Genomic DNA, 55,888 nt, shown 5'->3' with positions numbered 1-55,888 from the left:
TGATCCAACGGCGGACGTGATGGCAGCACGCATCGAGGATTACGCCATGCTCGGCAACTGCCGCAGCGCGGCGTTGGTGGACCGGCACGGTTCGATCGACTGGCTGTGCCTGCCGCGCTTCGATTCCGATGCGCTGTTCGCGGCCCTGTTGGGCACGCCGGAGCATGGGCGCTGGTCGATCGCGCCGGTCCGTGCCTTCACCAGCCGCCGCCACTACCGCGACGGCAGCCTGGTGCTGGAGACCGAGTTCGAGACCGAGGACGGCGCGGTGGCGGTGCTGGACTTCATGGTCGCCAGCAACGACGACGACGCGCACAACCACGTGGTGCGCATCGTGCGCGCATTGCGCGGGCGCGTGCCGCTGCGCATGCAGCTGCAGTTGCGCTTCAACTACGGCCGCACCATTCCCTGGGTGTCGCAGATCGACGGCGGCCTGCAGGCGATCGCCGGGCCGGACCAGATCGCGTTGCGCAGCCCGCAGCCGATGCATGGCCACGGCTTCGCCACCGAAGCGGACTTCACGCTGGAGGCTGGCGACAGCACCTGGTTCGTGCTCAGCCACGGCGCCTCGCACCTGGAACTGCCGCCGCCGCTGGCGCCGGAACAGGCGCTGGCGCAGACCGAGGCGTTCTGGCATGGCTGGTCGCACCGCTGCGTGCACGCCGGGCCGTGGACCGAGGCGGTGCGGCGTTCGCTGGTGGTGCTGAAGGGCTTGAGCTACCTGCCCACCGGCGCGATCGTCGCCTCCCCGACCACCTCGCTGCCGGAACGGCTCGGCGGCGAGCGCAACTGGGACTACCGTTTTTGTTGGCTGCGCGATGCGGTGTTCACCCTGACCGGGCTGCACGCCGCCGGCTATTCCGACGAAGCGGCTGCGTTCCATGGCTGGCTGCAGCGCACCGTGGCCGGCTCGCCGGACCAGTTGCAGGCGCTGTACGGCATCGGCGGCGAACGGCGCATGTCCGAATGGGAGGTGGACTGGCTGCCCGGCTACGAAGGCGCGCTGCCAGTGCGGGTGGGCAATGCCGCCGCCGGCCAGTTCCAGCTGGACGTGTACGGCGAGGTGATCGCCGCGTTCCATCGCGGGCACCACGAAGGCATGGCGACCGCGGCGCGTGGCCGCTCGCTGGCGCGGCAACTGCTCGAAGTGCTGGAGCAGCGCTGGCGGGAGCCGGACGAAGGCATCTGGGAGATCCGCGAGCAGCGCCGCCATTTCGTCCATTCCAAGGTGATGACGTGGCTGGCGTTCGACTACGGTGCGCGCGACGGGGTCACCGATGCCGACGCCGCGCAACGCGCGCACTGGCGCGCGCTGGCCGACGAAGTGCATGCGCAGGTGCTGCAACAGGGCGTGCACCGCGACGGCTATTTCGTGCAGAGCTACGGCAGCGAGCGGCTTGACGCGGCGACGCTGCTGATCCCGCTGGTCGGCTTCCTGCCGGCGGACGATCCGCGCGTTGCGGCCACCGCCGATGCGATCGCGCAACGGCTGAGCATCGATGGCCTGGTCGAGCGCTACCGCGCCGACGACGACAGCGGCGACGGCCTGCCGGCGGGCGAGGGCACCTTCATCGCCTGCAGCTTCTGGCTGGTGGAGAACTACGCGTTGCTCGGCCGCACCGTGCAGGCGCGCGCGTTGTTCGAGCGCCTGCTCGGCCTGTGCAACGACGTCGGCCTGCTGGCCGAAGAATACGATCCGCGCAGCGGCCGCATGCTCGGCAATTTTCCGCAGGGCTACTCGCACGTGGCATTGGTCCACGCCGCGTTGCGCCTGCATGGCTTACTCGGCGAACAGGAAATGCATTCATGAGCGATGCGACGCAAACCACCCCACCCTGCCTGATCGTGGTCTTCGGCGCACGCGGCGACCTGACCCGGCGCCTGGTGCTGCCGGCGCTGTACAACCTGCGCCGCAGCGGCGCGTTGCCCGAACAGTTCGCGGTGATCGGCGTTGACCACGGCGACATCAGCGAGAACAGCTGGCGGCGCATGCTCGGCAACGCACTGCACGGGCTGATGGCCGACCGCGACGCCGAGTTCAAGGCCGACGGCCTGGACGAAGACGTGTGGACCTGGCTGCGCACGCGCCTGCACTACCTGCGCGGCGATTTCGCCGATGCGGCGACCTATCGCGCGCTGGGCGAGGTGATCGAAAAATACGGCGCGCAGTACCAGACCTGCGGCAACGTGCTGTTCTACCTGGCCACCGCGGCGCGCTTCTTCGCCCCGGCGATCGAGCAGCTGGGCGCGGCCGGACTGGTCAAGCAACGTGCCGGCGGCGGCTGGCGCCGGGTGATCGTGGAGAAGCCGTTCGGTCACGACCTGCGCAGCGCCAAGGAGCTCAACGCCATCGTCGGCCGCGTGCTCGACGAGGACCAGGTGTTCCGCATCGACCACTTCCTGGGCAAGGAAACGGTGCAGAACATCCTCGCCTTCCGTTTCGCCAATGGCCTGTTCGAGCCGGTGTGGAACCGCGACCGCATCGACCACGTGCAGATCACCGCCGCCGAGACCATCGGCGTGGAAGGGCGCGGCGGGTTCTACGATCCCACCGGTTGCCTGCGCGACATGGTGCCCAACCACCTGTTCCAGTTGCTGGCGATGATCGCGATGGAACCGCCGGCGGCGTTCACTCCGGCCTCGATGCTGCGCCGGCGCGCCGAGGTGATCGAGGCGGTGCGGCCGCTGGCCGCGTCCGATGTGGTGCGCGGCCAGTACGCGGCCGGCGCGATCGGGCGCAACGCGGTGCCCGGCTACCGCGAGGAAGACACGGTGCCGGCCGATTCCAACACCGAGACCTATGTGGCGATGAAGCTGCAGGTGGATACCTGGCGCTGGGCCGGCGTGCCGTTCTACTTGCGCACCGGCAAGCGCCTGCGCGAGCGCACCACCGAGATCGCGATCCGCTTCAAGCCGGCGCCGCTGGCGCCGCTGCGCAGCGCCGAGATCGGCGGCTACGGTCCCGACTGGCTGGTGCTGCACATCCAGCCCGACGAAGGCATCTCGCTGCAGTTCGACGTCAAGCGCCCGGGCGCGCGGGTCAGCCTGGCGCCGGTTCGCATGGACTTCCGCTACCGCGACTGGTTCCCGAAGGAATACTCGGTCGGCTACGAGCGCTTGCTGCAGGACTGCATGCATGGCGAGGCCGGTCTGTTCCAGGACGCGACGATGGTCGAAGCCGCCTGGCGCATCGTGCAGCCGATCCTGGATGCCTGGCAGGCCTCGGCCGACGAAGTGGCGCAATACCCGGCCGGCAGCGCCGGCCCGGCCGCCGCAGACGCACTGCTCGCGCTCAACGGCGGCCACAGCTGGCGCACTCTGACCGCCGGCCGCCGCCCGCCGCCGCGGCGCCCAGCGGAAGGCAGTGCCGACGCCAAGCCCGCCGCGCCGGCGAAGCGTTCGGCGGCGGCCAAGCCTGCCGTGTCCAAGGCCAGGCCTGCCGCTTCCAAGGCCAAGGCGGCCGCCGCCGGCAAGTCCAGCCAGGCCGCTTTGCCGAGCAAAGCGGTCGCATCGGCGAAGAAGGCAGCGGGCAAGAAGGCGGCCGCACCCAGGAAGGCAGCCACGTCGAGTTCCGCGAAAGCGAGCAAGCCGGTGGCGAAGAAGTCGCCGGCGACCGCGACCAGGCGCGCCGGGGCGAAGCGCTGACCGGCGATGCGCCGAACAACGCGGGTGGCCTCGGGCCATCCGCCGCGATCAGTGCTGGCTGCAGTCGGGACTGAAGTCCCTCATCAAGCGATCGCCCCGATGGCGCCGCACAGCGTCCACGCCGAAGCTCCTGATCGCCGTGCACTGCAGCCGGATCGCTGCAAGTTCAGTTGCCAGCCAGCGGCGCCTCGTGCCAACCCCGCGACCAAGCCCGCATCACGCCGCCAGCAACGCTTGCCTCGCGTCCTGCCCGGCCTCGCAATGCACGTACAGCACCGGCATGCCGTGCGCTTCCAGCACCGCGGCCAGTTGCCGCTGCCGGGCCAGATAGTGTTCGTAGACCCGCTGCAGGCGCTCGCAGTCCTGCCGGTCGTGGGCGTAGTGCGCGCACCAGCTGGCCGGGTCGAACAAGGCCATGCGCACTTCGCCGCCGCGGTAGCGCAGCAGCGGTTCGGGCGGGCTGGCCAGCCATTCTTCCTGGTCCGGCGCCAGCAGCGCGGTCTCGATCAGCGGCCACAGCGGCGCCAGGCCCTGGTTGTCGTATTGCATCGACATCATCGCGGCCAGGTCGTTGACCGTCAGATAGCGCGCGTGTTCGATCTGCGCGCCGAACGCCTGCTGCGCCAGCAGCGCGGTGTCCGGCTGCGCCATGCCTTGCGCCAGCAGCACGTCTTCCAGCGCCTCGGCGACCGGTTGCAGCGTCTCGGCCGGCCCGCTGAGCAGGAACGGCACCACCCGCAGCGCGCCGCCGAGCAGCGCGGCGTCGGCCTGGAACGGCGGCGGCACGGTGCCGTCGGCATCGGCGCCGAACGCCAGCAGGCGCGGGCCGGCGTCGCGGCCGGGCGCGCGTGCGCGCAGCTCGTCCAGGCGCCGGTGCATCGGCCAGCCAGGGCGCAGTACCTCGGCGGGGTCGAAATGCGCGCCGGCCAGGCTCAGTTCCAGCGTGCGGACCGCCGGCACCAGTTGCGCCAGGTCGCGGCCGACCTTCTCGGCCAGTTCTGCGGCCAGGGCGTGCGGCAGCGCCGCGTGGGCCGGGGCGAGCCCGGCGGACAGTTCCAGGGCGATCACGCCGCGGGCATTCATGCTGGCAATGGCTTGGCTCATGGCTTGGCGGTTGGCCCGTCGCGGGCGCAAAGCTACACTCGCTTCATTATGCCTGCGCTAACGTGCAGGTCATGTCCCCGACCCCTCGCGCGAGGTAATCCCATGCCAGTAGCCCGCCCCGTCGCCATTCTCGGCGGCGTTCGCATTCCGTTTTGCCGGCAGAACACGGCGTATGCGGATGTCGGGAACCTCGGCATGTCGGTGCGCACGCTGGGCGCTCTGGTCGAGCGCTACGGCCTGCACGGCCAGCAGCTGGGCGAGGTGGCGATGGGGGCGGTGATCAAGCACTCCAGCGACTGGAACCTGGGCCGCGAGGCCGCGCTGTCGTCGGGGCTGTCGCCGTTGACCCCGGGCATCACCCTGCAGCGGGCCTGCGGCACCAGCCTGGACAGCATCATCACCGTGGCCAACAAGATCGCGCTGGGGCAGATCGAATCGGGCATCGGCGGCGGTTCGGACACCACCTCGGAAGTGCCGATCGTGTATGGCAAGAAGCTGCGCGCGCGGCTGCTGGCCGCCAACCGCGCCAAGACCACCGGCGACAAGATCCGCGCGCTGACCCGCAGCTTCAAGTTCGCCGAACTCAAGCCGGAGTTTCCCGGCGTGGCCGAGCCGCGCACCGGCAAGAGCATGGGCGACCACTGCGAGGACATGGCCAAGCAGTGGAACATCGCGCGCGATTCGCAGGACGCCTGGGCGGTGTCCTCGCACCACAAGCTGGCCGCCGCCTACGAGCGCGGCTTCTTCGCCGACCTGATCGCGCCGTTCCGCGGCGTGGAGCGCGACAACATCCTGCGCGCCGACACTTCGCTGGAGAAGCTGGCTACGCTGAAGCCGGCGTTCGACAAGGTCAGCGGCCGCGGCACCCTGACTGCCGCCAATTCCACCCCGCTGACCGACGGTGCCGCGGCGGTGCTGCTGGCCTCGGAGCAATGGGCGCAGGCGCACGGCCATGTGCCGATGGCCTACCTGCGCGACGCCCAGGTCGCCGCGGTGGACTTCGTGCACGGCGAAGGCCTGCTGATGGCGCCGACCATCGCCGTGCCGGACATGCTCAAGCGCCACGGCCTGAGCCTGCAGGACTTCGACATCTACGAGATCCACGAGGCCTTCGCCGCGCAAGTGCTGTGCACGCTGCGCGCCTGGGAGAGCGAGGACTACTGCCGCGCCCGGCTGGGCCTGGAGGCGCCGCTGGGGCAGATCGACCCGGCCAAGATCAATCCGTTGGGGTCCTCGCTGGCCACCGGCCATCCGTTCGCCGCGACCGGCGCGCGCATCGTCGCCACGGTGGCCAAGCAGCTGGTCGAACGCGGCGGCGGGCGTGCGCTGATCTCGATCTGCACCGCCGGCGGCATGGGCGTGGTGGCGATCGTCGAGCGCTGAGTGAGGCCCGCGCGCCTGGCGCCTCGGGCCGCGCGCGTGCAGGGTGGTGGCGCTGCGCAACGACGAACTGAACAAGCGCACGTTCTACTGGCATGCGCCGGGCTGGTACGTGCTGATCCTGGTGAGCGTTGTGATCTACGCGATCGCGGCGTTGATTGCGTGCAAGCGCAGCAGCCACGTGCTCGGCATGTGCGCGGCGCCTCGGCGCCGGCGCAACCGCTTCATCCTGCTCACGGCTGGTGCGTTCGTGGCCGGACCGTTGCTGGGGTCCGCCATCGGCGGCGAGGCCGGGGTCTGGCTGGGCCTGGGGCTGTTCCTGGTCATGCTGGTCGTCAGCCTGCTCGGCGCGCGCATCCTGGTGCCGTGGCGCATGGACGAGCGCTATGCGCGCTACAAGGGCGTGGCGCCCACATTCTGGCGCGCCTGCCGGCGTTACGGCGCTGAGCCGGTCGGTTCGACCGGCCAAGCGCTGGCCGCACAATCCTTACACGAGGAAGCCGGTGCCGGCTGCAGCCGGCACCGGCCGCGGTCAACAGCGCGGCATTGCTGGTGCCGCCGCGCTCATTCCAGCGGGCGTGGGAAACCGTGCTCGTCGCGGCGCTCGGCGCTGCCCGGATCCGGATCGATCGGCACCACCGGCGCGCTGGCCGCCGGCAGCGGCTGGGCCAGTTCGCCGCGTTGCACGCGCAGCGCGTTGGCGTAGCAGCGGTGCGCCAGAACCGGGTCGCCGGCCTCGGCATAGCCATCGCCGAACGCCTCCCAGGCCTCGGTGCCGGCGCCCAGCGCCAACGCGCGGTGCAGGAACTCCTCCGACTGCGGCCACTGCTGTTGCTGATGCGCCAGGCGCGCCAGGGTCAGCAGCAGCCCGGGGCTGTCCGGATGGCTCTGCAGCCAGCGCTGCGCGCTGGCGCGGCGCGAATCGTATTTTTCCACCGGCAGGCGGCCGTACAGCGCTGCCAGGCCTTCGTCCCAACGCGTGTCCAGCGCCTGTTCCACGCTGCGCAGCGCCGCGTCGTCCCAGTGCAGGGCGGCGGCGCGGACCGCGTAGGCCTCGACCACGGCCGGTTCGCTGCGCAGCGACTTGGGCAGGCTTTCCCAGCGTTCGGCCAGCGCGTTGGCATCGTCCGCCTGTTGCAGCGCCGCGGCGGCCAGGCGCGATTCCAGCAGGCCGACCGCCTCCAGCGGCAAGGCCTGCTGCTGGCGGATCGCCCCGAGCTGGCCGTAGGCCTCGCCGGCACGGCCGATGCTGGTCAGCGCCTCGGTGCGCAGCAGCAACCCGCGCGGCGGCAACGGCTGCGCCGCGGCAACGTCCAGCGCATTGATCGCATCGACCGGACGTTGCTGGGCCAGCAGACGTTCGCCCTGCAGCAGCGCGTGCGCGCCGGCGTCGCGTTCGCCCAGGCGCTGCAGATAGCGATTGGCCGCCTCCGCGTCGGCGCGCGCATCGGCCACGCGCACTGCTGCGACCAGGGCGATGGCGCTGACTTCGGGATCTTCCGCAGCGGCATTGAGCTGTTTCTCGGCGCGCGCCCACTGGCCGTTGTGCAATGCGGTCAGGCCTTCGATCAGGCGCGCGCGCGACTGCTTGCGGCGATGCCGGCCCCAGGCGCGGAACGGGAAGCTGAGCAGGTTCCACAGCAGCAACAGCACCAGGAAGGCGATCACCAGCAGCAGCACCGCCTGCGGCAGCGGCGAGATGTAATCGTTGCCGCCGGCGCGCACGATCACTTCGCCCAGGTTGCCCAGCTTGTCCTGCGCCAGCCACTGCGCGCCGATCACGCCCAGGGCGATCACCACCAGCAACACGATCAGGGAACGGAGGGATTTCATGGTTGGCTCCTTGCGTCGCGCATGTGGCGCAACTGCTGCAGGGTGGTGCCCAGCTCGGGGACGGCTGGGCGCAGGGCGGCGTTGCGCAGGGTTTGCAGCGTGGCGCGGCGTTCGCGCAGCGGCGCCGAATCCGGCCACAGGCGTTGCAGCCAGGTGCCGGCACGGGTCAGCGCGCCGCGGTAGCCGCGCGCGTCGCCACGTTCCAGCGCGGCGCGCGCCAGGCTTAGCTCCAGTTGCAGCGCGTCGCGCGCGGCGACCCGCTCCGAACGCGCGACCAGCACGCCGCCCTGGGCGGGGCGGATCTTGACCAGCGGCGACAGCAGCCGTTGCCACAGCGGCAGTTGCGTAGGCTCGGGCAGTTGCGTGGGCAATGCCTCCAGGCTGGCGGCGAAGGCGTCCAGCTGCGCCGACAGCCGCGCCTGCGGCCCCTCGCCGAGCGCGTCCAGCGCGGTACGTTCCTGCAGCAGCACCTGGCGCAGGTTGAGATAGCGCGGATCGTCCACGCCTTCCAGCACGCCGCTGGCCAGCGCATAGGCGCGGCGGGCGCCCTGCGCATCGCCGGCCACGTCCAGACGCTGCCGACCCTGGCTCAACAGTAGCTCCACCTCGTCCAGGCGCAGCGCCTGCGCGCCGTGGCGGTTGGAGTCGGCGAGCTTGGCGACGTTGTCTTCGAGCAGCGCGCTGCGCTGGCTCAGGCCGAGCATCTCGTCGCGCAGCACGCGGTTGGTGCTGGCCGCGTCCTGCACCCGCTGCACGGTGGCGCGCTGGTCGCGGCGCAGCGTTTCCAGATTCTGTTGCAGGGCCTGCAACTGCAGCTGGGTCTCGGATTGTTCGGCCAGCGCGCGCGCATTGCGCGCCTGCCACCACTCCCAGCCGCGCCAGCCGGCCAGCGCGAGCGCCGCCAGCATGGCCAGCAACAGCAGCAGCCAGATCCAGCGCGTGGAACGGCGAGGCGTGGACGAGATTTCGGTCATCGGCGGGGGCATCCTTATCGCCTGCGTCCCGTCGCGACGATGGCGACGGCCGGACGTCGGCACGCAGGAGCATGGCGTGAGCGGCACCGTACCCGCAAGCCGGGGGTCGGCGCGCGTTCAGCGAAGTGGCGAGCGCGTTACGATCGCCGCGGCGGCGGCGGCCAGTTGCTGTGGCAGCGGACCGGCGGCACGGGCGATGTTGACGAAGCCGAGATCGGCGGCCTGCGCGGCCAGCCGCGCGCTGGCGGCGACCAGCGGCCGCGCGCGCCAGGCCGCGCGCAGGTCCTCGGGCAGCTGGTCCAGCACCAGCCGCAGCGCCTCGCCGCTGCTCAGCGCCAGCACGCCCGGCGCCGCGGCGCGCAGCCGGGCGATGCGCGCCGCGGACAGCGGCAACGGCACCCGGCGGTAGACATCGGCGCGCTGCAGTGGCGTGCCGCGCGCCTGCAGCTGCGCGGCGATCAGGCCACGCCCGCCGGGCGCGGTGACCAGGCCGACGGCGCCATCTCTGGCGGCCAACTGCGGCAAGGCCAGCAGCCCATCGCTGTCCATCCGTTCCGGTACCGCGACCTCGGCGATGCCATGGCGTTGCAGCGCGCGCGCGGTGCCGGTGCCCACCGCCAGCCAGCATTGCCCGGGCGCTGCGGCCAGCGGTTGCAGCGCCGCGGCCGCGTGCACCGCCGCCGGACTGCTGAAGATCACCCGCGGCGCGGCCAGCGCCAGCGCCAGCGCGGTGCGCGTGGCGGCGTCGTCGCAGGCCTGCAGGCGCCAGGGCGAGACCGCCAGCAGCCGCGCGCCGACCCGCGCCGCCGCGCGCCGCAGCGGCGCGTGCTCGCCCTGCGGGCGCAGCGAGATCAGGGTCCAGGCCGCGGCGGCAGCGGTTGCATGTGCGCTCATGCCAGGCATTATGCGAGCCCCTACCGGCAGCACAATCGCACCATGGCAGCGGATCTTCCTTTCGATGCGTTCCTGCAGCAGTTGCAGCGGCAGTTCGACGCGATGCCGCCGGTGGCGGCGCTGCAGGTCGCGCTGCAAGGCTATGCCGAACAGCGCTTGCATGTGGTCGCGCCGCTGGCGGCCAATCTCAACGACAAGGGCAATGCCTTCGGCGGCAGCCTCGGCTCGGTGATGACACTGGCCGGCTGGGCGCTGGTCAATTGCGAACTGCACCGTGCCGGCCTGCAGGCCGACGTTTACGTCGCCGACACCCAGGTGCGCTACCTGGCGCCCCTGTACGCCGACCTGCATGCGCAGGCCGGCGCCGACGCGGAAGCCGACTGGAACGCGTTCGTGCGCACCTTCCGCCAGCGCGGCCGTGCCCGGATCGGCATTCAGGCCCAGGTCGGGCCGGCCGCCGCCGCCGCCGCCGCGACGCTGAGCGGCCGCTTCGTCGCCATCGCGAGAGGGTAGGATGCGCGCACCGCTCGCGCCCATCCGGAAACCCGCCATGCACTCGACGTTTCGCGCCCTGGTGCTGCTGCTGGCGCTGGGTTTGGCCGGCACCGCGCTGGCCGGCAGCCGCAGCCAGCAGAACAAGCTCGACGCCCTGCAGGCCGCCTACGGCACGGCGATCCGCTGGAGCGAGTTCGAGTCGGCCTGGGAAGCGGTGGACCCGCCCTACCGGCAGGCGCACCCGCTGACCGATCTGCAACTGGAGCGCTACCGCCAGGTGCAGGTGTCCTCCTACAAGGTCGGGCGGGTCGGCGTGCTCGACGGCGACGCGGTGCGCGACATCGAACTGGGCGTGATCAACCGCAATACCCAGGCCGAGCGCATCGTGCGCTACCGCGAGCGCTGGCGCTGGGACGCGCAGGCCAAGACCTGGTGGCTGCTGGACGGGCTGCCGGACTTGTGGAACGGCCAGTAGCGCCGCCCGCCAGCTGTGCGACAATCGGCGCCCGCTTCCAGCCCCTTATTCCTGTGAACTTCGAAGAACCGCTGGCCTTCGCCGGCCGCAACCCGATGCTGGCCCTGGCCCTGGTCGGCCTGACCATCGCCCTGATCGTCACCGAAATCGCGCGCCTGTTCCGTGGTTTCAAGACCCTGCGCCCGGCCGAACTGACCCTGCTGATCAATGCCGGCAACGCGGTGCTGGTCGATCTGTCGGCCGCGGCCGATTTCGAGAAAGGCCATATCGCCGGTAGCCGCAACGCCACGCCGAGCCAGTTCGGCCCCGAGCACAAGCTGGTGGCCAACGCCAAGGCCGCGCCGGTGGTGCTGGTGTGCCGCACCGGCAGCACCGCCGATGCCGCCGCCAAGCAGCTGAAGAAGGCCGGCTTCGAGCAGGTCTACGTGCTCGACGGCGGCATCGCCGCCTGGCAGCAGGCCGATCTGCCGCTGGTCAAGGGCCGCTGATCGCGCCGCCCGGCCGGGCGCCGAGCGCCGCGGCCGGCATGTGATAATCCCGAATCTCTTTGTTACCTGAATCCACCGGAGTCAAGCAATGTCCGACGTCACCAACAACGGCGCCACGGCGCCGGCCGAAGCCGGCCCCGCGTTCACCATCGAGAAGATCTACGTCAAGGATGTGTCCTTCGAGTCGCCCAACGCGCCGGCGGTGTTCAACGACAACGTGCAGCCGGAGCTGCAGCTCAACCTCAACCAGCGCGTGCAGCGCCTGAACGAGCAGGCCTTCGAAGTGGTGCTCGCGGTGACCCTGACCTGCACCGCCGCCGGCAAGACCGCGTATGTGGCCGAAGTGCAGCAGGCCGGCGTGTTCGGCCTGGTCGGCCTGGACCCGCAGGCGGTGGACGTGCTGCTCGGCACACAGTGCCCGAACATCCTGTTCCCGTACGTGCGTTCGCTGGTCAGCGACCTGATCCAGGCCGGCGGCTTCCCGCCGTTCTTCCTGCAGCCGATCAACTTCGAAGCGCTGTACGCCGAAACCCTGCGCCAGCGCGCGCAGCAGGACGAGACCAAGTCGCTGGCCGACTCGGAGCCGGCCGGCAACGCCTGACGCGTCCGCCGTTGCGCATGCGCGATCACCCCGCGAAGAAGATCGCTGTCCTCGGCGCCGGCTCCTGGGGCACCGCCCTGGCCGCGCTCCTCGCCCGGCACGGTTTTCCGACCGTGCTGTGGGGACGCGATGCCGCCGTCGCCGAGGCGATTGGGCAGCGCCACGAGAACCCGCGCTACCTGCCGCAGATTGCGTTGCCGGCGGCGCTGCAGGCCACCACCGACCTGGCGGCGGCCGTGCACGGCGCCGACTGGATCCTGGTGGTGGTGCCGTCGCACGCGTTCACCGAAACCCTGCATCAGCTGGCGCCGTTGCGCCCGGCGCAGGCCGGCGTGGCCTGGGCGACCAAGGGCTTCGAGCCGGGCTCCGGGCGCTTTCTGCATGAAGTCGCACAGCAGATACTGGGCGATGACGTGCCGCTGGCAGTGGTGACCGGGCCGTCGTTCGCCAAGGAAGTGGCGCTGGACCTGCCGACCGCGGTGACCGTGCACGGCGATGCCGCGTTCGCACAGCAGGTCGCAGACGCGATGCACGGCCCCACCTTCCGCGCCTACACCGGCGACGACATGGTCGGTGCCGAGTTGGGCGGGGCGATGAAGAACGTACTGGCGGTGGCCACCGGCGTGGCCGACGGCATGGAGCTGGGCCTGAACGCCCGCGCCGGCCTGATTACCCGCGGCCTCAACGAAATGCTGCGGCTGGCCGCGGCGATCGGCGGCAAGCCGGAAACGCTGATGGGCCTGGCCGGACTCGGCGACCTGGTGCTGACCTGCACCGGCGACCTGTCGCGCAACCGGCGCCTGGGCCTGGCCCTGGGCCGCGGGCAGACCCTGCACGACGCGGTCCGCGCGATCGGCCAGGTGGTCGAGTCGGTGCAGACCGCCGACGAAGTGATGCGCCAGGCCGAACGTCATGGCATCGACCTGCCGATCTCCAACGCGGTGCGCGCGGTGCTGCACGGCGCGATGACGCCGGCGGCGGGCCTGCAGCAGTTGCTGGCCCGCGAGCAGAAACCCGAGTATCCGACCACGCTGTTCAGCTGACCGCGCCTTGTTCCAGACACGAAAAAGCCCGGCCGAAGCCGGGCTTTTTCGTGTCTGCGGCCATCCAGCCTGCATGGCGCACAAAAAAAGAAGCCCGGTCCTGGGACCGGGCTTCGAACCGCGCGCAGCGGGAGAGAGAGACGCGGCGCGCAGTGCTACGCGGTGCTGCTTACCAGCTGAAGCGCGGGCCGACGAACCATTCCTTGTCGCCGTCGCGGTTCATCTTCAGGTCCGCGCTCAGGCCCCAGTTCTGGTTGAGCTTGGCCTGGGCGCCGAGGCGGCCGTAGAACTCGCCGTCCGGGTTGCTGCCGTTCTTCTTGGTGTAGTCCTCGTAACCGCCCAGCGCATACACCTCAAGGTACGGGTTGAACGCGGTACGGATGCCGGCTTCGGCGCTGTAGCCGTTGAACTTGCTGCCGAATTCCGGGTCGAAGCGGTTGTAGGCCACGCGGGTCACCAGGTCGGTGCTGGTCGAGATCTCGTGGTTGTAGCCGGCGCCGATGCGCCACTGGTCGACGTCGACGTCGCCGAAATCGGTCTTCTGGCGGTTGAAGTCGCCGAACACGCTGAAGTTCGGGTTGATCGCGTAGGAGCCCTTGATGGCCCAGCCATCCGCGTCGCCGCCGTTGGCGTCGGTCTTGATGTAGCCGCCTTCGACGTAGTTGTAGGACAGGCCTTCGGCAGCGGAGGCAGCGAACGGCAGGGTGGCCAGGAGGGCGAGAGCGAGCAGAGAAGTCTTCATGATCGGGATATCCTTTTATTGGTTTAGTCGGCGCTGAGGCGTGGGCCGTTCGCTGCCGATATGTAAATTATCCGTTAGCCACCCGAACTTCCCCTGAATTTAAAACTGACCGGTACATAAATCAGACAGTATGTTCAGGAACTTTTGGGGTGCGGTTGTAGCCGCGGCGGCTGAATGCGCTTCCGGCGCGGCGCCGCAAAGCCGGTCTGCGCCGCACGTTCTGCCGCCCCATAGATAAATAAGGTGCGCACGCGCCGCTGGCCTCGGCGTTGATGCGCGCCTTGTCCGCGCGCCCGACGCGCAGTCCGGCCCAGGGAAACGCGTTCGCGATCGGCCGGCGGCCTGCCGTGCGCTCAATCCGCGCCGGGGAAGCCCAGCTGCCGCCATGCTTCGAACACCACCACCGCCACCGCGTTTGACAGGTTGAGGCTGCGGTTGTGCGGGCGCATCGGCAGGCGCAGGCGTTGCGCGGGCGGAACCTGCTCCAGCACCTCGGCGGGCAGGCCGCGGGTCTCTGGGCCGAACAGGAACGCATCGCCGTCGGCGAAGGCGGGCGCATCGTAGCGGGTGCTGCTGCGGGTACTCAGGGCGAACAGGCGGCGCGGAGCGATGGTCTGCAACGCGGCGTCCAGCGAAGCGTGGACCTGCAGGCGTGCGTATTCGTGGTAGTCCAGGCCGGCGCGTTTGAGCTGCTTGTCCTCGAGCTCGAAGCCGAGCGGCTCGATCAGGTGCAGCTGGGTGCCGGTGTTGGCGCAAAGGCGGATGGCATTGCCGGTGTTGGGCGGTATTTCGGGTTGGAACAGCAGGACATGCAGCGTGGGCGTGGCGGTCATCGGCGCAGTTTACGCGCCGGCGCCGGTCAAGCGTCGCCGGCTCAGCGCGCCAAGCTGGTGGTCAGATCCTGACTCAGGTTCTGCAGGCTTGGCTGTAGCTGCAGCATCGCGCTGTCCAGGGCACCGCTGACCACGCTGCCGATCGCGATCACGCTCTGGGTGTCGGCGCTCGGACGCACCTGCAGCGCGGCCAGGGTGACGACGCCGCTGTTGCGCTCGACGCTGCGCTGGGCGATCTGCTCGGCGGAAGGGCGGACCTGCATGCTGTCCAGAGTGGCGATGGCAGGTGCGGCGATGGCCGGCGCGGCGAGCAGGGCGGCGATGGCGAAGCTCAGGGCGAAGGAAACGGTTTTCATGGCGGGCCTCTTTAGTGTTATTTAATAGTGGTGATGTAGTAATGGGTAACACCAAATCAGGGTGTGCAAGACCCTCTTCTGCCTTTTATCTTTATTAAGCTCTTGTTCACTTTTTCAATTTGGCAGTGTTTTGTTGCGCCCAGCTGCAAATCAGATCCTGTGCCAACTTCAAGGCTTTGTTATTCCAGTTTTTTTGTGAGCCGTGTGTCCGCGGGCGGACACACGGTCCCTTGCGTCCGTCTTCGGCTTGCCGGTCACCTCTCGGGCAGCGGCGTCGGCGCATCGCGTTCAGCATCGACGGTGCCGGCGATGCTCAGGAGCGGACCGAACGGCATACGCGGGCATGGCGCCGGCCCGTTACGATCGAGGCCTGGCTCTCCTTCCACTCATTCCTCAAAAGGAACTTGCATGACCGTGTCGATCCGCCCGCGTGGGGCGCTGCTGGCCATCGCCCTGTCCACCGCGCTCGGCGCGCTGAGCTACGCGCCGCCGTCGAGTGCGGCCAGGCCGCCGGCGGCGGCGACAGTGGATATCGCCTACGAGCAGTTCACCTTGCCCAACGGCCTGCGCGTGGTGGTGCATACCGATCGCAAGGCGCCGATCGTGGCGGTCAACCTCTGGTACCACGTCGGCGCCAAGGACGAGCCGGCCGGGCGCACCGGTTTCGCGCACCTGTTCGAACATCTGATGTTCCAGGGCAGCGAGAACCACAGCGGCGAGTTCTTCGAACCGTTCAAGCAGGTCGGCGCCACCGACCAGAACGGCACCACCAACAGCGACCGCACAAACTATTTCGAGAACGTGCCGACCACCGCGCTGGACATGGCGCTGTGGATGGAGTCCGACCGCATGGGCCACCTGGTCGGCGCCATCGACCAGGCCGCGCTCGACGAACAGCGCGGCGTGGTCCAGAACGAGAAGCGCCAGGGCGAGAACCAGCCCTACGGCCAGGCCTGGGACAGGCTGAGCCGCGCGCTATATCCGAAGGGCCACCCGTACCACCACAGCGTGATCGGCTCGATGAACGATCTCAACGCCGCCTCGCTGGCTGACGTGAAGCAGTGGTTCCGCACCTGGTACGGGCCGAACAACGCGGTGCTGGTGCTGGCCGGCGACATCGATGTGGCCACCGCGAAAGAGAAGGTCGCGCGCTATTTCGGCGACATCCCGGCCGGACCGAGCATGGCGCAGCCGCAGGTCGACGTGGCCCAGCGCACCCAGTCCACCCGCGAGACGATGACCGACAAGGTGCCGCAGGCGCGCATCTACCGCGTCTGGAACGTGGCCCAGACCGGCACCGAGGACATCGACCGCCTGCAGCTGCTGGCGCAGTTGCTGGGCGGGGCCAAGTCGTCGCGGCTGGACCGTCGCCTGGTGCACGAGGACAAGCTGGTCGACCAGATCAGCGCCGGCGCCTGGCCGTCGCAGCTGGGCTCCAGCTTCGGCATCATCGCCACGGTGAAGCAGGGCGTGGATCCGGCCAAGGTCGAGGCGGTGATCGACGAGGAACTGCGCAAGCTGCTCGACAATGGGCCGGACAAGGACGAGCTGTTGCGTGCCAAGACCGCGTTTCGCGCAGGCTTCGTGCGCGGCATCGAACGCATCGGCGGGTTCGGCGGCAAGGCCGATGCGCTGGCCGAGTGCACGGTGTTCACCGGCGATCCGGGCTGCTTCCGCACCTCGCTGGCCACGATCGAATCCACCCGCGCGCGCGACCTGAAGGCGGTGGGCCGCAAATGGCTGGGCAAGGGCGATCACACCCTGGTGGTGCAACCGGGCGAGCGCGTGGCGCTGGCCGAGGATCCGGCGGTGCAGCCGGCGCCGCTGAATGCGCCGCCGGTCGATCCGAAGTACCGCGCGCTGCCCAGCGTCGTCGATCGCAGCGCCGGCCCGCCCAAGACCACCCAGTTCCCGCAGTTGAAGTTCCCGGCGTTGCAGCGCGCCACGCTGAAGAACGGCACCCAGCTGATCCTGGCCGAGCGCCACGACGTGCCGGTGGTGCAATTCAGCTACGAATTCCATGGCGGCTTCAGCGCCGACCAGGGGCGCAAGTCTGGCACCGCCAACTTCACCATGGGCATGCTCGACGAAGGCGCTGGCGAGCGCGACGCGCTGGGCTTCGCCGATGCCGCCGACAGCCTGGGCGCCGCGCTCAGCGCCGGTGCGTCGCTGGATGGCAGTAATGCCTACCTGTCGGCCTTGAAGGAGAACCTGGCGCCGTCGCTGGCGCTGTACGCCGATTTACTGCGGCGCCCGCGCTTCGAACAGAAGGAGATCGAGCGGATCAAGGCCAGCTGGATCGCCGGCATCCGCCAGGAGAAGGCGCAGCCCAACGCGGTGGCGATGCGGGTGCTGCCGCCGCTGCTGTACGGCGCCGGCCATCCGTATGCGATCCCGTTCAGCGGCAGCGGCACCGAGGCGGAGATCGCGGCGCTGGAGCGCGCCGACCTGGTCGATTTCCAGCGCGACTGGATCCGTCCCGAGCAGGCCACGCTGATCGTGGTCGGCGATACCACGCTGGCCGAGGTGGTGCCGCTGCTGAATGCGCAGTTCGGCGACTGGAAGGGCGAGGGCGCGGCGCCGGCGCTGCGGGCGCCGGCGGCGGTGCCGCGTCCGAGCAAGCCGCGGGTGTATCTGATCGACCAGCCAGGCGCGGTGCAGGCCAACCTGTTCGCCGCCGAACTGGTGCCGCCGACCACCGAGGCGTCCTCGATCCGGTTCGACATCGCCAACGGCGTGCTCGGCGGCGACTTCACCTCGCGGCTGAACATGAACCTGCGCGAGAGCAAGCATTGGTCGTACGGTGCGCGCAGTTCGGCCTCCAACGCCCTGGGCCAGCGCCCGTGGTCGGCTGCCGCGCCGGTGCAGATCGACAAGACCGCGCCGGCGCTGCAGGAGATGCAGAAGGAGATCAACGCCTTCGCCAGCGGCAAGGCGCCGCCGACGGCGGAGGAAGTGGCGCGGATCCGCAACATCCAGACTCTGAGCCTGCCCGGCGCCTACGAGACCGCCAGTTCGGTGCTCGGCGCGATTGGCGGCATCGTGCGCTATGGGCGGCCCGACGACTACGTATTCACGCGCAAGGCCGAGATCGAGGCGATGACCCCGGCGCAGGTGCGCGAGGCGGCGGCGACGCTCGATGCCAACGCACTGACCTGGGTGGTGGTGGGCGACCTGAAGCAGATCGAGCGCCCAGTGCGCGCGCTGAAGCTGGGCGAGGTGACGGTGATCGACGCCGACGGCAAGCCGCAGGGTGCTGCGCCGGTCGCGCCGAAGCGCTAAGGCGGCGGCTTCGGGGGCCGAATGAGGATATGGGCGGAGCCTTGTGCGCCCAACTCCGCGAGACGCTTCGCGCCGTACCCTCACCCCAACCCCTCTCCCGATGGGAGAGGGGCTTAGGCTGTTCCCTTCTCCCATCGGGAGAAGGTGGCCCGCAGGGCCGGATGAGGGTACGGGCGGAGCCTCGTGCGGCCAAACTCCGCAAGACACTTCGCGCCGCACTCTCACCCCAACCCCTCTCCCGGCGGGAGAGAGGCTCGGCTGCCCCCTCTCCGGTGCGTCCGGCGGTCTCTCATCCATCGGCGTCATTGTCAATTCAGCGATCTGCGGCACAATCCGGGTTCCTTCAACCTGCGGTCCCTGTCCATGCGCCTACCGATCGCGTTGTTCCTGCTCGCCAGTCTCGCCGCCTGCACCTGGGTGCCGATGGCGCCGGAAGGCAAGACCGTGCGTGTGCTGCCGCCAGGACAGGCGCCGGCTGGCTGCGAGAAGCGCGGCGAGGTGGTGGTGTCGGTGAAGAGCAACGTCGGCTTCTACCAGCGCAACCCGCTGCGGGTGCGCGAGGAACTGGAAACCCTGGCCCGCAACGAGGCCCCGGGCGTCGGCGCCAATACGGTGCAGGCGATGGGCGAGCCGGTCGAGGGCGACCAGCGTTATGCAGCCTATCAATGCAGTGTTCGCTGAACCGGTTAAGCCATGCGCTCTGTTTCAGTTTGTTAAAGATGCGGTAAAACCGGGCAACCGCTAGAATTGGCGCCCCTTCGCCTTATCCCGGCGTACATCTCGATGCTCTTCAACAATGTCTCCATCGCGGGACTGGCGCATATCGATGCGCCGCACACGCTGACCTCCAAGCAGATCAACGAACGCCTGCAGCCCACCTACGATCGCCTCGGCATCCGTACCGACGTGCTCGGCGACGTCGCCGGCATCCATGCGCGGCGCATGTGGGATGCGGACATGCAGGCGTCCGATGCGGCCACCCTGGCGGCGCGCAAGGCGATGACCGACGCGGGCATCACCGCCGGCCAGGTCGGGCTGCTGGTCAATACCTCGGTCAGCCGCGACTACCTGGAACCGTCCACCGCCAGCATCGTCTCCGGCAATCTGGGCGTGGGCGAGGAATGCGTGACCTTCGATGTCGCCAATGCCTGCCTGGCCTTCATCAACGGCATGGACATCGCGGCGCGGATGATCGAGCGCGGCGAAGTCGACTACGCGCTGGTGGTGGATGGCGAGACCGCCAACCTGGTGTACGAGAAGACCCTGGAACGGATGACCTCCCCGGACGTGACCGCGCAGGAATTCCGCGACGAGCTGGCCGCGCTGACCCTGGGCTGCGGCGCCGCGGCGATGGTGATGGCGCGCGCCGAGCTGGTTCCGGACGCCCCACGCTACCGCGGCGGCGTGACCCGCTCGGCCACCGAGTGGAACACCCTGTGCCGGGGCAACCTGGACCGCATGGTCACCGATACCCGCATGCTGCTGATCGAGGGCCTCAAGCTGGCGCAGAAGACCTTCGTCGCCGCCATGCAGGCGCTGGGCTGGGTGGTGGACGAACTGGACCAGTTCGTGATCCATCAGGTCAGCCTGCCGCACACCCAGGCCTTCATCAAGAATTTCGGCATCGACCCGAGGAAGGTGATGACCATCTTCGGCGAGCACGGCAACATCGGCCCGGCCAGCGTACCGATCGTGTTGAGCAAGCTGCGCGAGTTGGGGCGGCTGAAGAAGGGCGACCGGATCGCGCTGATGGGCATCGGCTCGGGCCTGAACTGCTCGATGGCCGAGGTGGTCTGGTAGTGGATTGCGCGAAGACAGGCGCCGCCGGTCTTCGCGACGTGCATAAAACATGGCCGAAACGATACATGTCGTTGCGGTCGTGTATATCAAATGGGCTCTTCTTTGCACATGGACGCGGCCACCCCCCGCCATGCGCTACAGCCTACGTTGCTGAAAGAGCCGGATCTCGCTGTTGGGGTGCGGGCCTGGACCTGAATCGCTCGATGTCCAAGCGATGGCTGGCTGTAAGCATCAACGAGGCCAAGACGTGTTAAAAAAAATGGATTTTTAGTACGCGTCATTGCATCATGTTCGCTCTCCGAACATGATCGACGCAGCCATGGAAGAAGTGTCCAAGTTCAAGGCAGCGTTCCCGTACAACGATCTCCCGCTGCTTCCGCCAGCGGGAGACATCGAGACACGCAGCCTGCTCAAGGCCTGCATCACTGCCCGCACCGCCTTGGCCGAACTGAAACAGGCCACGGCATTGCTGCCCAACCCCGCTGTGTTGATGAACACGATTCCAATTCTCGAGGCTCAGGCCAGTTCCGAGATCGAGAACATCGTCACCACGACGGACGACCTGTTCCGCTACGCCGACGATCAGGACAAGGCACAGAAGCCTGCCACCAAGGAGGCATTGCGTTACCGCAGTGCGCTCTATGAAGGTTTCCAGTCGTTGCAGCAGCGCCCCCTCTGCACGGATACCGCGGTTGTCGTCTGCAGCCGCATCAAGGCGGTGCAGATGCAGATCCGCCGCGTCCCCGGTACGGCCTTGGCCAACGACCAGACCCAGCAGGTTATCTATACCCCGCCGGTGGGGGAGACACTGCTGCGCGACAAACTGGCCAACTGGGAACGCTTCATCCATGAGCACACCGACATCGATCCATTGATCCGCATGGCGGTCGCGCACTACCAGTTCGAAGCCATCCATCCCTTCACCGACGGCAACGGCCGCACCGGACGCGTGCTGAACCTGCTGATGCTGATCGAACAGGGATTGCTCGACCTGCCGGTGCTGTATCTGTCGCGCTACATCATCCGCCACCGCAGCGACTACTACCGCTTGCTGCTGGACGTGACCCTGCATGGCCGCTGGGCCGAGTGGATCCAGTACATGCTCAGCGCCGTGGCCGAGACGGCGGCGTGGACCACGGCCAAGATCCAGGCGATCCGCGGGCTGGAGGCGCAGGCCCGCGACTACATCCGCGACCAATCGCCCAAGGCCTATAGCCAAGAACTAGTGGACGTGATCTTCAACCAGCCCTATTGCCGTATTCAGAACGTTGTGGACTTGGTGGGTGTGACCCGGCAGACCGGAGCCCGTCACTTGAAGGAATTGGTAGAGATCGGTGTGTTGCATGAGCAGCGCATGGGCAAGGAGAAGCTGTTCCTGCACCCGACATTTCTTCGCTTGCTCTCTGATGACGATAATCGACTTCCTGCCTATCGCAGGCCGGCGTGGAACGTGGAATCGAGCACATGACCAGCAAGTACGACCAACTCGACCGGCAGACCTTGATCGGTCTGCTGCAGCGGCGTGATGCCGAGCGCCAGCTGGGCCTGGTGTGGGAGCGAGAGGAGATCGAGGTTGACCAGGCGCTCAACGACGATTTCGTGGCGCTGTCGCTGGACGCCGGCCTCAGCCATGGCATGGACGTGGATGTGCCGCTGCTCGCCGAGTTGGTCAGTGCTCAACCGTTGCGTCGCGCAGATCGCGCACTCTATGGCGTTTATCCCGCTGGCCTGAATCAAGACGAATTGGCCATCGCGGAGCGGTTGGATGGCAGCGACCAAGTGAGATGGTGGCACCGCAATCTCCCCAAATCGGGTGTCGGCCTGTACCGCTGGGACGAGGGAAATGGCTTCTATCCGGATTTCGTGGTCTGCATGGCACAGCGCGCAGCGCCGGGGATCGCGTTATTGGAATTGAAAGGTGAGCACCTGTGGGGTGCTCCAACTGAAGTGGACAAAAGTCTGGCGGCGCATCGGGACTATGGCCCAGTGTTCATGGTCGGGCGTAAACGCGGTGAGCGCGACTTCTTCTACCTGCGGGAGCTGGGCGGACGCCTACAAAGCGCGGGTTCCTTCGATCTGGATCGGATGCGATTTACATGAACCACCCCGGCTACCCCTTCACCCCGCAGCGTTTCCAGGTCCGTCCGGGGCTGGCGATGTCCTATCTCGACGAAGGCCCGCGCGATGGCGAGGTGATCGTGATGCTGCACGGCAATCCGTCGTGGAGCTATCTGTGGCGCACGCTGGTGGCCGGCCTGTCGGACCGTTACCGCTGCATCGTGCCCGACCATATCGGCATGGGCCTGTCGGACAAGCCGGACGACGCGCCGGGCGCGCAGCCGGGGTACGACTACACCTTGCAGTCGCGGGTGGACGATCTCGACGCGCTGCTGCAGCACCTGGGTATCGACGGGCCGGTGACGCTGGCGGTGCACGACTGGGGCGGCATGATCGGCTTCGGCTGGGCGCTGTCGCACCACGCGCAGGTCAAGCGGCTGCTGATCACCAACACTGCCGCGTTCCCGTTGCCGGCGGCCAAGCCGATGCCGTGGCAGATCGCGATGGGCCGGCACTGGCGCCCCGGCGAGTGGTTCATCCGCACCTTCAATGCGTTCTCCGCCGGCGCGTCGTGGCTGGGCGTGTCGCGGCGCATGCCCGCCGCCGTGCGCCGCGCTTACGTGGCGCCGTACGACAGCTGGGCCAACCGCATCGCCACGATCCGCTTCATGCAGGACATTCCGCTGTCGCCGGCCGACAAGGCGTGGTCGCTGCTGGAGCGCTCGGCGCAGGCGCTGCCGTCGTTCGCCGACCGCCCGGCCTTCATCGCCTGGGGCCTGCGCGACATCTGTTTCGACCATCACTTCCTGGCCGGTTTCCGCCAGGCGCTGCCGCAGGCCGAGGTGATGGCGTTCGAGGATGCCAACCACTACGTGCTCGAAGACAAGCACGAGGTGCTGGTGCCGGCGATCCGCAGCTTCCTGGACACGCATCCGCTGGGCTGAGGCGCGCCGCGTCGGCTCGCAGCGGCCCGGTACAGCGCCGTCCTCGGGATCGGTGGCGGGCGCGCAGCGCGCCGAGGCGGCGTGGTTGGCCATGGTGCGCGCCGCAGCGCAGCGGTCGCCGGCAGGTTCTGCGCAAACTGCAAACGATGGCAACTCCGTAACGAACAGGTGCCTGTACAGTAAGGCGCAGCGCATGCGGTTCGCCGCAGGCAAGCGCTTCACGCAACCGGACCGGAGACAGACGAAGTGAGAGCGATCGCAATGTCGATGTTGATGATGTCGATGAGCGCCACGGGCGCGCACGCGGAAAACCTGACCACCTCCCCCGACGGCAAGAGCCTGGCGGTCAGTTTCGGCCAGCCCACCTACAAACAGGTGCTGCATTACCGGAAAATGTACGACAAGAAGCCGTTTCCCGATGCCGAGCTCTATTACTACAGCAACGGCATGTACAAGCTCATCTCGCAAGGCGAGAACCATTACGGCGTCTACGTGCTGCAAGGCAGTTTCGACGACGAGAACTATACCGTCCGCTTCATTTCCCTGCCTTCCGAGGATTGGGGCAACAAGACCGCCTTCCACCAGTTGACCTTCGTCCGCGGCGATGACAAGAACATCTTCATCCAGAACGCGATCGTCGACACCGGCGAAGCCATCGCCCAGCAGAACGGGACCTACACCCTGGAAAAGAACACCGTAACCAATCCGGTGCCGACCAGTTGGAAGAACCGCTGACACGCGCCCGGCCGTGCTGACCGGGCGGGCATCGGACGCGCTGCGCTGCGCGCGGCGGCAGCGCGCATTCAGGCGTCCGGGAGATTGCGCTCGACCACGCCATCCCAGTCGGCCGCGGTCAGCAGCGGCAAACCATGCGCCAGTCGCGACTTGTCGCACTGCGCGCTGCGTTCGCCGAACTCCAGCGAGGCGGGTACCGCGGCGCACACCGACGGGCGCCGGTCGTGGATCGTGCAGCGGCTGTAGCGGCCGATCTGGGCATCCAGCGCCACGCAGCGCGGCTGGGCCTGCGATGTGCCGCGCATGACCCGCTCGTGGGTGCGCAACGGTTCGGTCAGTGCCAACGGGACCCTGCCGCCAAGCGCGGGATCGGCTTCGCTCCAGTGGAAGCTGACGCGGAAGTAGGCGCAGCAGGCGCCGCAGGTGAGGCAGGGATGTGCCATGGGAGGCCGGGCCTTGCGCGGCAAACAGCGTTGGGGGGCGCGGCATTCTGACGCAACCGTTGCGTGCTGCAAGCGCTGCGGCGTTCAGCTGTGCGGTGTCGCTGCGCGTGTGGCGAAGCGACGCCCGTTTCGCTCGCCAGCAGACGGTGCGCTGGACGAACGCCGCCCACAGCATCGGTTTGCGCATCGGCGATAATCGGCCGATGACCACGCCCAACCTCTGCAACATCGCCGCGACGCTGTCGCCGTTGGCGCGCGAGCGTCCCGACCAGATCGCCATCCGCTGCCCGGGCCGCCGCGGCGCCAACGGTCTGGCCGCCTACGATGTGACCCTGAGCTATGCGCAGCTGGATGCGCGCAGCGACGCGATCGCGGCCGGGCTGGGCGGCTACGGCATCGGCCGCGGCACCCGCACGGTGGTGATGGTGCGGCCGTCGCCGGAGTTCTTCCTGCTGATGTTCGCGTTGTTCAAGGCTGGCGCGGTGCCGGTGCTGGTGGATCCGGGCATCGACAAGCGCGCGCTCAAGCAATGCCTGGACGAGGCGCAGCCGGAGGCGTTCATCGGCATCCCGCTGGCGCAGCTGGCGCGGCGCTTGCTGGGCTGGGCGCGCTCGGCGCGGCGCATCGTCACTGTGGGCCGGCGCTGGGTCTGGGGCGGTACCACGCTGGCGCAGATCGAGCGCGCCGGCCACGGTGCCGGCAGCCAGCTGGCCGATACCGCGGCCGACGACGTGGCCGCGATCCTGTTTACCAGCGGCTCCACCGGCGTGCCCAAGGGCGTGGTCTACCGGCATCGCCATTTCGTCGGCCAGATCGAACTGATGCGCAACGCGTTCGGCATGCAGCCCGGCGGCATCGATCTGCCGACGTTCCCGCCGTTCGCCCTGTTCGACCCCGCGCTGGGGCTGACCTCGGTGATCCCGGACATGGACCCGACGCGTCCGGCCAGCGCCGATCCGCGCAAGCTGCACGATGCGATCGACCGGTTCGGGGTGACCCAGCTGTTCGGTTCGCCGGCGCTGATGCGGGTGCTGGCCGACTATGGCCGGCCATTGCCGAACGTGCGCTGCGCCACGTCTGCCGGCGCGCCGGTGCCGCCGGAAATCGTCGCCAGGATCTGCAGCCTGCTGCCGGAGGACGGCAAGCTGTGGACGCCGTACGGCGCCACCGAGTGCCTGCCGGTGGCGGCGATCGAAGGCCGCGAACTGCAGGACACGCGCGCGGCCACCGAAACCGGCGCCGGCACCTGCGTCGGCGCGGTGGTGGCGCCCAACGTGGTGCGCATCATCGCCATCGACGATGCGGCGATCCCCGAGTGGCCGTGCGTGCGCGAGCTGCCGGCGGGCACGGTTGGCGAGATCACCGTGGCCGGGCCGACCACCACCGACACCTATTTCAACCGCGATGCGGCCACGCGCATCGCCAAGATCCGCGAGCGCATGGACGACGGCAGCGAGCGCATCGTGCACCGCATGGGCGACATCGGCTATTTCGACGCGCAGGGCCGGCTGTGGTTCTGCGGGCGCAAGACCCAGCGCGTGGAGACCGCGCAGGGGCCGCTGTACACTGAACAGGTCGAGCCGATCTTCAACACCTTGCCATGGCTGCGCCGCAGCGCGCTGGTCGGGATCGGTGCGGCGGGCGCGCAGCGGCCGGTGCTGTGTTACGAACTGCAGGCGGGCGTGGCGCCGCCGGCGCAGCCGGACGCCGTGCTGCGCGCGCTGGCGCAGGTGCATGCGCACACCGCCGGCATCGCCGATTTCCTGCGTCATCCGGGGTTACCGGTGGATATCCGTCACAACGCCAAGATCGGCCGCGAGACGCTGGCGCTGTGGGCCAAGGACCGCGTGCGCTGAGGCCACGGTGATGCACGAGCGCTATCGGCTGGACGATTTGCGCATCGATGTGGCGCGGCAGCGGGTCGAACGCGACGGCGTGGCGCTGGAGCTGGGCGCGCTGAGTTTCCGCCTGCTGCATTACCTGCTGCGACAGGGCCAGCGCGTGGTCGGTTTCGACGAACTGATTGCGCAGGTGTGGGCGCCGGCGCTGGTCAACGAGGAGACCGTGATCCAGCGCGTGCGCCTGTTGCGGCAGGCGCTGGGCGATGCCTCGCGGCAGCCGCGCTATCTGCGCTCGGTGCGCGGCCAGGGCTACCAGTTGTGTGCGCCTGTGCGCCGCGACGAAGACGATGGCGACAGGGAAGACGCACCGGCACCGCGGCGACCGCGTTGGCGTGGCATCGCGATCGCGGCGGTCGTGGTGCTCGGTGTCGGGACGCTGGCGGTACTGGCGTGGTCGTGGCATGCGCCGCCGCTGCAACGCGCCGAGTATTACGCCGGCATCGGCCAGCGCGACGACAACGAACGCGCGATCGCGCTGTACAGGCAGCGCCTGCAGCAAGTGCCCGACGAGCCGCGCGCGCTGCTCGGGCTCAGCCGCGCCTACAGCGCGCGCGCGTGCCAGTACGGTGGTGATGCGCAGTACGTCGCACTGGCGCGGCGCCTGGCAGCGCAGGTGATTGCGGCGCAGCCGCAGCTGGCCGCCGCGCATGCCGCACTCGGCTACACGCACGATTGCCGCGGCGAGTATGCGGCGGCGCTGGCCGCCTACGAACGCGCGCTGCAACTGGACCTTGGCGCCGATGCGGTACGCGGCTCGGCGGCGTATCTGTACGAACGCAACGGCCAGTTGGCGCAGGCGTTGGCCGCCAACCTGCAGGTTGGCGATCCGGCGCGTGTGCGTTTCCTGCCGATCCAGATCGCCAGCAACCTCAACCTGCTCGGCTACGTCAGTGCCGCCGAAGCGCGCTATCGCGACAGCTTCCAGCTGTATCCGGACAGCGCGTTCTCCAACCTGGCCTGGCCGAGTTTCCTGTTCGCGCATGGCCGCACCGCCGAAGCGCAGGCGGCATTGGACGAGGCGCTGGGGCGCGGCACCGACTATGCCGGGCTGTACCTGCTGCAGGCGGAACTGGCGCTGGCGCGGGGCGATGCGGCACGGGCGCGCCAGGCCAGTGTGCATGCGCTACGGTTGCGGGCGCAGGACCTGTTGCGCAGCCTCGCGCGTGGCGCCGACCCACTCAATGGGCTGGATGCGGCGCTGCTGCTGCAGCTGGCCGGCGACCCGGCCGCGGCGCTGGACGCGCTGCGCCGCGCACAAGCCGCCGGCTATCGCGATGCGGCCTACCTGCGGGTGTCGCCGCTGCTGGCGCCGTTGCGCGCGCAGGCCGGCTTCACCACGTTGCTGGCGCGCAACCAGGCCGACATCGCCGCACAGCGCGCGCAGGTGCGCCGCGCCGGCCTGCTGCCACAGGAAACCGGCGCGGCTACGGCAACGCCTTGAGCACGTAGTCGGCGAGCAGCGCCTGCGATTGCGGATGCATCTTCGGCGTGTTGTAGGCGCTGCGGGTGATCACCACCACCAGGCGCTCCTCGGGCAGCACGAACACGTAGTTGCCGCCGTTGCCGGACATCGCCCACACCCCGCATTCCACGCCGCGCACCGGGAAGCGGAAGCGCCACAGCAGATAGCCGTAGTCGGCGTCCTCGCGCGCCTGCGCGTGCACTGTGGTCATCGCCCGCACCCAGTTTGCCGACAGCAGCTGGCGGCCGTGCCAGCGGCCCTGGTCGAGCAGCAACTGGCCGAACTTGGCTAGGTCGCCACTGCGGTAGCGGGTGCCGCCGCCCATGCCCACGCCCTCGGCGGAGCGGCCCCAGTGGACGTCGCTGATGCCCAGCGGCCGTTGCAGCGCCTGCGTGGCGAAGTCTTCCAGGTACTGGCCGGTGGCTTTCTCCCCCAGCGCGCCGAGCAGGAAGCTGCCGGCGGTGCAGTAGGAAAAGGCGCGGCCGTGCGGGCTGTCCTCGGGGCGGCGCATCCACGGCGCGTAGCCCTTGATCGGCAGGTCGAGCACGAACTGGGTCCAGTCGGCACTGACGTACATGCGTTCCTCGTTGCCGCTGGAAAGTGCGTTCTCGTCGTCGCATTCCAGTTGCGAACTCATGGTCAGCAAATCCTCGACGGTGATCGCGCGCTTGCGCGGATCCGGCTGCTGCCACTGGCGCTCGCCGAAGTAATCGTAGACCTTGGCCTGCGCGCCGGGCAGGCGGCCACGGTCGATCGCCGCGCCGACCAGCAGCGCGGTGATGCTCTTGGTCGCCGAGCGGGTGTCGTGCAGGGTCTGCCGCTCGGCATCGCCGAAGTAGCGTTCGTAGACCAGCGCGCCGTCGCGCACGATCAGCACGCTGCTGGTGTGCGGCGCCTTGCCATCGGCGTTGGCCTGTTCCAGTGCCGCGAGCGTGGCCAGGTTCCAGCCGTTGGCCTTGGCGTCGGCGACGTTCCAGCCGTCTTCGAGCGCTGGCGGCGCGGTGGCGGTGGTGATGGGCGCCGCATGGACGACAGGCGCGGCGAGGACGAACAAGGTGCACAGCAGCAACGGAAGGCGCGACATGGTGGAACTCCGGAAGGATGCAGTCCGCGCACTGCGCCAGCACCGTGGATGAAGCGCCTGATGCCACGGTGAAGAATTATGAAATTTCACAAGATCAATGACTTGGGATTCGCTCCAGCGTCGCAAGCCGCCGCACGGATCGCCTTCCCCGGCGACCCCGGCTATCGTGTGCGCCCTGATGCGAGCGGTGCGGCGCGATGAAGATAGTGGTGACGGGCGGTGGTGGATTCCTGGGCCAGGCGCTGTGCCGCGGCCTGGTCGTGCGCGGGCACGAGGTGATCAGTTACAACCGCGGCCACTATCCGGAACTGCAGGCGCTGGGCGTGGCCCAGGTGCGTGGCGATCTGACCGATGCGCAGGCGGTGCACCGCGCCGTCGCAGGCGCCGAGGCGGTGTTCCACAATGCGGCCAAGGCCGGTGCCTGGGGCAGCTACGACAGCTACTACCAGCCCAACGTGGTCGGCACCGAGAACGTGCTGGCCGCCTGCCGCGCGCATGGCGTGGGCCGTCTGATCTACACCTCCACGCCGAGCGTGACCCATCGCGCCACGCACCCGGTGGAAGGTCTGGGCGCGGACCAGGTGCCGTACGGCGAGAACTTCCAGGCGCCGTATGCGGCGACCAAGGCCATCGCCGAGCGCGCGGTGCTCGCCGCCAACGACGCGCAGCTGGCGGTGGTGGCGCTGCGGCCGCGGCTGATCTGGGGGCCGGGCGACAACCAGATCCTGCCCAAGCTGGTCGCGCGCGCGCAGGCCGGGCGCGTGCGCTTGGTCGGCGGCGGCGGCAACCGGGTCGATTCCACTTTCATCGACAATGCCGCGCAGGCGCATTTCGACGCGTTCGAGCATCTGCGCGTCGGCGCGGCCTGCGCCGGCAAGGCGTACTTCATTTCCAATGGCGAGCCGCTGCCGATGCACGAGCTGCTGAACAAGTTGCTGGCCGCGGTCGGCGCGCCGCCGGTGACCAAGACCCTGTCGTTCAAGGCCGCCTACCGGATCGGCGCCGCCTGCGAAACGCTGTGGCCGCTGCTGCGCCTGCGCGGCGAGCCGCCGCTGACCCGCTTCCTGGCCGAGCAGCTGTGCACGCCGCATTGGTACAGCATGGAACCGGCGCGGCGCGATTTCGGCTATGTGCCGCAGGTGTCGATCGAGCAGGGCCTGCAGCGGCTGGCGTCATCATGGTGCCGCCACACTGCCGTCACTCCCTGACGACCGGCGGTTTCAGAAGATACCTGCGCGCCGATTCGGCACGACAGCTTCTGGACATTGCCATGCTGCATTACGCCATCATCTTCTTCGTCATCGCCATTATCGCTGCCGTGCTGGGCTTCAGCGGCATCGCTGGCGCCGCGACCAACATCGCCTGGATCCTGTTCGTTGTGTTCCTGATCCTGGCGGTGATCTCGATGTTCCGTCGCGGCAAGGTCTAGTCGCCCGCGCTGCATCCCGAACGGCCCGCCGCAGCGGAGAACATCCGCTGCGGCGGGCCGTTGGTTTTTGTGCGCGCCGCTGTCGCGAGATGCGCGCCATTGCGTGGCCGCAGCGCTATGCGCCGGCTTCCGGCAAGGCCACCGCGCTGCGCAGCGCCGCATCCTGCGCGTGGCGTTCCAGCGCCAGCTCGATCAGGCGCGTGATCAGCGCGCGATAGCTCAGCCCGCTGGCCTGCCACAGCTTTGGATACATGCTGATGCGGGTGAAGCCGGGCAGGGTGTTGAGTTCATTGACCACGATGCGGCCGTCGCCGGTCAGGAACACGTCCACCCGCGCCAGGCCGGCGCACTCCAGCGCGGCGTAGGCGCGCAACGCGACGGCGCGGATGCGTTCGTGGGTGGCGGCGTCGAGCGCGGCCGGCACCACCACCTCCGCGCCGCTCTCGCTGATGTACTTGGTTTCGTAGGAATAGAACGCGTCGTGCACCACCACCTCGCCGCAGACGCTGGCCTGCGGCGCGTCGTTGCCGAGCACCGCGCATTCGATCTCGCGCCCGGCGATCGCCGCTTCCACCAGCACCTTGTGGTCGTAGGCCAGCGCCAGCGTCAGTGCCGCAGCGAAGCCGGCGGCATCGTGCACCTTGCTCACGCCCACCGACGAACCCTGGTTGGCCGGTTTGACGAACAACGGCAGCCCGAACTGCGCGGCCAGTGCGGCGAAATCGGCCTGCGCCGCATCGCGGCGGCGGATGCAGGCGAACGGCGCCACCTCCAGCCCTGCGTCGCGCAGCAGGCGCTTGGCCACGTCCTTGTCCATCGCCAGCGCCGAGCCGAGCACGCCGGAGCCGACGAACGGCAGCCCGGCCATGCGCAACAGGCCTTGCAGCGAACCGTCTTCGCCCAGCGTGCCGTGCACGATCGGGAACGCCACGTCGATCTGCTCCAGCACCTGCGCCGGCTGCAGCGCGCGCAACGGCTGCGCGTCGTCGCCGGGGATCACCGCCACGCCGCGGCCGCTGTGCTGCAGTGCGATCCGCGCCGGATCGTCGGCATGCAGCAGGAAGCCGTCGCGCTCGTTGGCGTGCCAGCGGCCGTGCTTGTCGATGCCGATCAAGGTGGCGTCGAAGCGCTGCGGGTCCAGCGCATCGACGATGTTGCGCGCCGATTGCAGCGAGACCTCGTGCTCGGCCGATTTGCCGCCGAAGAGGATGCCGACCCGGATCCTGTGCATGCATGTCCTCGCCGCAGGGGCGTCGCTTTTGGGGCCGATAGCATGAATGTTTTCCGTGCTGCAGCCCAGGCTGGCGCGCTGTCGCATGGCCTTGCGCCGCGGCCTTGTAGAATGCGCCCATGTCGCCTACTCCCTTCGATGCCCTCAAACCCCTGGCCGGCCGCGCGCTGGAAGCGGCGCTCAATCGCGCGCTGGCGCTGGACCCGGATACCCGCGAGGCGCTGCGCAGCCTCGACGGCCAGCGCGTGGCGCTGACCCTGGACGCGCCGGCGCTGGCGCTGCAGATCCGGGTGGATGGCACGCGCTTGCAGGTCGGCCCGGTGGACGCGGCGCAGGAGCCGGACCTGGCGGTGCGCAGCACCCTCGGCGGGCTGTTCGCGCAGCTGCCGTTCCTGGCTCAGGCGCGGCGCGGCGCCAGCCCCGGCGGGCGTCTGCGCGTGTCCGGCGATGCCGAACTGGCGCGGCGCCTGCAGCAGCTGGCGGCGCGCTTCGATCCGGACTGGCAGCGCCCGTTCACCCAGGTGTTCGGCGACGTGCTCGGCGTGCAGTTCGCCAATGCCGCGCGGTCGGCGCTGCAGCAGGCGCAGCGCGGGGCGCAGGACCTGGCGCAGAGCGCGGCCGAGTTCGTCACCGAGGAATCGCGCGACGTGGTGCCGCGCGCCGAGCTGGAGGCGTTCTACGACGATGTGGATGCGCTGCGCGACGATGTCGAGCGCATCGCCGCGCGAGTGGCCAGGCTGCCGCCGGGGCGCGGCGCATGAAGGCGATGTTCCGCGCCAGCCGCATCGGCCGGGTGATCCTGCGCTATCGTCTGGACGATCTGCTCGACGCTACCCCGGCCGAGCGTTGGCTGCGCCTGGCCAAGCCGTTCGTGCCGCGCGCCAGCCCGGACATCGCCGCGCAGTCGCGCGGCGCGCGCTTGCGCCTGGCGCTGCAGGACCTGGGTCCGATCTTCGTCAAGTTCGGGCAGATCCTATCCACCCGCCGCGACCTGATGCCACCGGACGTGGCCGAGGAACTGACCCTGCTGCAGGACCGGGTGCGCCCGTTCGACGGCGAGGCCGCGCGGCGCATCGTCGAGCAGGCGCTGGGGCAGCCGATCGGCGTGGCCTTCGCCAGCTTCGATACCACGCCGCTGGCCTCGGCCTCGATCGCGCAGGTGCATGCGGCGACCCTGCACGATGGCCGCGAAGTGGTGGTCAAGGTGCTGCGCCCGGACATCGAGCGGCAGATCGATGCCGACATCGCCTTGCTCAAGTCCGCCGCCGCGCTGGTAGAACGCGCGCACCCGCGTGCCGACAAGATCCGCCCGCGCGAGGTAGTGGCCGAGATCGAGACCACCCTGGCCGCGGAGCTGGACCTGCAGCGCGAAGGCGCCAACGCCAGCGTGTTGCGCCGCTTCTGGCTGCATTCGGACGACATGTACGTGCCGGAGGTGATCTGGAGCCACACCGCCGAGCGCGCGCTGACCCTGGAGCGGGTACGCGGCATCCCCTCCGACGACATCGCCTCGCTCGACGCCGCCGGCATCGACCGCAAGGCGCTGGCGGCCAAGGGCGTGCGCGTGTTCTACACGCAAGTGTTCCGCGACAACTTCTTCCATGCCGATGCGCACGCCGGCAACATCTGGGTCGACAGCGATCCGGCGCGGCGCATCAACCCGCGCTTCATCGCGCTGGACTTCGGCATCATGGGCCAGCTGTCGCAGGAAGATCAGTACTACCTGGCCGAGAATTTCATGGCCATCTTCAACAAGGATTACCGGCGCATGGCCCAGCTGCACGTGGAGGCGGGCTGGATGCCGGCCAACGTGCGCATCGACGAACTGGAGGCGGCGGCGCGCTCGGTGTGCGAACCGTACTTCACCCGGCCGCTGTCGCAGATCTCGCTGGCCGAAGTGCTGATCAAGCTGTTCCGCGTCGCCCAGCGCTACCAGCTGACCCTGCAGCCGCAGTTGATCCTGCTGCAGAAGACCCTGCTCAACATCGAAGGCGTAGGCCGCCAGCTGGATCCGGAGCTGGACATCTGGGCGGTGGCGCGGCCGGTGCTCGAGCGCATCCTGGTCGAGCGCTACAGCCCGCAGCGCGCGCTGCAGGAGTTGCGCAAGCGGCTGCCGGAAATCATGACCCATGCGCCGGACATGCCGCGCCTGGTGCACAGCTGGCTGCGCCAGCAGGTGGAAGGCGGCCACGAGCTGTCGATGCGCTCGCGCGACCTGTCCGACCTCAACGTGATCCTGCTGCGCATGCAGCGCCGCGTGGTCACCGCGATCACCGGCGTGGGCCTGCTCACCGTCGCCGCGCTGCTGTACGCGCTCGACGCCGGCGGGCCGCAGCTCGGCGGCGTGTCGATCTGGGTATGGAGCGCCGGCGGCATCGGTGCGGTCAGCCTGCTCTCGGCGTGGTGGCGGCGCTAGCGATGGCATCGGCGCGGCACGACGCACTGCAGGCGGTGCGCGCCGAACTCGGCGCCGCCGGTCCGCAGCACGATGCGCAGCAACCGCACCGCGCGCAACGCCTGCTCAACATCACTCCGGAAACCGGCGAACTGCTGGCCTTGCTGGTGCGCGCCAGCGCGGCGCGGCGGGTGCTAGAGATCGGCACCTCCAACGGCTACTCCACGCTGTGGCTGGCCGAGGCGGCGCGCGCGCTCGGCGGGCGGGTGGTCAGCGTCGAGTACGCGGCGCACAAGGCGCAACTGGCGCGGCAGACCTTCGCCCGTGCCGGGGTGGAGGCCGAGGTCGAACTGGTGCAGGCCGATGCGGGCGCCTGGCTGGCGGCGGCGGACACCGCCGCGTTCGACCTGCTGTTCCTGGACGCCGAGCGCAGTCTGTATTGCGCGTGGTGGCCGCAGCTGCGCCGCGTGCTGCGGCCGGGTGGCTTGCTGGTGGTGGACAACGCCATCTCGCATGCGGCCGAGATGGCGCCGTTCGCCGCGTTGCTGCAGGCCGATCCTGACGTCGCCTGCACCACCGTGCCGGTCGGCAACGGCGAGCTACTGGCGGTCAAGTCCGGTTGACGCCGCCGCGCTGGCGACGGTGGCGTCGACGGCTCGCCATGGGACGCTGCGTGACGCGCGCATTGTGGCCAGGGGCGCCGGGCGCGGATAATCCGGCGGTGAGCATTTCCCCCGATTCCCTGCAGATCCTCTATCTGGACCCGTTCCTGGCCGTAGTCGACAAGCCGGCCGGGCTGATGGTCCACGACAGCAAGCTGGCCCGCGGCGAGGACGACTTCCTCGCCGATCGCCTGCGCGCGCAACTGGGGCGTCCGATCTTCCTGGTGCACCGGCTCGACCGCGCCACCAGCGGTTGCCTGCTGCTGGCCTTCGACCGCGACACCGCCAGCGCGCTTGGCAAGGCACTGATGGGCGGGGAGGTGGACAAGGACTACCTGGCGATCTGCCGCGGCTGGCCGGCCGAGGAGCGCTTCGATGTCGATCACGACCTCGACGGCGGCCCCGGCAAGCCGGTGAAAAAACCGGCGCAGACCCGCTTCCAGCGCCTGGCCTGCGGCGAGTTGCAGGTGCCGTCGGGCGAGTTCGGCACCTCGCGCTACGCGCTGTTGCGCTGCAGCCCGGTGACCGGGCGCTTCCGCCAGATCCGCCGCCACCTCAAGCATCTGTCGCACCACCTGATCGGCGACACCAGTCACGGCGACGGCCGCCACAACCGCATCTTCCGCATGCAGGGCGTGCACCGCATGCTGCTGCACGCCGAACGGCTGGCGTTCCCGCATCCGGACGGGCGCCGGATCGAGGTGAACGCACCGCTGGATGCGCAGTTCGTGCGCGCATTCGGCTTGTTCGGGTGGCCGGCGGCGCCGTGGGTGCGGAGCGAGGCGAAACGCTTGCCGGGTGCGCCAGGCGAAGTCGCTGGCTAGCGCTTTTCCACAGGGTTCGTGATGGGCGCTTTGTGTAGGAGCAACTGTCTTCAGCCGCGACGAGCGCAGTGGTGAATGTTCCGAACTGGCATGCAGTCGGGACTGACGTCCCTCCCACAAGATGCCTCGCCGCTCCACGGCGCCGGTGTAGTCCTTGTGGGAGGGTCTTCAGTCCCGGCGCGGACCAGCCTGCCGGCGCGGCGCGCCGAATCGATGGGGCGACATCGCCAGGCCTGCTCCTGTGCGAAAAGCGCGTGCGCTGCCACGATCGCAGATCGTGCATGCATCGTCGATGCGTTGCGCACAGGGCGCGTGCGCCTCGCGCAAAACAGCGTGCCGCGTGTGTCGTGTTGCGGTGCTGTCGCTGGCCGCCGCCGCTAGCCTAGAATCCATCTTCACACCGCACGGTCCTTCTGCGCATGTCGTCCCCGCCTTCTCCCGTCGTCGCCGTGCCCGCGCGTGGCGGTTTCGTCGTCCTTGCGCTGCTGCTGGTCTACGTGGTGTGGGGCTCAACCTATCTGGCGATCCGCTTCGCGCTGGAAGGCGGCATCCCGCCGCTGAGCATGGTCTCGGGACTGCGTTTCGTGGTCGCCGGTTCGCTGCTGTATGCGGTGCTGCGCTGGCGCGGCGTGGCCGCGCCGACGCGCGCGCAATGGGGGGCGCTGACGGTGCTCGGCGGGTTGCTGCTGCTGTGCGGCAACGGCATGGTGGTGCTGGCCGAGCGCCAGGTGTCTTCGGGCCTGGCCGCGGTCGCGGTGGCCTCGGTGCCGTTGTGGATGGCGTTGTTCGGCGCATTGCGCGGGCAGCACGCCAGCCGCGGCGAATGGCTGGGCATCGTTGTCGGGTTCGCTGGTGTGCTGTGGCTCAACGCCGGCAGCAGCCTCAGCGCCAGTCCCAAGGGCCTGGTGCTGCTGTTGATCGCGGCGATCGGCTGGGCGTTCGGCTCGGTGTGGTCGCGCGGACGCGATCTGCCGATGCCGTTCATGGCCGCGGCCGGGCAGATGCTGTGCGGCGGCGCGCTGCTGGTCGCCACCGGCCTGCTGAGCGGCGAACGCGCGCACGCGTGGCCGACGCCGCATGCGTTGATGGCGGTCGCCTACCTGTGCGTGTTCGGTTCGATCGTGGCATTCACCGCCTACGTGTGGTTGCTGCAGAACGTGCGGCCGGTACTGGCCGGTAGCCATGCCTACGTCAATCCGGTGATCGCGGTTGCGCTGGGCAGCTGGCTCGGCGCCGAGCGCTTCACCACCAGCGACCTGGGCGCGATGGCGGTGATCCTGGCCGGCGTGGTGGTCATCACCGTGGCGCGGATCCGCCGATGACCGCCGCCGAGCAGGACACGCGGTGCGGGCTGCTGATCACCGCATTGACCTTCGCGCTGTGGGGCGTGGTGCCGGTGTACTGGCATCTGCTCAAGGCGGTGCCGTCGGTGCACATCATCGCCCACCGTATCGTCTGGAGCACGTTGCTGGTGGTCGGTTGGCTGCTGTACCGCATGCGTTTGCAGTGGTGGCGCAGCATCGCCGCGCAGCCGCGTGCGCTGGGCATCCTGGCCTTGAGCAGCGTGGCGATCGCGTCCAACTGGAGCCTGTACATCTGGGCGATCAACGCCGGCCACGTGATCGAGGCCAGCCTGGGCTATTTCATCAATCCGCTGGTCAACGTGCTGCTTGGCGTGCTGGTGCTGAAGGAGCGGTTGCGCCCCTTGCAGTGGCTGGCGGTGGCGTGCGCGGCGCTGGGCGTGGCCTGGCTCACCGTCGATGCCGGTGCGCTGCCGTGGATCGCGCTGAGCCTGGCGGCCTCGTTCGGGCTCTACGGCCTGCTGCGCAAGCTGGTGCGGGTGGATGCGGTGGCCGGGCTGGGCGTGGAGAGCCTGTACCTGTTCCTGCCGGCGTTGGGCTTCGTGCTGTGGGCTGAGAGCGGCCACGGCGGCGGTTTTGCCGGCGGCTGGGGCTGGCGCAACGATCTGCTGCTGGTGTTCGGCGGGGTGGTCACCGCGGTGCCGCTGATCGGGTTCGCCTACGGCGTGCGGCGTATTCCGCTGTCGCTGGTCGGGTTGCTGCAGTACATCGCGCCGAGCCTGCAGTTGCTGCTCGGCGTGTGGTTCTTCCGCGAGCCGTTCGACAGCGGCAAGGCGATCGGCTTCGGCGCGATCTGGGTCGGGTTGCTGCTGTTCGCGGGCGAGAGCCTGTGGCGCTCGGGTTGGGGGCGGCGCCGCGGCTGAGCCGGGATTCGGGATTCGCAAGAGCCGAAGCCGCTCCCAGGCGAAGCGCAGGTCGCCTGCGCAGTCCGCCGTTACCCGGTTCAACCCCGGCTGGCGTTCGTGTCCAGGGTGCCGGTCAGCTGCGGCTCGGCATCCACGCGTGCTGCCAGCGGCACCGGGCAGTGGCCGTCGTGGCGCTGTGCCGGCAGTTCGGCGAACCAGTTCTCCACGGTCGGCGCCAGCAGGTCCAGCCGCATCGGCAGGCTCAGGTGGTTCTCGCCGGGCATCTCCAGGTAGCGCGCGCGCGGCGCGTCCAGCGCCAGCAGGCGGCCGTGCGCGACCGGGATGTGCTGGTCGGCGCTGCCGTGCAGCAACAGCAGGCAGGCCGGCGCGGTGCGCGCGGCGGCGGTGACGTCGACTTGATCCAGGTTCAGTGCCAGGCGCTGGTTGGCGTTGGCGATGACCGCGTCCAGGTTCTGCCCGCCGTAGCGCCAGCGCGCCAGGTCCATCGCCGCGCTGGCCATCAGGCCCTGCGGACGGCTGGCGAGCATGTGCGGGATCATGTCGCGGATGCCGCGGCCGGCGTTGGCGAAGGACTCCATCGCGACCACGCCATCGACCTCGCCGCCCAGCTTCTGCGCGGTGAACAGCGCGGTGGCGGCACCGTAGGACACGCCGAACAGGTACAGTGGACCCTGCACCTCGCCGCGCGCGCGCAGCGCGCGGATCACCGCGACCACGTCGTCGGACTCGCGGGTGCCATAGCCGGCCGGGCCGCCGCCGGAACGGCCGTGGTTGCGCAGGTCGATGCTGATGCTGCGGTAGCCGGCCTGGGCCAGGTCCAGCGACCACGGCAGCAGCGAATCGCCGTCCATCATCCAGCCATGCAGCAGCACCACGGTGCCGCGCGGGGCGGTGTGGGTGCCGGGCTGTGGCGCGGCCACGTCCATCGCGAAATCGGCGTGCTCGTGGCCGCTGGCGTCGCGTCCGGCGCGCTCGTAGCGGTAGCGCATGCGGTAGTGGCCCGGATCGATCGCACGCCAGAAGATCGGGATGCCGGCCGGAGTGAGCACGTGCCCGCTGCGGTTGGGCAGCGTCGCCAGCAGGCCCTGGATGCGTTCCTCGTCCATCAGCGGCGACACGCCGCCCGGCGCGACCAGGCGGTCGCTGAGCGAGGTGGCGGAGCGCGCAGCCAGACAGCCGGCGGCCAGGCACAGGCTGGTGCAGAGAACGAGCAGCAGGCGAAGGCGCGACGGCATGGCGATTAGGCGGTGGGTGAACGGCCGCGCAGGCTAGCGCCTTCGTCGGCGCGGCTCTACCGCAATTGGATGACGAAACGATGACGCGGTGCGGGTGCGGAGCGCCGAAGCGCGGTCGCCTGCCCGGTTTTCCCGGCGGCGCCTTGCGCTGCGGTGCATGTGCGGCGCCCGTGTGCGCCGCGCCCGGCCTATCTGGCACTCGGTCGGTGCTGCGTGGCGCAGCCTGGCGTTCAGGTCGGTGCGGCACTACCGGCTTGCGCCCCGCCGGGCGGGACCCGCACGGTGGTGCTTGCGCAAGCCAGCGGCCCTGCCCGATCTCGCGGTCGCCGCGCCGGGCAGGCATGGCGCCTGCCCGGGCACGGAGCCCAGCCGCTACAGCGCGCGCAGGGCGGTGGTGATCGGCAGCCGCGCCGCGCGCAGCGCCGGGAACAGCCCGCCGACCAGGCCGATGCCCAGCGCCCACTTCAGCCCGCTCCACAGCAGCGCCGGCGAGACCTTGAACTGGAACACCACCTGGCTGAAGTTGCTGCCCAGCGTGGACACGCTGTAGCCGTTGAACAAGGCCCACGCGATCAGCCCGCCGAGCAGTCCGCCGAGCAGCGCCAGCAACATCGTCTCCAGCATCACCGCGGTCACCACGGGCGTGCCGCGGAAGCCGAGCGCGCGCATCGTGGCGATCTCGCGGGCGCGGGTGGCCACCGCTGCGTACATGGTGTTGAGCGCGCCGAACACCGCGCCGACCGCCATGATCGCGCCGATCACGGTGCCGAGGATGCTGATCAGCTTGCTGAGGTTGCCGCCTTGCTTTGCGTAGTAGGCACGGGTGGTCTGCACGTCGAGCTTGAGCCGCGGGTCGGTGGCCATCGCCGCCTTGAACTGGGCATAGCCGTCCTTGCCGGCGGTGCGCACGCTGATCGACTGGTAGGCGCTGCGGTTGTAGGTGGAGGCCAGGGTCTGCGCGTCGGCCCACAGCTCCGAGTCGTGCGCGTCGCCGGAGGCGAACACGCCGACCACGGTCCACTGCTCGCGGCCCAGGCTCAGGGTCTTGCCCACGTCCAGCCCGCGGAACTGCGCCTCGGCGTCCTGGCCGACCACGATCTCGCGCAGACCGGCGCCAAAGCGTCTGCCTTCGACGATCCTGAGTTTGTCGCGCACCGCCCAGCCGACGTCGCCGACGCCGCGGAACTGCACGTTGGTCGCGGTGCCGTCTGCCTTGTTCGGCAGGTTGATCACCTGCGACAGCTCCGCCGAGACCAGCGGCCTGCCGTCGGCGCCCTTGGCCACGCCGGCCAGGCTGGCGATCAGCGGCACCTGGTCGCGGGTGATCACCGAATTGATCTCGGCGCCGGAACCGCCGCGCAGCACGATCGCGGTGCTGTCGTCTCCGGTGCTGTTGAGCGTGGCCTGGAAGCCTTCGCCCATCGCCAGCATCGCCACCAGCACGCCGACCACGCCAGCGATGCCGACCACGATCACCGACGAGGCGCCCCAGCGCTGCGGCAGGCTGGCCACGCCGATACGGGTGGCGGCCAGCGCCAGCCGGCCGCCGCGGGTCAGCAGCAGCCACAGCGCAACGCCCGCGGCCAGCGCCAGCACGCCGTACCAGGGCAAGGCGAACCACAGCGCCAGCACGATGCCGAGCAGCAACAGCGAGAGCAGATTTCCCAACCAGAGTTTGAGTTTCATCAGTGCGTCTTCCGAGAATGCGGCAGGCAACGCTGCGGCGGCGGGCTCAGCGCCCAGCCAGTGCGTCCACGATCTTCAGGCGCTGCGCGCGCAATGCCGGCAGCAGCCCGACCACGATGCCGATGGCGACCATCAGCCCCAGCGCCACCGCCCAGGTCTGCGCCGGCACGCCACGCATCGGTATCATGTTGCCGCTGGCAGCGGCCACACCGGGGATGATCAGCGACGCCAGGCCCATGCCGATCAAGCCGCCGAGCACGATCAGCAGCACCGACTCCACCATCACCAGGGTCAGCACGGTGCCGTCGCGGAAGCCGAGCGTCTTCAGCACCGCCAGTTCCGGGATGCGCTCGCGCACCGCCTGGGCCATGGTGTTGCCGGTGAGCAGCAGCAGGGTGAAAAACACCGCGGCCATGATCGCGGTGACGATCAGGCCGACGTCGGCGAACTGTTTGGCGAAGGCCTGCGAGAACGTGGCCTCGGTCTGGCTTTTGGTCTCGTGATCGGAGTTGAGCGACAGCGCATCGATCGCCTGCGCCACCCGCGAGGCCTGCTCGGCGCTGCCCAGCTGCACGGTGTACCAGCTGACCTGGTTCTTGATGTAGTCGTTGGACTCGTCGAAGTACTTCCAGTTCATCATCAACTGGTTCTCGGCCTGCGCGTTCCTGGCGTCCTTGACCTTGAAGATGGTGGTCAGGGTCAGCGGCCAGCCGTTGCTGCCGCCGCGCGGGAAGATGGTGGCCTGCAGCGGAATGGTGTCGCCGATCTTCCAACCATGCTTCTTGGCCAACGAGGCGCCCACCGCCGCGGCGCTGCGGGTTTCGCGGAACGCCTTGATCTGCGCCGGCGGTATTTCGTATTCGCTGTAGACGTCGAAGAAGTTCGGCGCCACCGAGAAGTTGGGGAAGAAGTTTTTCCGATCGCGGTAGATGCCGCCGAACCACATCGCGTAGGTCACCCTCTTCACGCCCGGCACCGATTCGATCTGCGACTGCAGACTGACCGGCAGCGACTGGGCGATCGACAGCCGCGAGGACACGATGAGGCGATTGGCGCCCTCGACGCTGCCGCCGGAGTTGAACACCACGCGCACCGAGTCGAGCATGCCGAACAGCAGGAACGCGGCGACCACCGACAGCAGGGTCAGCAGGGTGCGGGTCTTGCTGCGGAACAGCTGCGCCCAGATCAACGAAAAGTATTTCATGTTCGATCCTCCAGGGGACAGCAGGCCGGGGCGCGGAATGCGCGCAACGGCCCGCGGCGCTGCGGCAGCGGCCGGTTCAATGCGCCACGAAGGGCGCGTCGGCCAGCTCGCCCTTGTCCAGGTGCACGGTATGGCTGGCGTATTCGGCGGCCTTGGGGTCGTGGGTGACCATGATGATGGTCTTGCCGTGTTCGCGGTTGAGCTGCTGCAGCAGGTGCAGGATCTCCTCGGCGGCGGTGCGGTCCAGGTCGCCGGTGGGTTCGTCGCAGATCAGGAAGGTAGGGTCGGAGACGATGGCGCGGGCGATCGCCACGCGCTGCTGCTGGCCGCCGGACAGCTCGTTGGGGCGGTGGCTGCGGCGGTCGGCCAGGTTGACCAGGGTCAGCGCGATCTCGGCGTTGCGCTTGCGCTGGGCGGCGTTGAGGTTGGTCAGCAGCAGCGGCAATTCCACGTTCTTCTGCGCGGTGAGCATGGGCATGAGGTTGTAGAACTGGAACACGAAGCCGACGTGCTGGCTGCGCCATGTGGACAGCTGGCCTTCGCTCATGCGGTCGATGCGCTCGCCTTCGATCTCTATCTCGCCGCCGCTAGGGGTATCCAGGCCGCCGATCAGGTTCAGCAGGGTGGTCTTGCCGGAGCCGGAGGGACCCATCAGCGCGACGAAGTCGCCGCGTGCGATGTCCAGGTCGATGCCGTGCAGGACTTGTACGTTCTCGGGTCCGCGCTGGTAGGTCTTGGTGACGTTGCGCAGTTTGACGAGAGTGGACATGGTGGTGTTCCTGGCAATGGACGGGTAGTGGATGTGCCGATTGCGGTGAGGCGGTTCGCGGACGCCTGCAGTTGCGATGCTGTCGCTTTGCTTTTTGCTCTACCGGGTTCCTTACGCAGCGGCGAATAGGTCGGGAAAACCCCCGAAGGGGCGGCGCTCAGGGATATGCGCCGTTCGCGCTGCGCGCTACGGGTCCGCGGATGCACCGGGGATTCGTGGAAGGGGCATCCTGCCCCTGCCGCGAACGGCGCACATTCCTGTGCGCCGCCCTTCGCATTTTCCCCCGGTTCATCCGCCGCTGCGGAAGGGAACCCGGAAAGTCAAAAGCCACAGCAGAGCAACAGCAACAGCAGAGCAACAACAGAGCAAGAAGCAGAGCAACAGCTACAGCAACATCAAACGCGGTGTGGCGGTTGGAGCTTGTGCAGCCAATTACAGGCTTGGTCCAGCACGAGCAGAAACCAAGCGATGCGATGAAACGACTGGCTGGAGCGACACTCGGTATGGCAAGAACTGGACGGAAACAAAGTGAACGCCGCCATCTTTGGGGCGATGGAGCAAGGCGGTAGGCGACACGGACGACATGCAGTGGTTCGCGCCAACGCGCGGCACCTCACATGCGGTCGCCGCTATTGCTCGGTCGTCTCCGCCATCTTCACCTCGACCCCGTCGCGCAACGTCTCCGGCGGATCCAGCACCACCGTGTCGCCCGCCGCCAGGCCCGACAGCACCTGGCGGTCGTCGCCCAGCGCAATGCCGGTCTTCAGCGTGCGCTGCTCGACGGTGTTGTCCTCCTTCAAGGCGAACGCCACGTCCTGTCCGCTACGCTTGACGATTGCCGCACCCGGCGCGCGCACGCCCTGCGGATTGTCCTGCGCCTGCGGGGCTTCCAGGAAGCTCACGCGCACGCCCATTTCCGGCACGATCCGCGGGTCCTTCTGCTTCAGCGCCACGCGCACCTTCACCGTGGCCTTGCCGCGGTCGGCCGAGGGAATGATCGCGATCACTTCGGCCGGGATCTTCCACTCCGGGTAGGCGTTGAGCGTGGCTTCCACCGGCATGCCCGGCTTGACCCGGCCGATGAAGGCTTCGCCCACTTCCACCTCGATCTCCAGCGAATCCATGTCCACCACCGTGCCGATGCCGGTGCGAGTGAAACCGCCGCCGGCCGACAGCGGCGACACGATCTCGCCCGGCTGCGCCGCCTTGGCGGTGACCACGCCGGCGAATGGCGCGCGCACGATGGTGTTGTCCACGTTGAGGTCGGAGATCGATAGCTGGTCGCCGGCCACCACCACGTTGCGCTGCGCGCTCTGCAGCTGCGCGCGCAAGGCGTCGCGCTGCGACAGCGCCTGGTCGTACTGCGAGCGCGACACCAGCTGCTGCGCGACCAGGGTCTGCAGCCGCTGCGCGTCTGCCTCGGCCTGGCGCAGCTGCGCCTGCATGTTGGTCACCTGGCTGCGCGCGGCATCCAGCTGCGACGCCGACAGCTGTCGCTGCGCACTGGCGTCGATCGGGTCCAGCGTCGCCATCACCTGGTTCTGCTCCACGCGCATGCCTTCCTCGATCGACACTTCGCGCACCTTGCCGGTGATCTTCGCCGAGACCGTGGCCATGCGCCGCGCCACCACGTAGCCGCTGGCGTCCAGCACCGAGGCGCTGCTGTTGCCGGCAGCGATCGCCACGACCGGTGCGGTGGTCACCTCGATGGCCTTGCCGCGGCCGAACAGCCGCCAGCCGCCGACGCCGAGCGCGAGCAGCATCACCAGGACCACGGCGATCCACAGCCCGCGCCGCGAAGGCGGTTCGCTCGGCGGTGCCTTGCGGTCGATACGGAGTTCTTTGAGCAGATCGGCAGAGGTACTCATCTTGTCACTCGATGAATCGGTAGGCGCAGTGTGGATCGGCAAGGCGCGCGCTTCCCAGTCGCCGTAAATCGCTTTCTGCGTTGCGCTGCGGCAACTGCGGCGCCATCCCCACGACGTGGAGCGCAGCATGCGGCAATCGCGCGGCCATCGCCAGTGATAGCTATCACTTGATGCAGCTGACGGGCCGCATTGGGATGCGCCGCCGGCGCGGCGCAGCATCGCCACTCCTGCCACGACCGGTCCATGCCGATGCACGCTCCCGATACTCTTCCGCTGACGCAGCTGCGCGGCGCGCACAAACGCTACGGCGCGGTGGTCGCGCTGGACGGCGTGGATCTGCAGCTGCAGCGCGGTCAGTTGCTGGCGCTGCTCGGCGCCAACGGTGCGGGCAAGAGCACGGCGGTGGCGCTGCTGCTCGGGCTGCAGATGACCGACGCCGGCAGTGCGCAGTTGTGCGCACAGGATCGGCATGCGCTCGGCGCGCGGCGCCAGGCCGGGGTATTGCCGACCGCGCCCATCGCGACCGCAATGCAAACCTCGCTAAGTCCGCTCCGGCCGCACCGCCTGCGCCACCGCACCCCGCGCCATGCTCGAAAACACCCCGTCGCGGCGCACCCAGGCATGGAACAGCGCCGCGCACAGATGCGTCAGCACCGTGGCGAACAGCACATACGCCAGCCAGCCGTGCGCGCTGCGCAGCCAGGTGTACAGCGCCGGGCTGTGCGGCGCGATCGGCGGCAACTGCGCGCCCGGCCACAGCACGATCGGATAACCGCCGGCCGACAGCATGGACCAGCCGAGCAATGGCATCGCCAGCATCAACGCATACAGCAGCCAGTGCGAGGCCAGCGCCGCCGTCTTCTGCCACCACGGCAGGTCCGCCGGCAACGGTGGCGGGCGGTGGCGCAGGCGGTTGCCCAGGCGCACGATCGCCAATAGCAAGATGGCGATGCCCAACGGGCGATGCAGGTCGAGCAGCCACGGCCGCTGCGACACCGAGGCGACCATGCCCACGCCGACGAACAGCATGCTCAGGATCATCGCCGCCATCAGCCAGTGCAGCAGGCGTGCGGTCAGGTTGAAATGCCCGGAGGCGTTGGCGCGGCTCATTGCGCACCCCCATGCGCCTGGCCGGTCGCGTCCGGCGCCTGGCCGCGGCCGATCTCGCGCTCGCGGCGGTTGAACGAGTGCGCATACACCGCCGAGCGCGCGGCCAGGATCGGGTCGTCGGAACCGGCGATGCCGCGCGGCAGGATCAACGGGTCGTAGTTAAGGTCGCGGCACGGGCCAGTGGCCTGCGGCTCGGCGTGGTCGAGCACCAGCGTGCCGGCGACCACCTGTTGCCGATCCTGCGGCCACGGCTGCGATGGATCGTTCACCGGGTCGCCGGGCGCAGCCACGGTCAGCACCAGGTCCCAGCGCAGCGGCTCTTGCGCCAGCCGCGCCTGCAGGTCCTCGCCGAGGAAGTCGGCATCGGCCTGCGCGCGCTGCGCCGCGGACAGTTCCTTGAACGCGGTCTGCGGCCGCATCGACCAGCGCACGAAACGGCTGCTGCCGTCGGCGGCGGTGAAGCGGAAGCTGTTGACCCCGTTGTACTGCGTGTTGGCCCAACTGTCCGACCATGGCGCGGTCTTGGCCCACTCCTGAAATTTCTTTGCCTCCGGATAGCGCTGCGCGAACGCGGCCAGCTTCGCCGGGTCCGGCTTGCCGGTGGCCGGGTCCGACTGCGCGGCGAGGGTCTGCGCCATGAAGCCCTCCGGCGTGGCCACCACGAAGAACGGAAAGCTGTTCATCGCCGTGCGCCACTGCTGGCCGTCGTCGCTGCGTAGCAGCAGCGCCATGCTGCGTACTCGCGCCGTGGCGTCGGCGCCGTGCGGATCGCCGCCGCCGATCGACATGCGCCCCAGCACCGGCACCGCGGTCTGGGTGAACACCCGAGCCGAGGACAACGCGCGCGCCTGGCCGTTGCCTTCGAAATGGCCGCTCACGCACATGCCCTTGCTGTGCGCACGGCGGAAGCCCGGGTGCGGCGGGCCGCCGGCCTCGATGGCATCGGTCATGCGCTGCGCGGTCAGCCGCTGCGGCCCGCCCAGCCAGCCCGCGCTCCAGGCGAAGGCGGCGGCGAGCAGGGCGGCGATCGCGGCGATGGCCACCAGCGACAACCAGGGCCGCAGGCGTGGCGGTGGGGTGGGCGGCGTGGGATCGGGATGGGACATGGCGACTCCTGTGGCGGCGGCGATGGGGAGTGGAACGTCCGGCGCCGCGTTCCTTTCCCGGCGCGTGCAGATGTTCGATGCTGACGCAGGATGTGTGCGCAGCGAGCGAATAATCCGCCGCGCCATGCGTCCTAGCCGTGATTGCCACCACAACGCAGCCCATCCGACGCCGGCCATGCGCGACCTCGACGACGAATCCCTGCGTGCGCTGATGCCCCGGCCGACCCAGGCGCCGTGCACGATGGGCGCGCGCACGGCCTGCTGCGTCCACGCAGCGCCCGCCTCGGCAATGGCGCGCGCCGCGGCGGCCGCCTGCTGGCGCAATACTGGTCCGAAGGCGACACCGCCTTGGCCCTGGTCGGCCCGGCCACGCAGACCCGCATGCGCCAGATCCTCCCGCTGCTACGCGGGCAGGGCTGAGGCCGGCCGCAACGCAGCGCATGTGGGGCGCCGCGATGCGCCTGCGGTCAGGGAAAAAGCGTCGGGACTGAAGTCCCTCCCGCAGTGCCCCGGGCCGACATGCCGCAAGCCCCTGTGGAGCGGCTTCAGCCGCGCCGACCGAAGTCAGCCACCCTGGCGGTTTAGGTTGTCTGCCGCGGCTGAAGCCGCTCCTGCATGCAGTGAGGCTTGTGCGCTCAGCCGCGTTTCAAACCTTACCTGCCGTAGCGTGCCTTCAGCATCGCGTAGGCCGAGCGCAGCGCCAGCGCTTCGCCGCCGGCGGGACGGCCGGGGCGGTCGCTGTCGTTCCAGGCGTACACGTCCAGGTGCGCCCATGGCTGCCGCGCCGGTACGAAGCGCTCCAGGTACAGCGCCGCGGTCACCGCGCCGGCCATGCGCGAACCGGCATTGGCCAGGTCGGCGATCGGGCTGGTCAGGTAGCGTAGATACGGGCGCCACAGCGGCATGCGCCAGAGTGGGTCGCGGCTGCGTTCGCCGGCGGCGAGCCAGGCCTGCGCCAGCGCATCGTCGTTGCAAAACAGCGCCGGCAGGTCCGGACCCAGCGCGACCCGCGCCGCGCCGGTCAGCGTGGCGAAATCCAGGATCGCGTCCGGCGCCTGCTCGCTGGCGTAGGCCAGCGCGTCGCACAGCACCAGCCGGCCCTCGGCGTCGGTGTTGTCGATCTCCACGCTGATGCCTTGGCGGGTGGCGATGACGTCGCCGGGGCGGAACGCGTCCGCGCCGACCGCGTTCTCCACCGCCGCCAGCAGCACAGTCAGCCGCAGCGGCAGCCGCTGCGCCATCACCAGCCCGGCCAGCGCCAGCGCATGCGCCGCGCCGCCCATGTCCTTCTTCATGTGGCGCATGCCCTCGGCCGGCTTCAGGTCCAGGCCGCCGGTGTCGAAGCACACGCCCTTGCCGACCAGCGCCACGTGCGGGTGCGCGTCCTCGCCCCAGCGCAGCACGATCAGCCGCGGCGCGCGGTGCGAGGCGCGGCCAACCGTGTGGATCGCCGGGAAATTGCGGCTCAGCAGGTCCTCGCCGACGATGCTTTCGCACTGCGCGCCGTGCGCCTCGGCGATCGCGCGCGCAGCGGCCTCCAGCTGTTCCGGCCCCATGTCCTCGGCCGGCGTATTGACCCAGTCGCGCACGCGCAGGCAGGCCTCCAGCTGGTCGCGCACTTCCGCGCTCGGCGTGGCCAGCAGCTGCGCCGGCAAGCGCGTGGGCTGCTTGTAGCGGGTAAAGCGGTAGCTGCCCAGGCCCCAGCCCAGGTGCAGGGCGGCCTGCTCCTCCTCGCTCAGCACGCTGGCCAGTTGCCAACTGCTGCCGGCCGGCAGCGCCAGCGGTGCGTGCGCGTAGGCATAGGCATCGCCGCGGTCGCCGATGCCCAGCACCGCCGCGGCCACGCCGTCCGCGCCGGGCAGCAACAACGCCGTGCCGGGGGCGGCCACGAACTGTTGCGCATCCAGCCACGCCACCCAGGCAGGCGCCTGCGCGGCGCGCCATTCGGCCAGGCGTTCGCGGTCCAGCACATGCAGCGGCAGCGCGCGGGGGGCGGCATCGGTGAAGCCGGAAGGCAGGGACATCAGCGGGTCCTCGTGGGTCGGGCGCGGCCGGCGCGACGCGCGGCCAGGACGAAGAGGCGGCAGCGGGCAGCGCTCATGCGCGCGTGCCAATGCCCGGCTGGGTGGCGTCCAGCCAGTCGGCCAGGCCGGTGAGGGTGGCGAAGTGCAGGTCCGGCGGGGTGGGCGGATGCCAGGCCTGCGCGTCGCGGTTGATCCAGCAACCGCGCAGCCCGGCCTGCATCGCGCCGAGCACGTCGATCTCGATGTGGTCGCCGACGTGCAGCACCTGCGCGCAGGGCAGGCCAAGGCGTGCGCAGGCGGCGTGGAAGATGCCCGGGTCAGGCTTGGCCGCGCCGTGTTCGCGCGCGCTGAGCTGGAACGCGAAATGCGGCGCCAGGCCGATCATGGCCAGGTCGGCGTTGCCGTTGCTGAGTGCCACCACCGGCACCCGCGCGGCGATCCGCTGCAATGCCGGGATGCTGTCCGGATAGCACTCCACCTGGTTGCGCGCGGCATAGAACACCGCGAATGCCGGCTCCACCAGCGCCTCGTCGGCGCCGCTGTCGCGCAGCGCGCGGCGCAGGGTCAGGCGCCGCATCTCGCTCAGGTCGTGGACCAGATGCGGATGCGCGGCGAACACCTCATCGCGCAACTGCTGCATCGCCGCGATCGGGAAGCGCTCGGCGGTACGCGGACTGTGCCGCAGCAGCCAGTCGTGCAGCACCTGTTCGATGCGCGCGCCGATCGGCGCGAACGGCCACAGCGTGTCGTCCAGGTCCAGCGTGATCGCGCGAACGGGGAAGGAAGGTAAGAAAGTCACTCGCATTATTTTACGCGAGCCCGCCGCAGCGACCGTCGCCCCAGGTAGACACGTGCGTCGCGCCGACCGCGTTCCCGAGTCCCGGCCTCATTCCAGCAACCTGGCCCAGCGCTGCATGCCTTCCACCCGCGCCAGCACCATCTTGATACACACCAGCAGCGGCACCGCCAGCAGCAGCCCGATCATGCCCCACAGCCAGCCGAACAGCATCAGCGCCAGGATCAGCATCAGCGGCGAGATCGCCATGCGCCGGCCGAGTACGATCGGCGTCACCACCTGGCCTTCGAGCATGTGCAGCGCCAGGTACAGGATCGCCGGCAGCGCCGCGCTCAGCGGATCGCGGAACTCGACGAAACCCATCAGCAGCATCAGGATCGCGCCAATCAACGGCCCCACGTACGGGGCGAAGTTCAGCAGCGCCACCACCGTGCCCCACAGCAGCGCTTCCTGCAGCGGGATCTTCAGCAGCACCAGGATGCCGGCCAAGATCAGCCCGACCAGGGTGTTGATGACACTGATGGTCAGCACGTAACGCGACACCTCGCGCTCGATCGAACGCAGGATGTCGGTGGTGAATTTCTGCTGCTGGCGATTGGGCAGCAGTGCGATCGCATGCCGCTGCAGGTTCTCGCCGAACACCATGAAGAAGAACGTCAGCAGCACCACCGCCAGCGCCGAGGCGGCCAGCCGCGGGGTGCGCACCAGGGCCTTGTACGGATCGTCCAGCTGGGTGCGGATCACCTTCACGCGGCGGCCGTTGTCGCCGCCGGCGGCGCGCGCGAAATTCTCCGCCGCCTGGTTGGCCTGCTGCATCGGCTTGGTCAGGTCGCGCACCTGGCTGGCGATGTGGCGCATCTGCCCGGGCGCCTGCTGCACCCATTCGGCGGCCGGCCCGGCCAGCTGCATCGCCAGCGTGGTCGCCACCGCCATGCCCGACAGCAGCACCAGCAGCGCGCCGAGGAAGCGCGGCACATACAGCTGCCGCAGCCCGCGCAGGATCGGGTTACCGACCAGGGCGAAGAACGCGGCCAGCAGGATCGGCAGGATCACCTCCTGCGCCGCCCACAGGGTGTAGCCCACCGCCAGCGTCGCCAGCACCACCAGCGACATCGGTCCGCGCGGGCGTGGCGCGGGCGGTGGCGGGAGGGCGTCTTCGGGTGGGGGTGCCACGTCGCCGGCGTCGGCCACGGATTCGGAGAGAGTGCTCATCGGACCTGCGCTGCGTACGGTGGCCCCGGCGCGGGTCCTGCGGACACGCACCGTTCGGCGCAAAAAAGGGGAAGCGGAGTGTAGGCCGATCCTGGCCTGCGCGGTATGAAGGCCGCGTGGCGAATGCAGCGCAACTCAGCGTTCGGGCATGTCGGTGGCCGCTTCGGCCGCGCGCGGCGCTACCTGCGGCGCCGGGTCGAACGCTGCGGCGGCCGGCGCGTGGTGCGGTCCGGGTACGCCGGCAGCCGCCGGGGCCTCGGCGGCGTCCACCGCGCCCTGCGCGGTATCCGTCGCACGTTCGGCCTGGTCGGACGCTTGCTTGGCCTGGGTCGCGGTCAGCAGGCTGGAGACCGCGCTGAGCATCTGCAGCCAGCGCGCCCCGCCGATCTTGCCGATCGCCGCCGCCGGTTCCGCGCGTCCGGCCAGGAAGCCGGCGCCCAGCCCCACTGCGACGATGCGCAGCGGCGTCCAGCCTTCGCGCCAGACCCGTTGCAACGTGGTCCATTGCGTCTGCATCTGCTGCTGGCGGCCTTCCAGCACCGTTTCGGCGCGTGCGATGCGGTGCTGCAGTTGATCGAGTTTCATCGGCCGTTCTCGGCTGCCGTGGCGGCATGGCCATCGGCGTTGTCATCGTCCTCGCCGCCGATCCCCAGCTTCGCCAACTGGCGGCGGGTGGCGTCGAGCTTGCTCATCTCGAAATAGCGCAGCGCCTGCCAGGCGCCCAGGGCGGTGACCACCAGGCTGAACGCGGCGGTCGCCGAGATCGACGCCAGCCACGACCAGCCCAGCCGCTGCAGCACCGCGATCAACGCGCCCATCAGCAGTATCCACGCCGAAGCGCCGAATGCCACCGAGACGGTCAACCACACCAGCGCGCGGGCCATCGCCGCGCGCGCCAGCGCCAGGTCCGCCACCACCAGCTTGCGCAGGGCGCGGCCGGCTTCCAGCGTCGCGTTCAGGCCCTCGCGGCCGGCCGTGCCGAATTCGCGGAACGAGGTTTCCAGCGACGGCCGCTCGGCCGCCGCCGGGTCGGGCGCTGCGGCGCCGTCGCGGACCTGCTCGTCGCTCACGTGGCTTACTTGTCGCTGCTGCGCGCCAGCTTGGCGATGATCCAGCCGGTGGCGAAGGCCACGCCGAACGAGGCCAGCGGGCGCTCGCGGATCAGCTCGGCAGCGCTGTCGATCAGGTCGCGGCCCTTGTCCAGCAGCACATCGACCTGCTCCTTCGCCGCGGCACCGCCGAACTCGGCAGCGGCCAGGCCGGACAGCGCGCTGTCGGACAGCTCGGCCTTGACGTTGGCCTTGCCCAGCTTCAGCTCGTCGCCTGCCGCGCCGGCGGCGCCCTTGATCGCTTCGCCGGCGTAGCTGGCGGCCGACTTCAGGTGCGAACTGGCTTCGCTGAGGTTGTCCTTGAGGTTTTCGGTATTGGTGGGGCTGGCATTCATCGCGTATCTCCTGACGGGGGTGGGGGCAGACCTGCGCGCTGCAGGCGGTTCGCGGATCGCGATCGAAATAAATAGCATCGACGCGGTGTAGAGCTTGTTAGGTTGGCGCTGCGCGTGTGCCTCCTGGCCGACCGGCATTCATTTGCTTCCTGTAGGAGCGGCTTCAGCCGCGACAGAACGACGCCGCAAGCCTGACCGGCCGCGCCATCCATCGGTGCCGCGCCGCCCCACCTCATTGCATCAACAAATCCGCCTGCGCCCCGCCCCGCACCACGCGCAGCACCAGCTGCGCCGGCTTGCGCGCGAAGTTGGCGCGGAAGCTGGCCAGGTCGGCGAATTCGCCGGTGGAGGCGGCCATCACGATGTCCCCGTTGGCCAGGCCGTTGCGCGCCGCACGGCTGCCGCGCGCCACGCTGCCGACCAGCACCCCGCTGATGCCGGACTGGCGCAGCGACTCGGGCAGGTCGGTGAAGCTGGCGCCGCCCAGCCGCGGGTCCAGCGATTCGCCGCTCACCGCGCGCGGCTGCTCCTTCAGCGTGGCCTTGATCTGCAGCGGCTTGCCGTCGCGGCGCACGTCCAGCGTCACCGTGCTGCCCACCGGCTGCAGGCCTTCGTAGTTGTGCAACGCCTCGGCGCTGTCCAGGCGCTCGCCGTTGGCGCCGACCACCACGTCGCCGGGCTGCAGCCCCGCGCCGGCCGCCGCCGAACCGCTCAGCACCCGCGTCACCAGCGCGCCGCGCGGTGCGTCCAGGCCCAGGCCCTGCGCCATCTGCGCAGTCAGGTTCTGGGTCTCGACGCCGAAGGTGCCGCGGATCATCACCCCGTTGTTCTTCAGCAACTGCTCGACCACCGCCCGCGCCAGGTTCGACGGAATCGCCAGGCCCAGGCCGATATTGCCGGCCATGCTGCCCTGCGGGTTGAAGCTGGCGGTGTTGATGCCGACCAGCTCGCCGTGCAGGTCCACCAGCGCGCCGCCGGAATTGCCCGGGTTGATCGAGGCGTCGGTCTGGATGAAGTTCTGGTAGCCCAGGCCGCGGATGCCGTTGCGGCCCATCGCCGAGACGATGCCCGAAGTCACCGTCTGGGTGAAGCCGAACGGGTTGCCGATCGCCACCACGAAATCGCCCACGCGCAGCTTGCTGCTGTCGCCCAGGCGGATCTCGGTGAGCTTGTCGGCCTTGATCCGGATCAGCGCCACGTCGGTGTCCGCGTCCGAGCCCATGAACTCGGCCTTGAAGCTGCGCCCGTCGGCCAGGGTCACCTGCACGTCGTCGGCGTTCTCCACCACGTGGTGGTTGGTCAGCACATAGCCGTTCTTGGCGTCGATGATCACGCCCGACCCCAGCGACTCGTTGATCCGCTCCTGCGGGATGTCCGGGAACAGGCGGCGGAAGAACGGGTCGTTGAAGTAGGGATTGCGCACCCGTACCACCTGCTTGGTGTTGATGCTGACCACCGCCGGCATGGTCTGCTGCAGCATCGGCGCCAGCGACGGCAGCGGCTGGCCGGCCACCGAGGCCGGCAAGGCGGCGCTGCCGGCCACGGTCTGCGCCAGCGGCGCGGGCGCCGCCTCGGCGCGGTTGTCCAGGTGCGCGTTGATCGCGGTGGCGGCGAAACCGCCGAAGGCAGCGGCGGCGGTCAGGGTCAGCAGCGTGGGCAGCGGTCGCATGGGTCGGGTTTCCGGATGACGCGGCGGGAGACGCAAGGCAGATGGGCGCCGGGGCGCATAAATCAAGATGAACGCGCGGCGTTTAACCGGCAGTGAAAGCCCGGCCCCGGGCGAAATCGGCGATGGCGTACGGCGCCGCCGTACGCCCCCGTTTCGGCGTTGACAGCAGGCCTGCCCAGGGTTAGCGTGGGCACAGGGTTTTGCCACTAGATGTAGCGGTAAAACGTCAAAGCAACCCAACTACTGGGGTTTTTGCTGGTGTCCACGCTCCAGGGGGCGCACGCAGTGACGCATGGCGTGAACGTGAGACGGGCGATCGAACGCCTTACGCATTCCCATTCGGCCGAAGGGCGGCGCCGTGCGCGCTGCCGCGGCTGTCGTCTTCGCGCAGCGCAAACCGCCTACAAATAAGCGACTCGGCGGACGGCCACCCGTATCCGCCCCATCGGGACAGGTTCCAGGAGAACAGAAAAGAATGAGCACGGTGCGCCTGGATGTCGTCCAGACCGAGTCCAAGCAGAACCCCATCCCGATGCAGCCGGCGTCGCAGGATATCTGGGACAAGAAGTACCGCCTGAAGACCAAGCAGGGCGAGCCGCTGGATGCCGACATCGACGGCACCTACCAGCGCGTGGCGCGCGCGCTGGCCGATGCCGAGGCCACCGAGGAAAAGCGCGCCTACTGGTTCGAGCGCTTCGCCTGGGCGCTGCGCCGCGGCGCGATCCCGGCCGGGCGCATCACCTCCAATGCCGGCGCGCTGGAACACAAGCCGGCCACCAGCACCATCAACTGCACCGTGTCGGGCACCGTCACCGACTCGATGGACGGCATCCTGGAGAAGGTCCACGAAGCCGGCCTGACCCTCAAGGCCGGCTGCGGCATCGGCTACGAATTCAGCACGCTGCGCCCGCGCGGCGCGTTCGTGGCCGGCGCCGGCGCCTACACCTCCGGGCCGATGTCGTTCATGGATATCTTCGACAAGATGTGCTTCACCGTGTCCTCGGCCGGCGGCCGCCGTGGCGCGCAGATGGGCACCTTCGACGTGGCGCACCCGGACGTGAAGGACTTCATCCGCGCCAAGCGCGAAGACGGGCGCCTGCGCCAGTTCAACCTGTCGCTGCTGATCACCGACGGCTTCATGCAGGCGGTGGAGGCCGACGCCGACTGGCCGCTGGTGTTCCCGGTGAACCGCAACGAAGAGGCCGACATCGACCTGACCAGCGCCACCGACGTGGTCTGGCGCGACTGGCCCACCCACAGCAACTACATCGTGCGCGACGACGGCCTGGTCGCATGCAAGGTGTACGGGCAGATCCGCGCCCGCCACCTGTGGGACATGATCATGGTCTCCACCTACGACTACGCCGAGCCGGGTTTCATCCTGATCGACCGCGTCAACGAGATGAACAACACCTGGTGGTGCGAGAACATCCGCGCTACGAATCCTTGTGGCGAGCAACCACTTCCTCCTTACGGCGCCTGCCTGCTCGGCTCGATCAACCTCACCCACTTCGTGCGCGACCCGTTCACCGCGCAGGCGCGCTTCGATTGGGAGGACTACAAGGACGTGGTGCGCGTGTTCACCCGCATGCTCGACAACGTGGTCGAGGTCAACGGCCTGCCGCTGCAGCAGCAGCGCGACGAGATCCTGCGCAAGCGCCGCCACGGCATGGGCTTCCTGGGCCTGGGCTCGACCATGACCATGCTGCAGATGAAGTACGGCAGCGCCGCCTCCTGCGCATTCACCGAAGCCATCGCCCGCGAGATGGCCGTGGCCGGCTGGGAAACCGCGCTGACCCTGGCCAAGGAAAAAGGTCCGGCGCCGATCATGCAGGAAACCTTCGAGGTCACCGCCGCGATGCTGCGCCAGCGCCCGGAAATGGCCAAGGACGGCTGGCGCGTGGGCCAGCAGATCGAAGGCAGGCGGCTGCACGCCAGGTACAGCCGCTACATGCAGCGCATCGCCGACGTGGCACCGGAACTGGTGGACGCACTGGCCGAAGTGGGCGCGCGCTTCACCCACCACAGCTCCATCGCCCCCACCGGCACCATCTCGCTGAGCCTGGCCAACAACGCCTCCAACGGCATCGAGCCCAGCTTCGCCCACCACTACAGCCGCAACGTGATCCGCGAAGGCAAGAAGTCCAAGGAGAAGGTGGACGTGTTCTCCTTCGAACTGCTGGCCTACCGCCACCTGGTCAACCCCAAGGCGATGCCGTATTCCGAGGCTGCCGACGCGCAGCTGCCCGACTACTTCATCTCCGCCGACGACATCCACCCCAAGGAACACGTGGACGTGCAGGCCGCCGCGCAGAAGTGGGTGGACAGCTCCATCTCCAAGACCGCCAACGTCCCCACTGACTACCCCTACGCGCAGTTCAAGGACATCTACCGCTACGCCCACCAGCAGGGCTTGAAGGGCTGC

At 69.3% G+C, this 55,888-nt stretch carries 50 protein-coding genes and 2 pseudogenes (1 of these 52 only partly in view); 28 read left to right on the top strand and 24 right to left on the bottom strand.

Annotation, left to right across the window (positions count from 1 at the left end; all coding sequences use genetic code 11):
- Positions 1-19 precede the first annotated feature (19 nt).
- Together E4A48_RS16250 and zwf are read left to right on the top strand one after the other, a co-directional pair.
- Complete coding sequence (locus tag E4A48_RS16250) at positions 20-1,810, top strand: glycoside hydrolase family 15 protein (RefSeq protein WP_185910669.1); 1,791 nt, start codon at positions 20-22, stop codon at positions 1,808-1,810.
- Positions 1,807-3,645 carry a glucose-6-phosphate dehydrogenase gene (gene zwf / locus E4A48_RS16245; RefSeq protein WP_185910668.1) on the top strand — a complete coding sequence of 613 codons (1,839 nt, stop codon included), beginning with the start codon at positions 1,807-1,809 and terminating at the stop codon, positions 3,643-3,645. Before E4A48_RS16250 ends, zwf begins: the two co-directional genes overlap by 4 nt.
- A 216-nt stretch (positions 3,646-3,861) precedes the next feature.
- Here the strand turns inward: zwf and E4A48_RS16240 are convergent, their stop codons facing one another.
- Positions 3,862-4,749 (bottom strand): hypothetical protein, encoded by an 888-nt coding sequence (locus E4A48_RS16240; protein ID WP_039008425.1) that lies wholly within the window; start codon positions 4,747-4,749, stop codon positions 3,862-3,864.
- 102 nt (positions 4,750-4,851) lie between these two features.
- Between E4A48_RS16240 and E4A48_RS16235 the strand changes: the two genes are divergently transcribed.
- A complete protein-coding gene (locus E4A48_RS16235; protein WP_039008424.1) occupies positions 4,852-6,132 on the top strand; it encodes an acetyl-CoA C-acetyltransferase in 1,281 nt (426 codons plus the stop codon).
- 561 nt (positions 6,133-6,693) lie between these two features.
- Here E4A48_RS16235 and E4A48_RS16225 read toward each other — a convergent pair.
- The 3 genes from E4A48_RS16225 to E4A48_RS16215 form a co-directional block, all read right to left on the bottom strand.
- Positions 6,694-7,962 carry a heme biosynthesis HemY N-terminal domain-containing protein gene (locus E4A48_RS16225; RefSeq protein WP_142742790.1) on the bottom strand — a complete coding sequence of 423 codons (1,269 nt, stop codon included), beginning with the start codon at positions 7,960-7,962 and terminating at the stop codon, positions 6,694-6,696.
- Positions 7,959-8,936 carry a uroporphyrinogen-III C-methyltransferase gene (locus E4A48_RS16220; RefSeq protein WP_142742789.1) on the bottom strand — a complete coding sequence of 326 codons (978 nt, stop codon included), beginning with the start codon at positions 8,934-8,936 and terminating at the stop codon, positions 7,959-7,961. The genes E4A48_RS16225 and E4A48_RS16220 overlap by 4 nt, the downstream gene beginning before the upstream one ends.
- Positions 8,937-9,053: 117 nt before the next feature.
- The gene (locus E4A48_RS16215; protein ID WP_409976345.1) at positions 9,054-9,830 is read right to left on the bottom strand and encodes a uroporphyrinogen-III synthase; all 777 of its coding nucleotides are present in this window, start codon (positions 9,828-9,830) and stop codon (positions 9,054-9,056) included.
- Between the two features lie 42 nt (positions 9,831-9,872).
- Here E4A48_RS16215 and E4A48_RS16210 point away from each other — a divergent pair, with 42 nt between their 5' ends.
- The 5 genes from E4A48_RS16210 to E4A48_RS16190 all read left to right on the top strand — a co-directional run bounded on the left by E4A48_RS16210 (position 9,873) and on the right by E4A48_RS16190 (position 12,932).
- Positions 9,873-10,343, top strand: a complete 471-nt coding sequence (locus E4A48_RS16210; protein WP_003468094.1) for a YiiD C-terminal domain-containing protein — start codon at positions 9,873-9,875, stop codon at positions 10,341-10,343.
- Between the two features lie 37 nt (positions 10,344-10,380).
- A complete protein-coding gene (locus tag E4A48_RS16205; RefSeq protein ID WP_058196326.1) occupies positions 10,381-10,800 on the top strand; it encodes a hypothetical protein in 420 nt (139 codons plus the stop codon).
- Between the two features lie 53 nt (positions 10,801-10,853).
- Positions 10,854-11,288, top strand: coding sequence for a rhodanese-like domain-containing protein (locus E4A48_RS16200; RefSeq protein WP_142742787.1), 435 nt, complete (start codon positions 10,854-10,856; stop codon positions 11,286-11,288).
- Between the two features lie 88 nt (positions 11,289-11,376).
- A complete protein-coding gene (gene secB / locus E4A48_RS16195; RefSeq protein WP_142742786.1) occupies positions 11,377-11,889 on the top strand; it encodes a protein-export chaperone SecB in 513 nt (170 codons plus the stop codon).
- Positions 11,890-11,906: 17 nt separating this feature from the next.
- Entirely contained in the window at positions 11,907-12,932 is a 1,026-nt protein-coding gene (locus tag E4A48_RS16190) for an NAD(P)H-dependent glycerol-3-phosphate dehydrogenase (protein ID WP_142742785.1), read from the top strand.
- A 169-nt stretch (positions 12,933-13,101) separates the two neighbouring features.
- Here E4A48_RS16190 and E4A48_RS16185 read toward each other — a convergent pair whose 3' ends face one another.
- The 3 genes from E4A48_RS16185 to E4A48_RS16175 all read right to left on the bottom strand — a co-directional run bounded on the left by E4A48_RS16185 (position 13,102) and on the right by E4A48_RS16175 (position 14,863).
- Entirely contained in the window at positions 13,102-13,674 is a 573-nt protein-coding gene (locus tag E4A48_RS16185) for an OmpO family porin (RefSeq protein ID WP_039008414.1), read from the bottom strand.
- A gap of 353 nt (positions 13,675-14,027) precedes the next feature.
- The gene (locus E4A48_RS16180) at positions 14,028-14,507 is read right to left on the bottom strand and encodes a tRNA (cytidine(34)-2'-O)-methyltransferase (RefSeq protein ID WP_039008387.1); all 480 of its coding nucleotides are present in this window, start codon (positions 14,505-14,507) and stop codon (positions 14,028-14,030) included.
- Between the two features lie 41 nt (positions 14,508-14,548).
- Entirely contained in the window at positions 14,549-14,863 is a 315-nt protein-coding gene (locus tag E4A48_RS16175) for a hypothetical protein (protein ID WP_058196329.1), read from the bottom strand.
- A gap of 408 nt (positions 14,864-15,271) precedes the next feature.
- On the opposite strand from E4A48_RS16175, the gene E4A48_RS16170 reads away from it, so the two are divergent.
- The 7 genes from E4A48_RS16170 (at position 15,272) to E4A48_RS16140 (ending at position 23,682) form a co-directional block, all read left to right on the top strand.
- A complete protein-coding gene (locus tag E4A48_RS16170; protein ID WP_142742784.1) occupies positions 15,272-18,145 on the top strand; it encodes a M16 family metallopeptidase in 2,874 nt (957 codons plus the stop codon).
- Between the two features lie 363 nt (positions 18,146-18,508).
- Positions 18,509-18,826: a DUF4156 domain-containing protein gene (locus E4A48_RS16165; RefSeq protein ID WP_039008381.1), complete on the top strand. Its 318-nt coding sequence runs from the start codon at positions 18,509-18,511 to the stop codon at positions 18,824-18,826.
- Positions 18,827-18,928: 102 nt separating this feature from the next.
- The gene (locus E4A48_RS16160; RefSeq protein WP_003468109.1) at positions 18,929-19,945 is read left to right on the top strand and encodes a 3-oxoacyl-ACP synthase III; all 1,017 of its coding nucleotides are present in this window, start codon (positions 18,929-18,931) and stop codon (positions 19,943-19,945) included.
- Between the two features lie 304 nt (positions 19,946-20,249).
- Positions 20,250-21,413 carry a protein adenylyltransferase Fic gene (gene fic / locus E4A48_RS16155; protein WP_142742783.1) on the top strand — a complete coding sequence of 388 codons (1,164 nt, stop codon included), beginning with the start codon at positions 20,250-20,252 and terminating at the stop codon, positions 21,411-21,413.
- The gene (locus tag E4A48_RS16150; RefSeq protein ID WP_058196333.1) at positions 21,410-22,045 is read left to right on the top strand and encodes a hypothetical protein; all 636 of its coding nucleotides are present in this window, start codon (positions 21,410-21,412) and stop codon (positions 22,043-22,045) included. The genes fic and E4A48_RS16150 overlap by 4 nt, the downstream gene beginning before the upstream one ends.
- Positions 22,042-22,947 (top strand): alpha/beta fold hydrolase, encoded by a 906-nt coding sequence (locus tag E4A48_RS16145; protein WP_058196334.1) that lies wholly within the window; start codon positions 22,042-22,044, stop codon positions 22,945-22,947. The genes E4A48_RS16150 and E4A48_RS16145 overlap by 4 nt, the downstream gene beginning before the upstream one ends.
- A 261-nt stretch (positions 22,948-23,208) precedes the next feature.
- Complete coding sequence (locus E4A48_RS16140; protein WP_003468114.1) at positions 23,209-23,682, top strand: hypothetical protein; 474 nt, start codon at positions 23,209-23,211, stop codon at positions 23,680-23,682.
- A gap of 68 nt (positions 23,683-23,750) precedes the next feature.
- Here the strand turns inward: E4A48_RS16140 and E4A48_RS16135 are convergent, their stop codons facing one another.
- Positions 23,751-24,125 carry a YkgJ family cysteine cluster protein gene (locus tag E4A48_RS16135; protein WP_039008369.1) on the bottom strand — a complete coding sequence of 125 codons (375 nt, stop codon included), beginning with the start codon at positions 24,123-24,125 and terminating at the stop codon, positions 23,751-23,753.
- A gap of 203 nt (positions 24,126-24,328) precedes the next feature.
- Between E4A48_RS16135 and oleC the strand changes: the two genes are divergently transcribed.
- Together oleC and E4A48_RS16125 are read left to right on the top strand one after the other, a co-directional pair.
- Positions 24,329-25,981, top strand: a complete 1,653-nt coding sequence (gene oleC / locus E4A48_RS16130) for an olefin beta-lactone synthetase (RefSeq protein ID WP_142742782.1) — start codon at positions 24,329-24,331, stop codon at positions 25,979-25,981.
- 10 nt (positions 25,982-25,991) lie between these two features.
- On the top strand, positions 25,992-27,467 hold the full coding sequence (locus tag E4A48_RS16125) for a winged helix-turn-helix domain-containing protein (RefSeq protein WP_142742781.1): 1,476 nt from the start codon (positions 25,992-25,994) through the stop codon (positions 27,465-27,467).
- Here the strand turns inward: E4A48_RS16125 and E4A48_RS16120 are convergent.
- Positions 27,451-28,572 (bottom strand): serine hydrolase domain-containing protein, encoded by a 1,122-nt coding sequence (locus E4A48_RS16120; RefSeq protein WP_039008365.1) that lies wholly within the window; start codon positions 28,570-28,572, stop codon positions 27,451-27,453. The genes E4A48_RS16125 and E4A48_RS16120 overlap by 17 nt on opposite strands.
- Before the next feature lie 197 nt (positions 28,573-28,769).
- On the opposite strand from E4A48_RS16120, the gene oleD reads away from it, so the two are divergent.
- Both oleD and E4A48_RS16110 read left to right on the top strand, forming a co-directional pair.
- Positions 28,770-29,780, top strand: coding sequence for a 2-alkyl-3-oxoalkanoate reductase (oleD, locus tag E4A48_RS16115; RefSeq protein ID WP_039008363.1), 1,011 nt, complete (start codon positions 28,770-28,772; stop codon positions 29,778-29,780).
- A gap of 62 nt (positions 29,781-29,842) precedes the next feature.
- On the top strand, positions 29,843-30,001 hold the full coding sequence (locus tag E4A48_RS16110; protein WP_003468167.1) for a DUF1328 domain-containing protein: 159 nt from the start codon (positions 29,843-29,845) through the stop codon (positions 29,999-30,001).
- Between the two features lie 115 nt (positions 30,002-30,116).
- On the opposite strand, the gene ddlA is transcribed toward E4A48_RS16110, so the two are convergent.
- Positions 30,117-31,232 carry a D-alanine--D-alanine ligase gene (gene ddlA, locus E4A48_RS16105; RefSeq protein ID WP_039008354.1) on the bottom strand — a complete coding sequence of 372 codons (1,116 nt, stop codon included), beginning with the start codon at positions 31,230-31,232 and terminating at the stop codon, positions 30,117-30,119.
- Positions 31,233-31,351: 119 nt separating this feature from the next.
- On the opposite strand from ddlA, the gene E4A48_RS16100 reads away from it, so the two are divergent.
- From E4A48_RS16100 to rarD, 6 genes are all read left to right on the top strand, one after another.
- Entirely contained in the window at positions 31,352-31,993 is a 642-nt protein-coding gene (locus E4A48_RS16100; RefSeq protein ID WP_039008352.1) for a ubiquinone biosynthesis accessory factor UbiJ, read from the top strand.
- Positions 31,990-33,648: a ubiquinone biosynthesis regulatory protein kinase UbiB gene (gene ubiB, locus E4A48_RS16095; RefSeq protein ID WP_142742780.1), complete on the top strand. Its 1,659-nt coding sequence runs from the start codon at positions 31,990-31,992 to the stop codon at positions 33,646-33,648. The genes E4A48_RS16100 and ubiB overlap by 4 nt, the downstream gene beginning before the upstream one ends.
- A gap of 2 nt (positions 33,649-33,650) precedes the next feature.
- Positions 33,651-34,250 (top strand): O-methyltransferase, encoded by a 600-nt coding sequence (locus tag E4A48_RS16090; RefSeq protein ID WP_039009387.1) that lies wholly within the window; start codon positions 33,651-33,653, stop codon positions 34,248-34,250.
- Positions 34,251-34,288: 38 nt separating this feature from the next.
- The gene (locus E4A48_RS16085) at positions 34,289-35,113 is read left to right on the top strand and encodes a pseudouridine synthase (RefSeq protein WP_142742779.1); all 825 of its coding nucleotides are present in this window, start codon (positions 34,289-34,291) and stop codon (positions 35,111-35,113) included.
- A 419-nt stretch (positions 35,114-35,532) separates the two neighbouring features.
- Positions 35,533-36,435, top strand: a complete 903-nt coding sequence (gene yedA / locus E4A48_RS16080) for a drug/metabolite exporter YedA (protein ID WP_039008343.1) — start codon at positions 35,533-35,535, stop codon at positions 36,433-36,435.
- Positions 36,432-37,337, top strand: coding sequence for an EamA family transporter RarD (gene rarD, locus E4A48_RS16075; protein WP_039008341.1), 906 nt, complete (start codon positions 36,432-36,434; stop codon positions 37,335-37,337). The genes yedA and rarD overlap by 4 nt, the downstream gene beginning before the upstream one ends.
- An 80-nt stretch (positions 37,338-37,417) precedes the next feature.
- Here the strand turns inward: rarD and E4A48_RS16070 are convergent, their stop codons facing one another.
- From E4A48_RS16070 to E4A48_RS16050, 5 genes are all read right to left on the bottom strand, one after another.
- Positions 37,418-38,575 (bottom strand): alpha/beta hydrolase family protein, encoded by a 1,158-nt coding sequence (locus tag E4A48_RS16070; protein WP_039008339.1) that lies wholly within the window; start codon positions 38,573-38,575, stop codon positions 37,418-37,420.
- Positions 38,576-38,947: 372 nt separating this feature from the next.
- Entirely contained in the window at positions 38,948-40,261 is a 1,314-nt protein-coding gene (locus tag E4A48_RS16065; protein WP_142742778.1) for an ABC transporter permease, read from the bottom strand.
- 46 nt (positions 40,262-40,307) lie between these two features.
- Positions 40,308-41,465: an ABC transporter permease gene (locus E4A48_RS16060; protein ID WP_039008336.1), complete on the bottom strand. Its 1,158-nt coding sequence runs from the start codon at positions 41,463-41,465 to the stop codon at positions 40,308-40,310.
- 76 nt (positions 41,466-41,541) lie between these two features.
- Positions 41,542-42,234 (bottom strand): ABC transporter ATP-binding protein, encoded by a 693-nt coding sequence (locus E4A48_RS16055; RefSeq protein ID WP_039008334.1) that lies wholly within the window; start codon positions 42,232-42,234, stop codon positions 41,542-41,544.
- Positions 42,235-42,863: 629 nt separating this feature from the next.
- Positions 42,864-44,102 carry an efflux RND transporter periplasmic adaptor subunit gene (locus E4A48_RS16050; RefSeq protein WP_142742777.1) on the bottom strand — a complete coding sequence of 413 codons (1,239 nt, stop codon included), beginning with the start codon at positions 44,100-44,102 and terminating at the stop codon, positions 42,864-42,866.
- A 243-nt stretch (positions 44,103-44,345) separates the two neighbouring features.
- Between E4A48_RS16050 and E4A48_RS16045 the strand changes: the two are divergent.
- Positions 44,346-44,711, top strand: a pseudogene (locus E4A48_RS16045) (ATP-binding cassette domain-containing protein); the annotation flags it as partial.
- Here the strand turns inward: E4A48_RS16045 and E4A48_RS16040 are convergent.
- Together E4A48_RS16040 and E4A48_RS16035 are read right to left on the bottom strand one after the other, a co-directional pair.
- Complete coding sequence (locus E4A48_RS16040) at positions 44,643-45,212, bottom strand: cytochrome b (protein WP_039008332.1); 570 nt, start codon at positions 45,210-45,212, stop codon at positions 44,643-44,645. The pseudogene E4A48_RS16045 and the gene E4A48_RS16040 overlap by 69 nt on opposite strands.
- The gene (locus E4A48_RS16035; RefSeq protein WP_142742776.1) at positions 45,209-46,318 is read right to left on the bottom strand and encodes a catalase family peroxidase; all 1,110 of its coding nucleotides are present in this window, start codon (positions 46,316-46,318) and stop codon (positions 45,209-45,211) included. The genes E4A48_RS16040 and E4A48_RS16035 overlap by 4 nt, the downstream gene beginning before the upstream one ends.
- A 261-nt stretch (positions 46,319-46,579) precedes the next feature.
- Here E4A48_RS16035 and E4A48_RS16030 point away from each other — a divergent pair.
- Positions 46,580-46,738 (top strand): annotated as a pseudogene (locus E4A48_RS16030) (anti-sigma factor); the annotation flags it as partial.
- 233 nt (positions 46,739-46,971) lie between these two features.
- On the opposite strand, the gene E4A48_RS16025 reads toward E4A48_RS16030, so the two are convergent.
- The 7 genes from E4A48_RS16025 to E4A48_RS15995 all read right to left on the bottom strand — a co-directional run bounded on the left by E4A48_RS16025 (position 46,972) and on the right by E4A48_RS15995 (position 53,463).
- Positions 46,972-48,342, bottom strand: a complete 1,371-nt coding sequence (locus E4A48_RS16025; protein WP_058196289.1) for a leucyl aminopeptidase family protein — start codon at positions 48,340-48,342, stop codon at positions 46,972-46,974.
- Positions 48,343-48,415: 73 nt separating this feature from the next.
- The gene (locus tag E4A48_RS16020) at positions 48,416-49,147 is read right to left on the bottom strand and encodes an HAD family hydrolase (RefSeq protein WP_058196290.1); all 732 of its coding nucleotides are present in this window, start codon (positions 49,145-49,147) and stop codon (positions 48,416-48,418) included.
- Between the two features lie 81 nt (positions 49,148-49,228).
- On the bottom strand, positions 49,229-50,350 hold the full coding sequence (locus E4A48_RS16015; RefSeq protein WP_039008325.1) for an AI-2E family transporter: 1,122 nt from the start codon (positions 50,348-50,350) through the stop codon (positions 49,229-49,231).
- 135 nt (positions 50,351-50,485) lie between these two features.
- Entirely contained in the window at positions 50,486-50,935 is a 450-nt protein-coding gene (locus E4A48_RS16010) for a hypothetical protein (protein WP_142742775.1), read from the bottom strand.
- A complete protein-coding gene (locus tag E4A48_RS16005) occupies positions 50,932-51,420 on the bottom strand; it encodes a hypothetical protein (RefSeq protein WP_039008322.1) in 489 nt (162 codons plus the stop codon). Before E4A48_RS16005 ends, E4A48_RS16010 begins: the two co-directional genes overlap by 4 nt.
- Before the next feature lie 5 nt (positions 51,421-51,425).
- Positions 51,426-51,794 carry a hypothetical protein gene (locus E4A48_RS16000; protein WP_003470737.1) on the bottom strand — a complete coding sequence of 123 codons (369 nt, stop codon included), beginning with the start codon at positions 51,792-51,794 and terminating at the stop codon, positions 51,426-51,428.
- A 232-nt stretch (positions 51,795-52,026) separates the two neighbouring features.
- A complete protein-coding gene (locus E4A48_RS15995; protein WP_142742774.1) occupies positions 52,027-53,463 on the bottom strand; it encodes a Do family serine endopeptidase in 1,437 nt (478 codons plus the stop codon).
- A 475-nt stretch (positions 53,464-53,938) separates the two neighbouring features.
- Here E4A48_RS15995 and E4A48_RS15990 point away from each other — a divergent pair, with 475 nt between their 5' ends.
- Positions 53,939-55,888, top strand: the 5' portion of a protein-coding gene (locus E4A48_RS15990; protein WP_142742773.1) for an adenosylcobalamin-dependent ribonucleoside-diphosphate reductase. 204 nt of this gene lie beyond the right edge of the window; 1,950 of the gene's 2,154 nt are visible here — the first part of the coding sequence; it begins with the start codon at positions 53,939-53,941; the stop codon falls past the right edge of the window.

This window comes from Xanthomonas translucens pv. cerealis (assembly GCF_006838285.1).
Taxonomy (GTDB): Bacteria; Pseudomonadota; Gammaproteobacteria; order Xanthomonadales; family Xanthomonadaceae; genus Xanthomonas_A; species Xanthomonas_A cerealis.
Note: the sequence above shows the minus strand (reverse complement) of the source record. Positions and strands in the feature narration are given on the sequence as shown.

Coding starts and splice junctions, on each gene's coding strand:
- E4A48_RS16205 (WP_058196326.1), top strand. CDS start 10,381: ATGCACTCGACGTTTCGCGCCCTGGTGCTGCTGCTGGCGCTGGGTTTG.
- E4A48_RS16160 (WP_003468109.1), top strand. CDS start 18,929: ATGCTCTTCAACAATGTCTCCATCGCGGGACTGGCGCATATCGATGCG.
- E4A48_RS16175 (WP_058196329.1), bottom strand. CDS start 14,863: ATGAAAACCGTTTCCTTCGCCCTGAGCTTCGCCATCGCCGCCCTGCTC.
- E4A48_RS16110 (WP_003468167.1), top strand. CDS start 29,843: ATGCTGCATTACGCCATCATCTTCTTCGTCATCGCCATTATCGCTGCC.
- E4A48_RS16180 (WP_039008387.1), bottom strand. CDS start 14,507: ATGACCGCCACGCCCACGCTGCATGTCCTGCTGTTCCAACCCGAAATA.
- E4A48_RS16125 (WP_142742781.1), top strand. CDS start 25,992: ATGCACGAGCGCTATCGGCTGGACGATTTGCGCATCGATGTGGCGCGG.
- E4A48_RS16065 (WP_142742778.1), bottom strand. CDS start 40,261: ATGAAACTCAAACTCTGGTTGGGAAATCTGCTCTCGCTGTTGCTGCTC.
- E4A48_RS16225 (WP_142742790.1), bottom strand. CDS start 7,962: ATGAAATCCCTCCGTTCCCTGATCGTGTTGCTGGTGGTGATCGCCCTG.
- E4A48_RS16015 (WP_039008325.1), bottom strand. CDS start 50,350: ATGAGCACTCTCTCCGAATCCGTGGCCGACGCCGGCGACGTGGCACCC.
- E4A48_RS16025 (WP_058196289.1), bottom strand. CDS start 48,342: ATGTCCCTGCCTTCCGGCTTCACCGATGCCGCCCCCCGCGCGCTGCCG.
- rarD (WP_039008341.1), top strand. CDS start 36,432: ATGACCGCCGCCGAGCAGGACACGCGGTGCGGGCTGCTGATCACCGCA.
- E4A48_RS16165 (WP_039008381.1), top strand. CDS start 18,509: ATGCGCCTACCGATCGCGTTGTTCCTGCTCGCCAGTCTCGCCGCCTGC.
- E4A48_RS16085 (WP_142742779.1), top strand. CDS start 34,289: ATGGGACGCTGCGTGACGCGCGCATTGTGGCCAGGGGCGCCGGGCGCG.
- E4A48_RS16000 (WP_003470737.1), bottom strand. CDS start 51,794: ATGAATGCCAGCCCCACCAATACCGAAAACCTCAAGGACAACCTCAGC.
- E4A48_RS16240 (WP_039008425.1), bottom strand. CDS start 4,749: ATGAGCCAAGCCATTGCCAGCATGAATGCCCGCGGCGTGATCGCCCTG.
- E4A48_RS16020 (WP_058196290.1), bottom strand. CDS start 49,147: ATGCGAGTGACTTTCTTACCTTCCTTCCCCGTTCGCGCGATCACGCTG.
- E4A48_RS16235 (WP_039008424.1), top strand. CDS start 4,852: ATGCCAGTAGCCCGCCCCGTCGCCATTCTCGGCGGCGTTCGCATTCCG.
- zwf (WP_185910668.1), top strand. CDS start 1,807: ATGAGCGATGCGACGCAAACCACCCCACCCTGCCTGATCGTGGTCTTC.
- E4A48_RS16090 (WP_039009387.1), top strand. CDS start 33,651: ATGGCATCGGCGCGGCACGACGCACTGCAGGCGGTGCGCGCCGAACTC.
- E4A48_RS16035 (WP_142742776.1), bottom strand. CDS start 46,318: ATGTCCCATCCCGATCCCACGCCGCCCACCCCACCGCCACGCCTGCGG.
- ddlA (WP_039008354.1), bottom strand. CDS start 31,232: ATGCACAGGATCCGGGTCGGCATCCTCTTCGGCGGCAAATCGGCCGAG.
- E4A48_RS16210 (WP_003468094.1), top strand. CDS start 9,873: ATGGCAGCGGATCTTCCTTTCGATGCGTTCCTGCAGCAGTTGCAGCGG.
- fic (WP_142742783.1), top strand. CDS start 20,250: ATGATCGACGCAGCCATGGAAGAAGTGTCCAAGTTCAAGGCAGCGTTC.
- E4A48_RS16140 (WP_003468114.1), top strand. CDS start 23,209: ATGTCGATGTTGATGATGTCGATGAGCGCCACGGGCGCGCACGCGGAA.
- E4A48_RS16145 (WP_058196334.1), top strand. CDS start 22,042: ATGAACCACCCCGGCTACCCCTTCACCCCGCAGCGTTTCCAGGTCCGT.
- secB (WP_142742786.1), top strand. CDS start 11,377: ATGTCCGACGTCACCAACAACGGCGCCACGGCGCCGGCCGAAGCCGGC.
- E4A48_RS16185 (WP_039008414.1), bottom strand. CDS start 13,674: ATGAAGACTTCTCTGCTCGCTCTCGCCCTCCTGGCCACCCTGCCGTTC.
- ubiB (WP_142742780.1), top strand. CDS start 31,990: ATGAAGGCGATGTTCCGCGCCAGCCGCATCGGCCGGGTGATCCTGCGC.
- E4A48_RS16050 (WP_142742777.1), bottom strand. CDS start 44,102: ATGAGTACCTCTGCCGATCTGCTCAAAGAACTCCGTATCGACCGCAAG.
- E4A48_RS16055 (WP_039008334.1), bottom strand. CDS start 42,234: ATGTCCACTCTCGTCAAACTGCGCAACGTCACCAAGACCTACCAGCGC.
- E4A48_RS16150 (WP_058196333.1), top strand. CDS start 21,410: ATGACCAGCAAGTACGACCAACTCGACCGGCAGACCTTGATCGGTCTG.
- yedA (WP_039008343.1), top strand. CDS start 35,533: ATGTCGTCCCCGCCTTCTCCCGTCGTCGCCGTGCCCGCGCGTGGCGGT.
- E4A48_RS16010 (WP_142742775.1), bottom strand. CDS start 50,935: ATGAAACTCGATCAACTGCAGCACCGCATCGCACGCGCCGAAACGGTG.
- E4A48_RS16060 (WP_039008336.1), bottom strand. CDS start 41,465: ATGAAATACTTTTCGTTGATCTGGGCGCAGCTGTTCCGCAGCAAGACC.
- E4A48_RS16190 (WP_142742785.1), top strand. CDS start 11,907: ATGCGCGATCACCCCGCGAAGAAGATCGCTGTCCTCGGCGCCGGCTCC.
- E4A48_RS16070 (WP_039008339.1), bottom strand. CDS start 38,575: ATGCCGTCGCGCCTTCGCCTGCTGCTCGTTCTCTGCACCAGCCTGTGC.
- E4A48_RS16215 (WP_409976345.1), bottom strand. CDS start 9,830: ATGAGCGCACATGCAACCGCTGCCGCCGCGGCCTGGACCCTGATCTCG.
- E4A48_RS16250 (WP_185910669.1), top strand. CDS start 20: ATGGCAGCACGCATCGAGGATTACGCCATGCTCGGCAACTGCCGCAGC.
- E4A48_RS16170 (WP_142742784.1), top strand. CDS start 15,272: ATGACCGTGTCGATCCGCCCGCGTGGGGCGCTGCTGGCCATCGCCCTG.
- E4A48_RS16100 (WP_039008352.1), top strand. CDS start 31,352: ATGTCGCCTACTCCCTTCGATGCCCTCAAACCCCTGGCCGGCCGCGCG.
- E4A48_RS16120 (WP_039008365.1), bottom strand. CDS start 28,572: ATGTCGCGCCTTCCGTTGCTGCTGTGCACCTTGTTCGTCCTCGCCGCG.
- oleC (WP_142742782.1), top strand. CDS start 24,329: ATGACCACGCCCAACCTCTGCAACATCGCCGCGACGCTGTCGCCGTTG.
- E4A48_RS16040 (WP_039008332.1), bottom strand. CDS start 45,212: ATGAGCCGCGCCAACGCCTCCGGGCATTTCAACCTGACCGCACGCCTG.
- E4A48_RS16135 (WP_039008369.1), bottom strand. CDS start 24,125: ATGGCACATCCCTGCCTCACCTGCGGCGCCTGCTGCGCCTACTTCCGC.
- E4A48_RS16220 (WP_142742789.1), bottom strand. CDS start 8,936: ATGACCGAAATCTCGTCCACGCCTCGCCGTTCCACGCGCTGGATCTGG.
- E4A48_RS15995 (WP_142742774.1), bottom strand. CDS start 53,463: ATGCGACCGCTGCCCACGCTGCTGACCCTGACCGCCGCCGCTGCCTTC.
- oleD (WP_039008363.1), top strand. CDS start 28,770: ATGAAGATAGTGGTGACGGGCGGTGGTGGATTCCTGGGCCAGGCGCTG.